The sequence below is a fragment of the Bacillus sp. NMCC4 genome, from assembly GCF_002998555.1.
Classification (GTDB): Bacteria; Bacillota; Bacilli; order Bacillales; family Bacillaceae; genus Bacillus.
The window spans coordinates 1-57671 of record NZ_PVRA01000009.1 but is presented as its reverse complement, the minus strand read 5'-3'; the positions used below and the strand labels follow the sequence as shown (position 1 = coordinate 57671).

The following is a 57671-nucleotide window of genomic DNA, read 5'->3' as shown; positions in this document are numbered from 1 at the left end:
TGTCACCGCCATACCTGTACGTCCAGCACGGCCTGTACGTCCAATACGGTGTACGTAGCTCTCTGGATCTTGTGGCACGTCAAAGTTATACACGTGTGTTACGCCTGAGATATCAAGTCCACGTGCTGCAACGTCTGTTGCTACAAGCACATCGATTGAACCTTCTTTGAATTTACGAAGCGCAACCATACGTTTCGCTTGTGTCAGGTCACCATGAATTCCTTCAGCTGTATAACCTCTAAGGTTAAGTGCTTCTGTCAATTCGTCAACTCGGCGCTTCGTACGGCCGAAGACAATTGAAAGCTCAGGTGATTGAATGTCAAGAAGACGAGTCAATGTATCAAACTTCTTACGCTCGTGGATATCCAAGTAGAACTGTTGGATGTTAGAGACTGTCATTTCTTTCGCTTTTACTTTTACATGTTCTGGGTTGGTCATGAAACGTTCTGCAATGTGCTTAATTGGTGCAGGCATTGTCGCAGAGAATAAAAGTGTTTGGTGTTCACTTGGTACATTTGAAAGGATCGATTCAATGTCTTCGATGAAACCCATGTTTAGCATTTCGTCTGCTTCATCTAGCACAACTGTTTCAACATTTTGAAGACGCATTGTACGACGGTTAATGTGATCGAGTAAACGTCCTGGAGTCCCTACGATGATATGAGGATTTTTCTTGAGCGAACGGATTTGGCGGCCGATATCTTGTCCACCGTAAATCGGAAGTACGCGCGCACGCTTGTCTTGGCCAATTTTGTATAGCTCTTCAGATACTTGAATCGCTAATTCTCTTGTTGGCGCAATGATAATCGCTTGGATATTTGGAGACGCTGGGTCGATTTTTTCTACAAGAGGAATACCAAATGCTGCAGTTTTTCCTGTTCCTGTTTGTGCTTGTCCAATGACATCTTTATTCTGAAGACCGAGAGGAATTGTTTCCGCTTGAATCGGTGTTGCTTCTTCAAATCCCATGCGGTTAATAGCTTTCATGAGACTTTCGCTTAATTGAAAATCTTGAAACGTTATAGTCAAATTATTCAAACTCCTTCTAATTGCTGTTTCAGTAATCTCGTGAATGATCATTAAAAACTGCCCTTTTCCGAAAGGACAGGTCCATTATATACAAAGCCCGAATTACCCTACCTTATATCTTACCATTACACTATTTGTTTTTCAACAAGACAGAAATGGATATATCTACTGTTCCACAATGACAGATTCACCATCACTTTGATCTCCATCCATCCATTTCCACTTTTCGAACAGTTGAATTTTTCCGTTATCCAACTGCTTAGGTGTAGAATTGCAAGACCCGCTTCTCATGCTGCCGTCTTTGCTGACATGGTGGTACCTAAAATGAAGTGTTCCATCCTCATTCACAGTTCCTACAAGTACGCCAGATACAATACTGCCGCCTTGATATGTGCCCGTTAATATATTCCCGTCCTGACGATATTGAAATATGGTTCCTGCCGATACTTCTCCGTTACTCGAATTAGACTGCGGGACAAAGGTTTTTCCGTCATAATGAAACAACCGAATCAACCACCTTTTCTTTCCTATTGTACCATAGGCTTGTCACTCATTCGACAAAAACGATGCAATTTTTAACAAGTGGGATTCAATTTATATTAGTTTAGCCACATTTTCGCTTTTCTATAGATTAAATTGTTTTTTTTAGAAATTGCTCTACTTTTTCAAACAATTGCTGTGCACATGGCTCGTGACAAACATGGTGTTTACAATCAGGTAAATAAAACATTTCTTTCTGACGAGACGGGATTTTATGATCAATAAATTCTGCACTTGAAGCGGGCACAATCCCATCACTTTCACCTTGGACAATTAACACAGGGAGGTGAAGCTTCTCAAGGGAGCTCTTCGTTTGCTTCACCAGCTTCATAAATTCTACAGCAGCTGACAGCGGCGTGCTCGTTAGCTTATGGCGGTATCTATCATACAAAGGATTCGTATCAATCAGCCCAGACAATGATTCCTTCAGCATCTGCCTTGTGTCTTGAATCATTTGTTTTGGATTCACATATTTAGCCGCAGCACTTAAAAGAACGAGACGAGCAACCGGATACTTCGCTGCAAGATAAGAAGCGATCATTCCTCCCATGGAAAAGCCGATCAAAAAAATAGTGTCGCATGTTCGGTAAAGAGATAGCAGTTCTAATTCAGCTGTTGCAATCCATTCTTGATAGAAAATGCCTTTGAGCTGAAGCTCATCCCCATGCCCCGGAAGCGTGACTGACTGAACGTTCCAATCTGTCTTCTGCTTTAAATATTGCGCCAGCGGTTCCACTTCATAGGGGGCGCCAGTGAATCCATGTATACATAGACAGCCAATCATTCTGTCACCTTCTTTGCGCTCACTCTTTATAGTGCAGTAATGACTTCTTCTAATCTCATGCCGCGTGAGGCTTTGACTAGAACAACATCGTCAGGACCTGCTACGTCAGCAAGTTTTTTCTTCAGTTCCTCTTTGTCCATAAATGAGAACACGCGCGCGTCACCGAATGATTGCTTTGCTCCTTCAGCGATGAATGCACCTAGGCGGCCATACGTCATCACATGATCAATAAATTCAGGCTTGATGTAGCGGCCTAGTTCATAATGATACGTTTCTTCTTCGCTGCCCATCTCGAGCATGTCTCCAAGGACAAGAATGCGATTAGCGAAGCCGTCCATATCTCCTACAAGATCAATTGCAGCTTTCATGGAAGTAGGACTTGCATTATACGCATCATTGATAACAGTGATTCCTTTCTCTGTTTTAAACAGCTCAAGACGCATCCCTGTCAACTTTGTTTGCATGAGTCCTTGGGCGATTTGTCTTTCATTCAGTCCAAAGTGCTGGCCTATGGCAATTGCCGCAAGGGCATTTTTCACATTATGTTTCCCTAATACAGGAATGAGAAACCCCTGAGCATACCCTTCGACTTGAAATTCAGTTCCTTCTGCAAGCTGGTTGATATGCGTTACCTTGATATCACAGTCCTCTGCTTCTCCAAAGGTTTTCACACGCTGCGAAAGTGCAGTCGCTCTCTCGCGCAGCAAGGGTTCATCTCCTAAGTAATAAAAGATGCCATCCTCTTTTAATCCTTTTGTGATTTCACATTTTGCATCAGCAATGGCTTCTCTTGATCCCAAATCTTGCATATGAGATTCTCCAATATTGGTGATGACTGCTGCATCAGGCTCAGCGAGTTTTGACAAAAACTCGATCTCACCTTTTGCACTCATCCCCATCTCCAACACAGCAATATCTGTTCCTTCCGGCATTGCAAGAATGGTGAGAGGTAGACCGATATGATTATTAAAGTTACCATCTGTTTTATGAACTTGGTAAGCCGTTTGTAAGACGGAATGAATCATGTCTTTCGTTGTGGTTTTCCCATTACTTCCTGTAATACCGACAACACGAGGTTTTTCTTCTTTCAAGTATGATTTTGCCAGCTGTTGAAGTGCTGCCAGTGTATCCTCTACAAGAATGACAGGTACACCGAACGGTGGATTGGCTTCTTTTTGATTCCAAAGAACAGCTGCGGCTCCAAGCTCCACTGCTTTAGAAGCAAATGTGTGACCGTTAAAATGTTCTCCAATTAGGGGGATAAACAATGCACCTTTTGATACTTTTCGTGTATCTGTTGTCACTCCGAGAATTTGCTCTTCGCCAAAAGCTTGATTAGATAGTGTCCCACCAGCCATTTGGGCGATTTGTTTCACTGTACGTTTGATCATGATTTTTTCGCCTCTCTTTCTCATTTCACGTTTGAAGGAAAAGAGACACTACCTAAGGATAGTGTCTGCTTGTTGCTCACATTAAAAAGTCGTTTTAATGGTTTGTTTTTCTTGATGGCGTTCAATTGCAAGTGACACTAGCTTTTCAATCAGCTCTGGATACTCTACACCAGTGTGTTTCCAAAGCAGCGGGAACATACTAAATGGTGTGAATCCAGGCATTGTATTCACTTCATTGATCAACACTTCGCCTTTTTCTGTGAGGAAGAAGTCTGCACGTACAAGACCAGAACCATCGAGGGCTTTAAATGCCTTAATCGCCATATCATGAATCGTCTTGTATTCATCCTCTGACACACTTGCAGGAATGATCAAATCTGTATCGCCATCTTCATATTTTGCTTTGTAGTCATAAAAATCTGTTTTAGGTGCAATTTCACCAACGACAGAGCATTTCGGCTCGTCATTTCCTAATACACCAATTTCGATTTCTCTTCCAACGACGCCTTCTTCGACGACCACACGACGATCATATTGGAAAGCCAAATCGAATGCGGTTTGCAGCTCTTCTTTGCTGCGGCATTTGCTAATTCCAACACTTGACCCCATGTTGGCAGGTTTCACAAAGCATGGATAGCCAAGTATTTGTTCCACCTGTTCTAAGCTGTCTGGTGTGGCCTTTTCATAGTCTTTTTTATTGAAGGAAAGGTGCTTTGCTTGTGCAAGTCCTGCTTGAGCAAAAACATCTTTCATCATGACTTTATCCATACCCGCTGCAGAAGCAAGAACACCGTTGCCGACATACGGGATATTTAGCAGTTCAAGTAATCCTTGCATCGTTCCATCTTCACCATTTGGCCCGTGCAGCAATGGGAAGACAACATCAATCTTCTCATCAGCAGATGCAGGCTGCGGGAACATGCTTTCATTTAAAGAAGTTGGTAAAAACGTCTTTGCGTTCTGTTCAAATTGAAGCATTTTGACGTTTGAAACTGGTTCAGTGAGTTTTTCTCCTCTTAGCCATTCGCCCTCTTCTGTAATATAAATTGGATGTATATCGAACTTCTCAGTGTTAAGTGCTTTTGTAACTGCAAGGGCTGTTTGCAGTGATACATTATGTTCGGCTGACTTTCCGCCGTAAATCAATCCTAAACTTATTTTCAATGGATACTCCCCCCACTAAAATTCATCTTTACTATCTTATCACTTTCAAGCAAAAATGCTCTAATTAATTTTTGTTGTTACGGAATTGAAATGATTTGTAAAGGTTGTAAGCGCCTCCCGAGCATTTGTATGTCATTCGCCATTATTTTATATTAAAATGACATTGAAAAGGAGTTGTGACAAATTGAAAAAAATCACAAGTACTGAACAATTCAATGAAATCATTCAATCTGACAAAGAAGTCATCGTTAAATTCTTTGCAACATGGTGTCCTGACTGTACAAGAATGGACATGTTCATTCCAGACATCTTAGAGGCTTATGCTCACCATGAATGGTTTGAAATAAACAAAGATGATTTCCCTGAATTAGCAGAAACGTATCAGGTCATGGGTATTCCAAGCCTGTTAATTTTCAAAAATGGCGAAAAAACAGGTCATTTACACAGCGCAAACGCAAAATCACCTGAAGAAGTGACAGAGTTTCTTCAAGGGCACGTTTCTTAATTGGTTAAACGAAGGACATCAGCAAACGCTTGCTGGTGTCTTTTTTTCTTCTCACATCTCTTACATCAAATCTCTCCATAAGACGAGTTGCACATCCAAAACGTTTCAATGAGCGAAAGAATGTTTTATATAGATGTTTCACTTACGACAAGAAATGACAGGAATTATTTCCTGGGAAAGAATGAGCGTCGACTAGGCTTCGAATTTGTCGGTTGTGTGAATTTTCTGAATAGATTCTTTACTTCTGACATTTCGCTTTGTATAATAGAGTTGCCAATTGATAATGATTATCAATTTCATCTATGTGAAATCCTATAGACGTCTATACTTATATAAAGGAGCGATGAGTCACATGTCTAAGAAGAAAATCAAAACATATCAGCAATTGATTGAAGAGAACAAGAAGGCCATCATGCGCGACCCTAAAATGATGGAAAGTATATACGAAACAATCGACAAAAAGCATCAGAAGCAGCTTGCAGCTGCTGGACGTGAATCATAAACATAAGACGAGCAGTCACAGCTGGCTGCTCGTCTCTTTTGTCTTTTTCAACAGAAAGAAAAAAGCCGATAAAATCTATGATGTGATTTTATCGGCTTTTGTTTTAATGTGATTTCGCTACACGGTCCTGCTTCATTCCTAAATAAATGAGCATATATGTGAGATAACCCATTGTCATTGTTAAACCACCGAAGAAGAACTGAGAAAAGACAGGCTCCTCAAATGTTGTGACGGCAGCAAGAATGATCCAGCTCGCATATAAATAAACCATGAACCATTTCATGTTTCTTTTAAGTGTATACAGAAAGAAAAGACCCGCTAACGAAAAGATCCCCAGCGCTAGTCTGAAATAAACAAGATGATCAAACTGGAAGGCAAAAGACACAAACGAAAACGACAGCAGCAACAAAATTGGTAAAGCCGTAATGAAATTTTTCACGATAGTGCCACCTCCAAGACTCCATCTTATTATAAGACAAAATCAGCCGGTTATCGTGAAATACAGACTCGTTTTCACAAATATGTCACGAATTTTTCTTGTTATTTGACACAATTTTTACACATTTACATCACGTTTCCAAAAAAGAACCCAAGCCGTGCCAACAAAGAAAACAAAATGCGCCCCCACTATAAATAGAGAAAACAAAGGGCTCATGCCATGGAAGGGCGGCGGTCCTTGAAAGCTGTACTGAGTAAAGTCCGTATTAGCAAAAAGCAGGATTTTCCCCCATTGATTTTCTAAAAGAGACATTATAGGCACAAGTGATTTCGCTGCATATAAAACAAAAAACGAGGTCACAAGCGCAACGAGGCTGTTCCTAAACAAGCTGGAACACATAAAAGCGAAGCTTGCCATCATGATTACTTCCACCCACTGAGATCCGATAACAGCATACGTATGCTGAAATAATCGTCCCGTACTTTCATCAAATTCAGTACCAAAGAAAATAAGGCCAAATAAAAAAGCTAATACATAATAAAAAACAAACAAATATATGATCGTCAGCACAAGTGTGATGTATTTTGACAGAAAAATTTGCAGCCTTGTTTTGGGCCGGATCAATAAAAACTTGATCGTCCTTTTTTGAAACTCTGTTGAGATCAAGGTTGCGCCAATGACAACAGCGAGCACCTGTAAAATAAACACGACGTTCGTGGAATAAGCAAAATAATTGGCGACAGTGTCTTGTCCACCAAAGCTGGAAATGACTCGTTTCAACGCTAGAGCCATCGCCAATTGAAAAACAACGATCAATCCAAGAGCAATGAATGTGATCTTTTTCCTCATAATTTTCTTATGCTCATTCTTGATGAGTTGAAGCATCTGCCGTCCCGCCTTCCGTCCATTTCATAAATGCCTCTTCAATTGATGGCTTTTGAGGCGTCATTTCAAGTACATCAAACCCAGCCAGAACAAGCTGTTTGTTCAGCTCAGGCACTTGTTCTTTGTTCAATTGAAGTAATACACGCGCTCCATTTCGTTCATATGTATAGGCCTGCGTGTCGAGCCACGAAACCACCTTTTCCACTGGCTGAATATTCATGAGTATCTGTTCTTTCCCCTCCATGTCCCGGAGCTTCGCACTGGCTTTGATTTGTCCTTTTTGAATGATGATCATGCGGTCACATAGCTCTTCTACCTCATGCAATAAATGTGTGGCAAATAAGACGGACGTTCCTTCTTCTCGTACTAGTGTTTGCAAGTGCTCCCTGAATTCCTTCATACCTGCAGGATCAAGTCCATTTGTCGGTTCGTCTAAAATCAGCAGGTTCGGCTGATGTAATATGGCTTGTGCAATCCCAAGCCTTTGTTTCATCCCCAGTGAATACGTCTTCACCTTCTGATGAATGGCGTGCTCCAGACGAACTCTTTTCACCACTTCCTGCATTCGTTCCTCAGTCACTCCATCGTGCATCGCCGCATACAGTTCAAGGTTTTCAAAGCCTGTTAAATAAGAATAAAATTCGGGATTTTCTATAATTGCACCAACAGATGACATCGCGTGTAGAAAATCCTCATCCTGTGAATATCCATTGATTATGATTCGGCCATTGTTTTTTTTCATCAAGCCAACGATCAAACGAATCAAGGTTGTTTTTCCAGACCCATTTGGCCCAAGTAAGCCGACGATTTCTCCCTTCCCTATTTCTATAGATATATCTTGTAAGATCATTTTCCGGCCAATTCGTTTATCGACTTTCTCTACTTTTAGAACAGCAGACTCCAACGTGGTTCCTCCTTCTGATGTAAAGCCTATGGCGGTAAATAAGACCGCTCATTCTGTTAAAAGTATACCACGCAAGACAAGGGGCCCATGAAAAAAAGGACTGATCGAGTCAGCCCTTCTTTTACATTACATGGATAGGTTCGGTGATGCTGCGTCTTTCTCGTGTTTTTTCTCCGTTTCTGTCACAATCACCGCACATGCTGCGTCACCTGTAATATTGACAACGGTTCTTGCCATATCTAATAAGCGGTCTATGCCAAGGATGAGCGCAATGCCTTCAACAGGCAGATTCACAGAGTTCAGTACCATAGCGAGCATGATGAGCCCAACTCCTGGCACACCCGCTGTGCCGATACTTGCTAAGACAGCCGTTAAGACAACCGTCAGCATTTGGACAAGCGTCAGTTCAACTCCATATACTTGCGCGATAAAAATGGTCGCGACCCCTTGCATAATCGCTGTGCCGTCCATATTAATGGTTGCACCAAGCGGCTGTACAAAGCTTGAAATCGGCTCTGGCACCTTCAAACGTTTCTGGGCTGTTTCCATTGAGACTGGCAGGACTGCGTTACTGCTTGATGTACTAAATGCGACAACCATTGCTGGAGAAAATCCTTTGAAAAACGCCATCGGATTTCGCTTCGCTAAAATGGCGACAGTTGACCCATAAGTCAGGAAGAAATGCAGCACGAGCGCAACTAATACGACCGAGAAATAGAGGCCCATCGCTTTCATCGCATCAAATCCCTGGCTGCCAATTGCGGTTGCGATCAAACCGAATGTTCCGTACGGTGCGAACTTCATCACTATGCCGACAAGAAACATCATTAATTCATTTCCTTGTTCAAACAGCTTTAGCAAACCTTCCGTCTTCTTCCCAAGCATGGCAATGCCAAGGCCTAAAAACACACAAAAGACGATGATTTGAAGCATGTTTCCTTCAACTAAAGATTGGACTGGATTGGTTGGAATGATGTTGAGTAGTGTTTCTGCCATTGATGGGGCTTCCTCTGCGGAATAATCAGCCGCTTTCGTATCAAAATTACCGAATGCTCCCGGCTTGATCAATAAGGCTAATGAAATGCCAATGATGATGGCAAAAGTAGTAGTAAGTAGAAAATAAGTAATGGTTTTTGCGCCGATTCTGCCAAGCTTTTTCGGATCACCTAGACCTGCTACACCTAGTGTGATGGAAAAGAATACGATCGGCACTACTAACATTTTAATCAAGTTTAAGAAGATTTGACCTAGAGGTGTGAATAGATAAGGATCTAACACTTTGAATACATTTGGAGCGAAAATGTTAAGCAAAAGTCCCGTGATTGCACCTGCAATAAGGGCAATAATAATTTTTGTAGCCAGCTTCAATAAAATCTCCCCTTCCTCGTCAAAAAGACCCACGAGAGAGTTTTCTCGTGGGTCTGCGTGTCCTTACATATACCACCGTTTACTCTCTTCACGCCGATGAGGTTAGCTGACGGGTTAGGACGAAGAGATGTCCTTTTTTCTCAACAGAGAAAAATTCACCCCAAAATAGTGGGTCCCCCATTCCTTTAGAAGGATTAAGCGTGTGGTTATTATGATATTTTCATACTATTTATACCTTATTTTTAGAAAATTGTAAACAGGTTCAAATGAACTTTTTAACTACTTTCCTCCTTGTTGGTGACCTCCAAAATATCTAGGATAAACACAAAGATTGGTATACCAATAATGAGTCCCCAAATCCCGATGTAGTGTTCAGAGAAGATCAGCACAATAAATGTGAAGAAAATAGGGAGTTCTGTTTTTGCTGACATGAGTTTCGGGTTTAAGAAGTAGGCTTCAATGGCATGGATGATGACGATCACCAGCACAATATAAAGGACATACATGCCGCCTCCAAGGGTATACGCAATGATGCTGAGTGGAATAAGTGAGATGACCACACCCGCTACTGGGATTAAGCCTAGCAAAAAGACCATGACCGCTAATCCAAATAATTGCGGGAATCCCATAATGCCTAGCGCAATGGTTGTTAAGACACAGTTAACGGTTGCAATAATAAACTGTGCTTCGAGTACCTTTCCAAACGTTCTGGAAAATTTACGTCCAAAGAAGGCTATTTCATGATAGAACACAGAGATTTTACTCGTTTTGAACTTGTTCATGAATTGAATGAGGCGTTCCTTTTCGAACAGGAAGAACATGCTTAATATTAAGGACATAATGACCTGGATACTGAACGTGCTGAAATCTGTTAAGTATGTATAGAGGAAATTAAACCCTTTCTCAAAGTAAGCTGATATTTTAAAATCTCCGAATACGTTGGTGATGACATCAAAGAAGGGTAAATCTTGTGGATGATCTGCAATTTTCTTTCCTAAATGAAATAGCTGCTCCACCTGTTTGGCGATAATTGGCACAAACACGAATCCGCCAAACGTCAATCCACCAGCCAAAAGAATATACAAAATGGTGATAACCGATTTCTGTCCTATTTTCAGGAAGTGACTTAAAAAACCTCTAATGACCTCTTCTAACCGATTCATCAAAAAGGTGAATATGAAGGTCAAAAGAATTAAATTCATCATTCCTCTTAATAGATATAAGGCTGTGGCTAATACTACAAATACAGAAAACCGCTTAACACCGGGTTTTTCGAACAATTTAAAAAATGCCGCCATTACGTTACACACCTGCCAGGACTAAAGTCTATTTTTCATCGGATCTGATATACATTATATCGGATCTTTCTGTAAATTATATAATAAAAGGTCAATAAGGTCTTACGATTCGTTTTAATTTTATCAAGCTTTAATGTTTTTTCTTTTTAACACAAGAAAAAACCGAACCCCATGTAGAACATAAGGTTTCGGTTTTTAGGTTGTTTTTATACTATACAGCCTGCTTCATATTGCGCATTTCTTGAAGTGCTGTTTTGCTCTTCGCTTCGTCAAATTCACCTTCACTTTTCGCAACAACGATTGTTGCAATTCCATTTCCAATAAGATTTGTAATGGCTCTTCCTTCGCTCATGAATCGATCTACCCCAAGCAGCAGTGCAAGCCCCTCTAGCGGAATGACCTGTAGTGCAGCGAGTGTAGAAGCCAGCACGATAAATCCGCTTCCTGTCACCCCAGCCGCTCCCTTTGAGGTGAGCATCAGGACAAGGATGATGGTGATCTGCTGACCGATTGACAAATCTACACCAAACACTTGCGCTAAGAAGACCACAGCCATCGATAAGTAGATCGAGGTTCCATCTAAGTTAAAGGAATACCCTGTTGGGATGACAAGACCAACCACAGACTTAGAGCAACCGTAGCGTTCCATTTTATCCATCATTCTTGGCAGCACGGATTCTGATGAGCTTGTGCCAAGAACAATTAAAATTTCATCCTTGATGAACCGCAGGTAACCGAACAGGCTGAAGCCATACATTTTACAAATGATGTTCAGCACAACGAAGATGAACAGGAACATGGTCATATAAACGGAGAGCATCAGACTTGCGAGCGGTTTAATCGATGCCAAACCAAAGTGTCCGATCGTATAAGCCATTGCCCCAAATGCACCGAGCGGCGCAGCACGCATGATATATCCAATGATTTTAAAGAAAACAAGTGACAGCTTATCAAGCCACTCAATGATTCCTTTCCCCTTCTCGCCAAGTGCAGCAAGCGCAACACCGAATAAAATAGAGAAGAATAAGACCTGTAAAATATCACCCTTCGCAAAGGCGTCTACCATGTTAGATGGAACGATGTGTGTGACAAATTCCATCCAGTCGATACCCTGTCCCCCATTTTGGGTATACTGCGAAACGTCCCCTTTTTCAAGCTTACTATAGTCCAGACCTGCACCTGGCTTCATGATATTTACGACAAAAAGTCCGATGACCAAGGCAAGCGTCGTGACGACTTCAAAATAAATAAATGCTTTTCCCCCAACTTTTCCAACCTTTTTCATATCCCCCATTTTGGCAATACCAAGAACAATGGTTAAGAAAATGATTGGTGCAATGACCATTTTAACGGCATTGATAAAGGTGTCACCAAGCGGCTTCATTTCTTTTCCGACGTTTGGCCAAACCATTCCGACAATGATCCCGATAATGACAGCTGCAATCACCTGAAATGTCAGGTTCTTCAAAAGCCTCTTCATAAAAAATCAACTCCCTCACCCTTTGATGTAAACGCTTAACTGTTATCTGTAGCTAAATGATAGCGATTTCATCAAAGGCTGTGAAGCTTATGGACATATCGTACATTTTGGTCTTTTTGGTCTTTTAGTCAGAATGTACGATATATTTATTGAGAGGCCGGCCAACCCCGCCATATTGCATATCTAATTTTAGCTCGCCTTCTTTCACTAAGAAATCTAAATACCTGCGTGCCGTGACACGGGCAATGCCGAGTGCATTGGCAACTTCCTCTGCAGACTGCGGGCCTTCCTGCAAGCCCATATAGGCTTTAATTTCATTCATCGTATGCACATTCAGCCCCTTAGGGAGCCAAGTATCCTCCTGCTTAACAGCAGGCTTTCGTATGATATCATCCAGCATCTCCTGAGAAAATTCTGCTGCTGTGCGAATTTTAGATTTAAACGCTTTATAGTTTTCAAGTGATTCTTTCATACGTTCGAACTTAAACGGCTTGATGATATAATCTCGTGCGCCATTTTGAAGCATGATGCCAATGGTCTCTTTGTCCTTTGCCGCAGAAATAACGATCACATCCACCTGTATCTTTTGCTTTCTAATGTCTTGAAGCGTCTTCACGCCATCTTTTTTTGGCATATATACATCGAGGACAACAAGGTCTGGACGAATTTCTTTGATCAGCTGGATGCCCTGCTCCCCATTACCTGCGACTGCCGCAACTTGAAAGCCAGGAACACTCTTAATGAACTCTTTATTCACTTCTTGCACCATCGGGTCATCTTCAATTAATAGCACCTTAATCTGAGTCATCTGTCTCTCTCCTCTATTGTCATTGGGAATTCGATTGAGAAGGTGGTACCAATGCCGATGCTTGATGTGACTTCTACATTTCCCATTCCTTTGTCGATAATCGTTTTTACAATATACAGGCCATAGCCTGTTCCGCCTTCTTTGCCGTGTGTGAAACCTTTATCGAAAATATAAGGAATCATTTCCTCTTCAATCCCGGAGCCATTGTCTTCAATTAACATCGCGAGGACATCCTCGGTTTGATCAATACTAATAGAAATGCGTTTTGTGTTTCTTTCTACAGTATCATACGAGGCAAAGGCGTTCTCGATCAGATTGCCAAGCAGCTTCGTCATATCATGCTGATCTAGACGCTCAGGGAAATCACGCAGACAGCTATGTTCGTCTACTTCGACCTTTATGCCTAGCTCCTTGCCCCTTCTGATTTTGCTCATCAATAATCCCGCAACGGCATCATGCTGAATGACGCGGTGAAGAAAGTCCATCACAAGTTCCTGTTCTTCCGTCGTTTGAAAGGCTAGATCGAGCGCCTGATCGGGTTTACCAAGCTGAATCAGCCCGGCAATCGTATGAAGCTTGTTCATATGCTCATGGTTTTGCACCCGCAGACCGTCAACAAAGTTCTTGACTCCGGTTAACTCCTCTGCCAATTTTGCCGCTTCTGTCCGGTCCTGAAAAATGGCGACCGCTCCGATAATTTTCTTTTTCATGACAATCGGAATCCGGCTGCTCATAATCCGCTTTCCGCTCATATGAATTTCTTCATTGTAAACGGGTTCAGCGCGATCAATGATCTCAGGGAGTCTTGTGTCAGACAGCACATCCCAAATATTCCGGCCTACGACATCCCCTGTCACACCAAAAATTTGCTTCGCCTTTTCATTAAAAATGGTGATCATGTGCTGATTATCAATGGCGATGACCCCTTCATTAATAGAGTGGAAGGTTGCGGTGCGCTCCTCTAGCATTCTGACAATCTCATGCGGCTCCAGCTTAAACATTTGCTGTTTAATATGACGGGCGAGCAAAAATGAGCCTACAAGCCCAAAGCTGAGCGTCAGCAGAAGGATCATGAGGATATCCCGCTTCATTTCTCCTAATATATCGATCATACTTGGCAGCGTTCTCCCTACAAGGACAACCCCTGTTTGATTAAATTGATCATCCTTCACTGGATAAAAGGCTCTGATGGCTGTCCCAAGCTCTCCCTCTGCTTCTGAGAAATAAATATGCTCTGCAAAAGCAGGCTCTTCATCTGTCCCCTCCGAGCGCTGACCAATCCTTGTTTTTACTGGATGCGTTAATCTCACATGCTCCATATCCATGACGACAATGTAGTCAGCGTCTTGAATAATCCGAATCTCTTCGATGGCATGCTGTAATCGGTTACGTTCCTTTGTTTGATCAGCTAACGCCTGCTTCACCTCATTCATCTCAGCCACTGTTCTCGCCGTGTTCATGAGCCTTTTTCGAAGCTCTCGTTCCTCTGTTTGCTGGATTCCCCCAACAAGGACAATTCCTCCGATTAAAAGGGCGAAAATGACAACGAAATATGTGAGAATGGTGAGCTTCCATCTAATAGATAATTGTTGTAATTTCAATCGATTTCTCATCATTTTTTCACCTGTATCTTTACGAATTCTTCCTCGGTCAAGTATGCTTGACATAAGGGGGATCGGACGCATGAAGAATTTACTCGCCTATACACTATTGCTCATAATCGGTTTTGTAACCGCTTTATACTTTGGTTTTTATCATATGATGCCAAAATCAGCGACGACCTTTGATGATGAACAGACAGGGCTGAAGGATCAGCTTGTGTTCAAATTTAGCCATGTCGTGGCAGATAATACACCAAAAGGACTTGCCGCAAAGAAATTTGCTGAGCTTGTGCACGAAAAATCCGATGGGAAGATCAGCATTCAGATTTTCTCCAACGGGAGTCTTTATTCTGATATAGAAGAAATTAATGCACTTAAAGAGAATCAAGTTCAATTTATCGCCCCGTCTACCTCGAAGCTCGGCATGCTGTCCCCTGAGTGGCTGGCTCTTGACCTTCCCTTTGCTTTTTCTAATTATGATGCGGTTCAAGAAGGCCTACACGGTGCAATTGGCCAAAGATTGTTTGGCACCCTGCAAAAAGACGGGCTAAAGGGAATGGCCTATTGGACAAATGGCTTTAAGCAAATCACCTCTAATAAAGGTCCAATCAAACAGCCTGGTGATTTAAAAAACCAATCTCTCCGCATTATGCAAAGCGACATGATTGAAAAACAATTCAAACTTCTTGGCGCAAAGCCCTATCAGGAATCGTTTAATTCAACGTTCCAGCTATTAGAGACAAAAAAAGTAGACGGTGAAGAAAATACCATTTCAAATATTTATTCAAAAAAATTCTATCATATACAAGACTATATGACGATCAGTAATCACGGGTATTTGGGCTATGTGGTCTTAACAGATCAATCCTTCTTTGAACGCCAGACACCTGAAACGAAACGAATTTTACTTGAAGCCATGGAAGAAACAACAGCTTGGAATGAAAAACATGCAGAACAGATGAACAAAGATCAGCTGGAGGACATTAAACGGGAATCGCCGATTGCCATTCATGAATTGACGCCAGCAGAAAGACAAAAATGGGTGAAAGCCCTCGATCCTTTGTATGAGGAAGCCGAAAAAACCATTGGTTCCACCCTAATCAAGCAGATTCGCGAGCTGCGTGCGCGTTATGAACATTCTCCTATCCATGCTTTTCAAGAAGAGGATGAGACCAAATAAAAAATCCCTTTGAGAAAGGGATTTTTTATGCACCAGATTCACTCTGTTCTTGCTGCGTGAGCTCTTCTAATCTTGTGACAATTCTTCGCTTTCGGTATTGCATCATGCCTGTTTCGGCAATACCTTTTAGTTGTGAGCGGTTGGAAACTGCGCCAAACAAAATGCCTGCTATGGGAACAAGCTGAAACAGCTTCTTCCAGCCAAACGAATCCCGGTAATTATACACCACTTCACGCCACCCTTGGATTTGGGAAATCATGTTTTCGTGCTTTCCTTCTGAAGCTTGATAGCTCCTCAGCTCTTTTAATATAGATTTCTTCCCCACCACATCAGCAGAGTTCAGCTGTAAGCATTTTATGATGAAGACCCGCTCTTCCTTGTTTTTAGGATCATAGCCATAGGTGACGGCAATATCCTGTAATGTTTTAAGGGAGAGCCCCAGTACCGCAGGAATATCTGCTGCCAGCGTAAACATACCGCCGACACCAGTTGTCGCACCTTGTACCGTGGCGAGGTTCGTCCTGTTTTTCCCCATATGTTCACTAATGGCATCCATGATTTCAATAGGAGCTTTTTCAATATCTTCTATGCGCTGAATGGAATCATCAGCACATTTCTTTTGAAATTGATGGATGATGCCTTTTTCTGATGTCAAATAGGCACCGCCTGATTGAATGTAATGCCCCATTTCATCAAGCAGCACACCGATTTTTTTCTGAATAAAGGCAGGCGTCAGCTTGTCCAGCATTTGAAATGGAAGGCGGCTGAGTTTCTCCCAAAACCATACCTTTTGCTGGTCTTTCTCCCACTGTTCAATCTCCTTTAATTGTGCTTTTAGCCACTCTTTTTCCTCCATGCCATTTGCCTCCTTAGATGCCGCTCAAGTATTTGTTTGTTATTATACACAATCCTTGTCCATCATACGTATAGAACATTGAAGCGGTTTCGAAAGGTTTGAAACTTTTTCAAAACGGTTATTGCTTAATACACAAACAAAAAGAGGAGTGATCAACATGTTAGGATTTCTGATTTCATTAGTTGTGGCGATTGTCATCGGCCTTATTGGCAGTGCACTCGCTGGAGGTAGTGTACCAGGAGGATGGATCGGTTCAATGATTGCCGGACTTGCAGGTGCTTGGATTGGTCATGGATTACTTGGAACGTGGGGTCCTAGTCTGGCAGGCTTTGCGATCTTTCCAGCAATCTTAGGTGCAGCGATCTTTGTCATTATCTTAAGCCTGATCTTCCGCAGTGTGGGATCAAGGGTATCTTAAAAAAATGAATAACAGAGGAAGCAGTAGGGACACCGTCTAAGAGGCGGTGTTTTTTATGTGATGGATTGACAAGGTATCTATTTTTTTCACTTACATATGATAAACAAACCTATTAGTTCAGATAGTTGACTTTTCATGAAGATGGGCATATGATGATTAAAAAATTGCATCAAGGAAACTTTTTGTGCCAAAGCAAAACTTTGTAGAATCTAGGTGATGACATATGACAAACAAATACATCGAGGCACAGGCACACATGTCAGCTGCAGCTGAGCGTGCACTTGAAGGAAAGGTCAAAGGATTTAGAAGGCTCCTTCCTTTTCTCGGCCCTGCTTTTATCGCAGCCATTGCATATATTGATCCAGGAAATTTCGCCACCAACATTGCGGCTGGCTCCAAATACGGATATCTCCTTTTATGGGTCATTCTCATATCAAATCTCATGGCTTTGCTCATCCAGTCCTTATCCGCAAAGCTTGGAATCGCGACAGGTAAAAACTTACCTGAAATCGCACGTGAAGAGTTTCCAAAACCCGTTTCAATCGGTTTATGGATTCAGGGAGAGCTCGTCATTATTGCCACGGATTTAGCTGAGTTTATCGGGGCGGCACTTGGTTTATACTTGCTTTTTCGAATCCCTCTGCTTGAAGCATCTATTATCGCCGCTATTGGTTCCTTTGCGATTTTAGAGCTGCAAAGACGAGGCTATCGAGCATTAGAAGCAGGTATTACAGGCATGCTGTTCGTTGTCGTGATCGCTTTCGCTGTGCAAACCTTTGTCGCCAAACCAGATATCGCAAGTGTCGCTGGCGGACTTTTCATTCCAAAATTTGATGGCGCAGACAGCGTGCTGCTTGCAGCTGGAATTTTAGGTGCTACTGTGATGCCTCACGCAATCTACTTACATTCAGCTTTAACCCAAAGAAGAGTCGTCGGCAGAACGGAAAAGGAGAAAAAGCAGATTTTCCGCTTTGAGTTTTTAGATATCCTCATTGCGATGATAGTCGCCGGGGCCATCAATGCCAGCATGTTGATTGTGGCAGCCGCTTTATTTTATAAAAATGGTCTCTTTGTTGAAGATCTGGATGTTGCGTTTCAGCATTTTGGTACACTCGCAGGGCCTGTATCAGCCATCTTATTTGGTGTAGGTCTGCTTGTAGCCGGACTATCCAGCTCTTCTGTTGGTACACTGTCAGGCGATATCATTATGCAGGGCTTTATTCAATACCGAATCCCGCTATATGTCCGCCGGCTGATTACCATCATTCCCCCTATTGCGATCATTGCATCTGGGGTGAACCCGACCTCCGCGCTTGTGATGAGTCAGGTCGTCTTATCCTTTGGTATTGCCTTTGCTTTAATTCCGCTCATTTTATTTACAAGTAAAAAGCGAATTATGGGCGAATTAACGAATGCCCGCTGGGTGACAGGAATATCTTGGGTGATAGCAGCTCTTGTTGTAGCACTTAATCTTTTCTTAATTGTAGATACGTTTATGTAAAAGACAGTGTTGAGCTGTCTTTTTCTTTCCATTTGGTTATGGTAGAATTCCCCTGAGAGGATGTGGGTTCATGTTTGTTTATCAGGATCAAGAGATATCCATGCGGCTGCTTGAGCCAAGAGACGCAAGAAGTCTGTATTTGCTCATTCAGCGGTCGAGAGAGCATTTACGTGAATGGATGCTTTGGGTGGATTCAACGCAGACAGAGGAAGACAGTATGGCGTTTATCCAAGGCGCCATGCAGCAAGCGATGCAGAACAACGGTTTTCAAGCGGGCATCTGGTCACATGGAGAACTCGTCGGCATCATTGGCACCCATCAAATTCATTGGATCAATAGGACCGTTTCAATCGGCTATTGGCTCGGAGAAGGCTATCAAGGAAAAGGCATCATGACAAAAGCCTGCCAAGCGGTCATTCGCTATTTATTTGAAGAGTGCGGACTGCACCGTATTGAGATTAGGGCTGCTGTCGACAATCAGAAAAGCAGACGCATTGCAGAGAGATTATCCTTTTCGCTTGAGGGAATATTAAGGCAATGTGAATGGCTGGGCAATCGCTTTACCGATCATTGTGTGTACGCCCTTTTACAGCCTGAATATATGAAACAAAAAACGTATTCGATGAATCAGCCTACTTAATTGTGTCGATTGCATGAATTATTTTACAAAGTGAAGCTTTGTAGTATCCGTTGTGATCGGCATCTGATAAAATAGAAGGAAAAATCGAGGTATGATGTATGTCTCTTATTATTTTATTTTACTTATGGATTGTCCCTTTGGTATTTGGTATTTTCTTCTCATTCCTAACAAAGAAAGCCACCTACAAACGCCGCTTTGTCCCATCCTATAGCATGGTAGGACTCAGCATCGTTTTTCTCATTCTGGCACTCGTCTTTTCAGCCAGCCATTTTCTATTTATTTGCGGTATGTTCCTATTTGCCACAACCCTTGTCGGCACAGGCATCCCTTTATTCTTAGCCTTTGGAAAAACACCATCCTAAACAAAAACCACCTTTTCGCGATGAAAAGGTGGTTTCTTTTTTATTGAAGCGGCATTCGGTATGTCATCGTGGCATTTGGATGTTCTTCAATCGTCTTCATCATGTCTTGAAGAATCTCGGCTGCGCGATCATTTGAGTCATACTTGCCGAGCATCTTTGCCCAAGAAGTACTTCCCAAGATCATCCCTTCAATTTTTTTGCCGCTTACTGAGACTTCTTGGACATGAATCAGAGTTTGCTGGTTTTGTGTGAGGATCCATAGCATGGTTTTTTCTCCTTTTCAATTTGTAATGATTTCTACTTGATTTCTTCTCATTTTAAGCTTTTTTAACTGATATTTCATGTGACCATTGATCAATCATTGAATTTTTCAGCATATATTAAATCTGATTCACTAGGTTCTGCCTTATGCTCTTTCACATTACCCTCTTTATCATATTTTATGTAAGTCATCTCTCGGCCAGCAATACATTCACATTCATACTTTTTATTTCCATTCTCAAAAAACTCAACTTGATATCCCTCTGTAGCGTTCTTCCTCATATACCCTATTTTTTTCACACTGCCATTTGAGTAAAACTCCACATACTTCCCCTGTTTAATACCTTTCTCTACATAGAAATAACTTTCAATATGTCCGTTTTCGTACATATCATAGGCTAGTCCAGTAAATAGTTTTTCTTTCCCTCCTTGAGTATATTCTACAATCGCTAGTTCGTAGGGTCCCCCATACTCTAGAGACTTTTCAAACTCAATACCACTTTCTATAACTAACTTCTTTGTCAATATATCATTCAATATTAAAAACCCTTTCAGTTTCTAATTTTGAACAAAACGAAAACCAGCTGTAAATAATTATAATATCCGTTTTCACTTGCTCATGAGGTGGCTTCTAGCACTTTCTTTTGAAATTATAAAATTCTTTTAGTTTTGTATGTGGCGTTTATTTCAAAGAGTCTTTTAATAAATCAAAGTTCAATTCTTAATCGATCAATATAATTGATAAATTCTTCGTAAGAACTTTCTTGATAATTAAAAATTCCTTCACCATATTCATCACTATCGAATAATTACCTAAACTCCGATAAACACAAAAAACCTTTAAAGACATTTAGCCATTAAGGTTTTTGTATTTCATAACACTCTAATTCAATGCATCTTCTAATGTTTTCTTTTCATGTTCTAACATACCACTTATGATAATACCACAAACTACTTCTTCTTTATCCAAAGCAAATCCTACTGTATCATTTTGTAAAATAGATACTGCATCATTTTCTGAGAATGAAATTAATACCTTATCCATCCCTATATATACGTCTAATTTACCTTTTTCGTCTATATAGGTATTATCATTAGATTCTTCTATCTGAAAACTCGGTACACCTTTAACCATATTTATATCTTCCATATCTAATTTCAAACTTTCCATTTTGTGTACATTTTCACTTAACGTTAGTGTAATTGAACGAATATTACCTGTATATTTCCCTAAACCTATTTCAATTAAAGATTTCTTGAAATCTCCAGTTCTCCAATATATCGTTGGCTCTTTTGATATATTCCAACTACCAAATTCTATATTAATCGGTGTATAAAGATCATATTCAATGTTTATAGGTTGGCTGTCTTTATAATCTTTTACTTTTAACATCATCATTTCTCCTTTTAAGGCATATACACAGCATGCTTTATTACTGGTAGTAATCCGTCTCCCCGGGGTTTACTAAATATTAATTCCCAATTACCTACCTTCATAATTTCTTCATATTTAATTCCTTGCTTAGCAGCATTGTTAACAGAGCTTTGGAAACTCGACAATAAAGTTTGACTATTTATCGGCATACCATGTGTAGTTGCATCTCTAGTTATATACTCAACCATATGTTTTGTTCCATTAGGGTGCACCCAGAACTGTCCATCAACTGTTGCTAATTCAAAAGATTTTGGGATTTTTGTACCTTCATAAAGTGGTTGAGTAACTTTTATATTCCTCCACACTGTACCATTATCTACATTTTTAGCAGTACTTTTAACCCCCATCTTCCCATGAAACCCTTTCGCCCCAAACGGCAAAAGCATTCCAAGCGCTGCGTTCATGCTCGCTTCCTGCTGTTCTTTCGAGATCTTATTCCCAAACATATCACGCCCCGTAATCGCTTCGCTGAAGCCGTTGGTGGCGGTGAGGCCATATAAGCCTTTTTGGGATGTTTTTAGGGCGTCAAAAGACTTTTGCGATGTTTTGTAAATATCGACTGCTCTGACTGCGGCCGAGGTGGCTTGAGTTGTTTTATAAACGGCTTTCCCGCCTTTGAAAATGCGGCCTGCCCAACCGACGATTGGGATATAACCTGCTGCTGCCATGCCGCCTGCGGCGACGCGCTGTCCTGCGGTAAGTTCTTCGCCTGTGACCGGGTCAACGCCCGTTGCGGCGCGTTTTGCATCGTTTACACCAGTCAGTTCATTCACGATATTTCCACCATAATCAAGTGCTTTTTCATACCAAGGGCGGTTGGCGAGTGCTTCTTGTTCCTTTGCGATTTCTCTAGCTTCTTCTTGTTCTTTTTTAATTTTGAGATATTCAGTAGTTTGCTTCTCAATATCGCTTTTTGCCTTGTAGATTTCGCTATTTTGATACGCTTTCTTGTCAAAATTCATAGGCGAAATCGCTTTTCCGTCATTTGTGGCATTCATCATTTCCGCGTACAATGCCATTGTAGCTTGCTGCTCCGTTTCTGACAAAGCATATTCATCTTTTAAATTTTGATCAAGCTCTCTTAGGTCTTTTACTGTCTTTTTTCGTTCATCTTCTGCATTTGCAATTTTTTCATCAAAGGTTTTGCTGTCAAATACCTCTAGAGGAATGAGGTCATCAATGTCTTGAAAAATCGTTTTAAGTGCCTTTTTTTGATCCTTTACAATGCTTTTGGCATTCTTGATGCCCATATGTACTGCGTTGTCTAAAAAGTGCTCTTCTACAAAGGTATCGCCGCCAAAGTTTGTATCATCGAGTGTCCCAGAAACACCTTCATGAAAGGCTTTCTGCTTATCAATGAAACTGATAAACATGTCTACATTTCCAGCCAGCTCTTTATAAAAGCTTTTAATGTTATCGGCGCCTTTTCCAGTGAAATCATCACCGAGATTCGCCACACCTTGTAGTGCCTTTTTTAAATCTACCATTTGTTCGCGGAGTTCCTGATAGTGTTTTGCCCTTGTGTCCATGGCACTTGTTAGTGCTTTTGCATCAAGTATCTTGCCCAGAAGAAGTCACTCCCTCCATTATTGATCATAAAGTCTATTTTACCTTTATCAACGAATTGGAAAAATAGGCTTTAAGTTACAAAAATAATATCCATTAATTTCAATAGAGATGAAAGCAAGTGACAATTGAAATGATTTCCCCTAATCATCACAAAAAAAAGTCAGCCTTCTTTTCAGAAGACCGACTACCTTGTGTTTAGAAAAAGCGTTTGAGGCTTTTCTTGAGTGGAGGGATATCCAACTCACCTTTTTCAAAGAATTTTTTCAATAAATATTTACTGAAGCCTGCTGCTTGGGTGTAAGTGATTTTCCCAGGTAACGGGGGTTCATTGGCGACAGTGACATCAATAATGACTGGTTTATCAGATTGAAGGGCTGTATCAAAGGCTGGCGCTAATTCTTCATGTGATGACACAGAGATCCCTTTGCCGCCACATGCTTCTGCAAACTTAGCAAAATCAATATCCTCCAGCTCTATACCATAATTCATGTTTCCTTTTACCTGTTGCTCATATTCAATCATTCCTAAATTGTTGTTGTTTAAGATCACGACAACAATCGGCAGCTTATATTTTACAGCTGTCACAAAGTCTTGCATGACCATTGTGAAGCCTCCATCACCACAGACAGCAATGGCTTGTCGGTTCGGTTCATTTAACTTAGCCGAAATCGCACCAGGTAAACCACAGCCCATTGTGGCAAGCCAGCTGGAGATAATGAAATCCTGCTGTTTCATTTCGAAATGACGTGCCATCCAGACCGTCACATTACCAACATCAACTGAAAGAATGGCGTCGTCCTCGACTGCTTCTTCTAGTCTAGCAATGACTTGCTGTGGTTTAATCGGTGAAGTAGCAACGGATTTTTCCTTATCCATTTCTTCTCGCCACTTCATCATATGCTCTGTACAAGCTTCAAGAAAACCACGCTGCTCTTTATATTCAATGTAGGAAGTCAGTTCATGCAAACCACTCTTGCTGTCGCTCACGATTCCCACATCTACCGGATATCTTTTACCGATTTGATCTGGTTTAATATCCAGTTGAATGGCTGGCGTGTCCTCTGGTAAGTAGTCTCTATATGGAAAGGAGGTTCCAAGCATAATTAAGAGATCACATTCTTCCATCGCTTCATATGCCGGCTTCGTTCCAATTTGACCTAGGTTACCTAAAAAGTATGGATGCCTGTCTGGCACAACCCCTTTTGCAGGGAGTGTGATGACGATAGGAGCAGCTGCCTTTTCTGCAAATGAAAGAAGCTCTTCTTTTGCATGTCTTAATCCTTTACCTGCTAAGATGACTGGCTTCTTCGCATTGTTAATCAGCTGAGCTGCCTTTAGCAGTTGATCTTTCTTTGGCCGTACTTCTCCCTCCACATAAAGAGGAGATGTATAAACGGGTTTACGCTTAATTTTTTGAGAAAATAAGTCATCCGATACGGTGAGAACTGCCACACCTTTATGGGTATAAGCTGCTTTGATGGCTTGATTCAATAAGTCAGGCAGCGCTTCTGCCGTCTGTACCTGCTGATTAAAGACAGCGACATCATCAAACATCCGCTCTAATTTGATTTCTTGAAATGCGCCTCTGCCTACTTCGGCCGAAGCAACCTGTCCTGCAATTGCTAAAACTGGTGAACCATCTGCTTTTGCATCATATAGTCCATTTAATAAGTGGACAGCACCCGGCCCAGCGATTGATAAGCAGACACCGAGTTTACCTGTTAGTTTGGCATCAGCCGCCGCTGAAAGTGCTGCCACTTCTTCATGTCTCGTTTGTATAAATTGTATTTGGCTTGATTCATGCCTAAGTTCTTCAATCAATTCGTTTATGCTGTCGCCGGGCATTCCATAAATATGTTTCACGCCCCACTCTTCCAGTAGCGCTGTTACTTCTTTTCCTGCGGTTCTTTGCGGCATGTGAGAAAACTCCTTTTTTCTTACTCCATACCACCGCATCCTTTTAATCAAACGTTTCAACTTGCTTTTGCTACTTTTTAAAATGATATGGGAGGGTCGCCACCACAATATCACGCTTCCATAATAGGCGGAATCTTAATAAAAAGGCAGATTGATTATGCAAAATGGTGTGCCATCTTTTTTTCGGGATAAATTGAGGCACGAGCACCATCACTTTATATTGATGCGCATTTGCTTTTGCCTCAATGGTTTCAAGAAATTTATCAAGCGGGTGAATGAGGCTTCGATAGGAAGAATGCAGCATCACAAGCCGTACACCGCTGTTTAGTTTTTCCCAATCCTCTTCAATTTTCTTATCCTTTTCTTTATCAAAGGATACATGAACCGCTATGACTTGATCTGACAAAGACCTTGCATATTGGACAGATTGTTCGACGACACGTGTTACACCTGCTATCGGTACGATGACCACATTCCCTTTAATCTCAACAGGCTCTGTTTCATTCAATAAACGCAGTTGTTCTCCAACAGACAGGTAATGCTTTTTAATGGAATGAAAGATAAATAGAACAATAGGCATGAAAACAAATACTGGCCATACGAGATGGAACTTGGTCAAAATGAGAATCATGAAAACTGTAAAAGAAATCAGTGCTCCGACGATATTGATTGGCATTTTCGTTTTCCAGCCCCGCGGTTTTTCACGAATCCACTTCACACACATGCCGGTCTGCGACAGGGTAAATGGAATGAACACACCGACAGCATATAGCGGGATGAGGTGTTCTGTTTTCCCATCAAACAACCAGATGAGCAGCATAGAGGCTACGCCTAGAAAGATAATGCCATTAGAGTAACCAAGCCGGTCTCCTCTTACAGTAAACATACGCGGCATATACTTATCCTTTGCTAAATTGACAGCCAATAACGGAAAGGCTGAAAAGCCGGTATTTGCCGCTAATATTAGGATTAGCGCTGTGACTGCCTGTATCACGTAATAGAAAAACGTACGCCCAAAAGTGTCTGATGCAATTTGTGATACAACCGTTTCTTCTGGCTTTGGCGAGATGCCGAAACCAAACGCAAGTAATGTGACTCCCACAAATAAAACAGCTAATAATCCACCCATCATCAATAATGTTCTTGCTGCATTTTGAGCAGCCGGTTTTTTAAAGGATGGAATGGTATTTGAAATGGCTTCTACTCCAGTCAGAGCAGAACAGCCAGATGAAAAAGCTTTTAATAACAGAAATAATGTAATGCCTTGTACGTGCGTGCCTACCGCTGTATGCTCAGGTGCTGGTGGTACGCCTCCTGTTAATAATTTGAAGCCACCTACTCCAATTAAGATAAGGAGTGAAAATACAAACAAGTATACAGGATAAGCCAGGATAGATGCCGATTCTGTCAATCCACGAAGGTTGAGCACCATAATCACGATGACCAATACAATTGAGATCAAAACATGATATGGATATAGTGCTGGAAAAGCCGATGTGATGGCATCAGTGCCCGCTGATATGCTCACTGCTACAGTCAAAATATAGTCTACAAGCAATGACCCACCAGCGATCAATCCTGGTTTTTCACCTAGGTTTCTGCTAGAGACGACATATGCCCCGCCGCCTTCTGGATAAGCATAAATGATCTGGCGGTAAGATAGAATTAACGCCATTAAAAGAATTAATACACAACCTGCAATCGGGAGTGAGTACCAAAATGCTGCTGCACTAACGACAGAAAGAACAATTAAGATTTGTTCTGTACCGTATGCCACTGATGACAATGCGTCCGATGACAATAATGCCAACGCTTTGATTTTTGATAGTTTTTGTTCTCCTGCTGCTTGTGATTTTAATGGTTTACCAATTAAAATACGCTTCATCAAACTGTACATGTGATGCCCGCTCCTTTAGTGTCAAACGATTTAAGTTGCAAAAGATGGATCGCCAAAAAGACACAGAGGCAATAGAATGCCCCTGTGCCTATTCTTTAGATCACAGGTTGGTCTTTGCTCTCTTTAACGCTTACGAGGTTAGCTGACGGATTCGGGCGCATGAGACTTTGCCCTACCTAAAAAGGATTCACCCCACGTGGTGCCTTGCACCACAATTGGTTCCCCCGCTCATCGAAATGATTCAGCGATTGGTCTTTTATAAAAGAGATCATACTCCCGTTTGACACCAAAGTAAAGAGATTTTTTCGAGGTCTTTTGACCGTTTATTCATCAGTCTTTTTGCGGTTTTTTCGTACGAAATAAACAATCATCAAAGCGACAAAAATGATCAGTACAGCGATACAGGCAAAGTAAATCCAAGACTCACCGCCGCCTTGCTGTTCACCTTTTTTAAGATCATTTTTTGCATTGCTGACTGTTTGATTGTTAGAAAACATATCTTTGTTCTTGCTTTCTATTGCAACTGTTGCGGTCTCCGTATTTGTTTGAAGGAAACGTATCACTTCATTTGATACATCAGCGTCAGCTACCGTCATTCCTGCAAAAACGGTCATGGTTTGTTCTTTATTCCATACAGATGGCTGCGTCCATACAATACGAGCTGTTGTTTCGTTGATCATGCCAAATGAGGATACATCATATTGACCCTTTTTCGCCGGAACGATGAGATCGTCTGCTTTTTCTTTTAAAAGAGAGAATGTCTGGATGCCCCCGATAAAAATGAGAGAGTTATTTTTCAATTGTTCATTTGTCACATTCGATGCTTCGATCAAATGATATTGAGCAGCTTCCGGCTGACTAAATGATTCTGTCAGCATCGCCATTTGATTGATCGTTGCTTGATTGATTTGATCTGGCATAATGATCAATGTGTTTCCTTGCTGCGTTTTTGAAGTGTAAGGAAGCGGCCATGCGGCTAAATCCGGCGTATCACTATTTGTTCCTTCTGGTATTTGAAGAGAGCTGTTCTTGTCAATGTAAATCCAGCCTTCTTCATCCGTATGTCTGCACGATTCCATGCTTTTAAAACCCGTTGTGACAAATTGCAAGTCCACATACTCGTTCTTTTGAAGTACTTGCGAGTCTACTGGAATGGACACATGATAGAATCCATTCTCATCTTTGTTTCCTAGTTTTGTTAACGGTATGTCGTGCGGTTCGTTATTGATCATCACTGTTAGACGTTCCGCTTTGTTCGCTGGATCCGATTTTTTAAATGATAGATTTAGTTTTGCACCTGATTTTTGTTGAGCGATTAATGCTTTCGGATAATAGTAGTGATCAGATGCCGTCTTTTTGGTTCCAACTGTGACATCATCTCCGCCAAAATCTATTAAACGAATATGATGCGATGGCTTAGAAGCATTAGCTGTCACCTTTTGCAGCAGCAAGTCGATACCAGTGAGCTGACCCGTCAGTTCTGGTTGAGTCAGGACATTGATTTTTTCAGCAATTGTCCTTGGCTGTTCAGCAGAGACAAATAAAATGGGCTGTTCTTTTTTCTTTGCTGTCAGGGTTCTCACCGCTAACGTAAGTTGATTGCTTTCTGTTTTAATGCCCGCAGCTTGCTCGATCGATTTCATACGTCCTTTCCAGCTTCCTTTTGCTCCCACAGCAATGGTTGGATGCGCAATTTGCTTGAGGTCCTTTTCTTGAACGAGTTTGAGGTCTGCTAGACGGTCTTTGTTTTTCAACGTACGATAGATTTTCATAGCCGCTTCTAATTCAGCCGCTTCCGGTGTATTTGGAATCACAATATCTGTTTGTTCTTTCTGCTCACCTGATGGAATAAAAGGTGAAGGGAAGCTGTCTAACGTCACGTCTTTCGTTTGAGCTCCTTTGAACGCCAGCTCACTTTCAGGATATACTTTCAGCCAATTGGCAGGTGTCTCTTGGTTGATACACACACCTTCTTTTAACACACCATAAAATGCGAGCTGAATTTGATGAGATCCTTTTTTCAATTGCGCTTTGTTCAATTTGATTTGAATCGATTTTTTTTGGTTTTTCCCTGATACGGGGATTGTCTTTTCAATCTCTCCATCGATCATCACTGTGAAAGACGATGGCGAAATGAGTAATGGTGAAGCCTCTATATTTAATGTAAGAGTGCTAGACTCTACTTTTTCTTTCTCCATTTGATAGGAAAATTCAGTGCGGTCTTCTTGTCCATACAAAGTCACCACATCTTCTGATAGATGCTGCGTTTCTGTTTGACTTCCTTTCGATGAGCGAACCCAATCGTCTTTCACTTGTACTCGATTGGATTGCGCCATTGCTTGACTTGCCATGAAAAAAGGCTGAATGGCAAGGGATAGCGCTAATATAAAAATCATCCATTTGACCGATTTCAATTTGTCACCCGCTTTTCTTTTGTTGTTGATCGTAACGCTCCGTTTTGTACCATTTCACTTCTTGTTTCAATAATCGGCTCTTCACCTCTACACATAAGGAGTACACGACAAGCGCAATCCATACTTGAGAATAGGTGAAGTACATGAGAACTACAATGAGAATGTTTTGTTTGGTGAGCTCTGTTTTCTCAATACTTAATGTAATCATCACTTCTGTTAGAAAGAGGAAGAAGGCTAATCCCCACAGGATCAGTGCGACAGCCCCTACAGATAAGTGAAGGTCAACAAATAGGTTCACGATAAAGATGCCATTTGAGAGCAGAACACCGAAGAAAAATAAGAAATACGTAAAGAAGAAATAAAACAAATCGAAAATCATTCGTTTTCGTTTCAGCTTCATAAACTGTCTTAAAAATTTGAGTACAACATATTGATTACCTCTAGCCCAGCGCGTTCTTTGCCGCCACCAGACCTTCCATGTCTCAGGCTCTTGTTCCCATGTGATCGCAGCTGGGAAAAATCGAATCACATACCCAAGGTTATACACACGGATCGTTAATTCGGTGTCCTCGGCCAAAGCTTGGACATCCCAGCCGCCGAGTTCTTCTAAAATGTGCCGGCGGATGGCGAAGTTGGTGCCTGGTATTGTCGCAATCCCAAACCACTTCCATCTCCCGCCCTGCGCCATCCATTGGAAGCAGATGGTCTCAATATTAATAAATTTGGTCAGCAAATTTTGGGCTGCATTGATCACCCTGAATTTCCCGACAACAGCGCCTGCTTTTGGGTCATTTAATAACCCTAGAACCAAATGATAGACAGCCTTTTGTTCCGGCATGTTATCTGCATCGTATACGCAAATCACTTCTCCTGTCGAAGCCTTCAATCCTTCATTCAGTGCAGTAGATTTTCCCTTCCCTGCAAATGGCGGCTTCGTTTCAATCATATGGACATGATCATATTGCTCACTGAATGATTGCACAATCTCTCCTGTGCGATCAGAGGAATTGTCATTAATCACAATGATTTCAAGAAGGTGTTTAGGATAAGATAGCTGGACCATCGCTTTTAACGTCTGCCGAATGACAACTTCTTCATTATGAGCAGGAATCAGGATACTGACGGTTGGCAGCTCTTTCCCTTGTTTTGTCCATTTAGGCAGCACTTTTTCATAGGTGAGGTAATGCTGAAAGCCGCCCTGCATGAGAAACATGTGGTATAGGAGCATAGTCCAAATCAGTAGTAATGAAAGATAAAATAAGACATCAGCCACCTAATTTTCTCTCCTTAAAAATTCGTTTTTTCATTGTCAGTCTTAAATACAATGTGTATAAAGCAAATGCCGCAATAAATAGCATCACCACGACTGTAAGAATTCGCAGCATATTTTCCATGCCGCTTCGTTTGACTGTTTTTGTTTCGACTATGTCGGATTGCTCTACTTGAATATGTCCATTCCCTGATGTTTGGATTTTTACATGTGCAGTTTGGACCGTCTGTTTTGTTTTCTTTAAATCCAGCCATTCACTAGAAGGGATTGCCTCCATCTGTGTCATCAGCTGCTGTAAGCCGGCTATTCCTGATTCTACATCATAGGACAGTCCGATTGCGGCTGATTGAAGATGCTGCATGGATTGAATCGTCTGTTCAGTTAAAACATTTGAATCTTCTTGGTCAGACGCTGTCTCTACTGGTCGCTGAGGAAATAGGGTCATTCCATGTAACATGGCAGGAGACGTCACCAGCGGCGGTGCACCGACTGTTTTCCAAGTGCGTTCTGACAGCTGCACCTGTCCAAATAGACTGGACACATGCCTTGAAATCACTTCATAACCTTGTTGAGATATGGCATCATGCGGCACCTCGAATGCAAGTGGATATAGACCTTGCTGGGCAAGAAACTCGATGCCCTTTGTCAGTTTTTCTTCTGTATAGGCGGTTTCTTGCTGCTGATTCGATCTGGTATAAGCATTAAAGTCTTTTTCATTTGGGAACTGACTTTTACTCCGTTTCTTCTCAGTTTTTTTGGGATCATTTGACGTGATGGACTGATCATACTTTGCATCCCAGAACTCAAAGCTCTGACCAGATTCCTCCGTTCGATACGTACGGCTAAAGCCATGAAGAATGATACTCGCTCCATTGCCTTGCAATTGTTTTAACACATTCACGAGCTTCGGGCGGTCACTCAGTGTGACTTCATCACCTGTTTCTCGATCCATCCAAACAGGAGTCACTGCGATCTGAAAAGGAATATGCCGTGCGGATACGTATTGTCCAAGTTCAAGCAGCTTCTTCTCGTCACTTGCTGGACTGATGTTCCCGAGCATTAAGTATTTTGTCGTCATTTGCACAGAAGTTGGCATGTATTTTTCTAGCACTTCTGCAAGAAGCTTGTTGTGCTGCACGACATCTAAGATTCCGATATAAGCCGCACCTTCTTTTGTTTGAATCACAAATGGCAGATCAGATTGACGTTTCTTCACTAGAAATTCATTTTGCAAGTCTGCCCCTTGAACCGTTAACGCACTGATACTTCTCTCTAGCTGACGGTATGTCTGATCATGTGTATGTTTCATTTGACTGGTATGATCTTGTTTGTGAAAAGTAAGCTTGGAGAATGGGCGAAGCTGTTCCGCATTGTATCCAATGGCGATGACCTGCTGTGATTCGTTCATCGCACGAATGGTTTGTTTTGGCAAGGTTCTCTTTATTTCACCGAGATAAATGACTTGCTGAAATTCATTGATCCTCTTTTCAGCCAAATGTTCATCGGATACAATCGTCGTCTGTTTAGAAAAATGACCGGCGAGTAGATCCAGCATATGAACGGCTGGAGTCACTTCATCCGATTGTGTGGAATAAACGATCAGGGTATTTGGCTGCGTGACAAGAGCATCGGCTGAAGCCATGTGTTTCAACGAAAGAATCGAAAAAAGCGCGATCATCAAACAACATTTCATCAAAGAATTAAAGTTCATTCATCATCATCTCGTTTTCTAGTTCTTCTAAAAATTGCTCTGGCGTTCGATAATCCGAGCTGCTTGTTAAATGACAGACATGAAATGTCAAGGTCACTTCACGACCGTTTAACAGGACATGCGGTTGCAGTTTATTCTTTAGCTTATCAAGGACAACTGACACGTTCTCTTCTGGTGTGTGAGTTAGCAGCAAGCCCATTCGCTCTTCGGATAATCGAAATTTCTTATCGGTTTCTCTTACGCTTTCGCGGATCTTGAGACTTAATTGCTGAAATAGGTGCTGCATTTCTTTTTCTCCATATAACGATTTGAATTCCGCTGCGTAATTCATATGAAGAAGGATAAAGACAAATGGCTGTTTGTACCGTTCTGCCCGTTTCATTTCCTCAGACAATTCGAGCTTCATCCGCTCAGCATTGTCAAATCCTGTTGTCGAGTCAATCGCCACAAATTGTTTGATGGCCTGCTTTTGTTGTTCAATGGTGTGACGCAGCGTATTAATCCGTTCATGCAAGCTTCCCGCTGAAATAGCGAAAAAAAGAAGTGCTACGCCCCAAATCACTACATCTTGCAATGTTTGATTTGAAAAAAGGGAATTTTCATGGCCAAGCTCTGTAAAGAACATGGCGCTTCCTATAAAGAACAAAATCAGTAAGTTGAAAATTAATGCTGGTAGGATACCAAATAAAATACCGCAGCCTAACACGACAAATGTCAGTGCGATGATCATAAAGCTCTCTGCATCTTGTACGTTAAGGTAGCCCATAAACAAAATAAGGCCTGCAAACGTGAGGAGCAGAGAATAGTACAAGCGATACGTGTTACTGAACAACCGATTCATTTAGGAGCTCCCTTTCTGCAATTAGAGGCAATAAGTTATCAAATGAGTGTGTCTCTTTTTCGTTCATGTATCCTCCGTAATAAGGCTTGAGAGGATCTTGGGTTTGTAATTCTTTCATGCGTTGATAGACAGTCTTTGCGAATTTCAGCTCATTTTGTTTAAGGGCATACAAAATGACGAGTGCATATACCGAAGGCGATTCATATGTGACAGATGGCTGCAATGTGCTCAGTTTGTATCTTCCGTACAGTTTTCCTTCTTGTTTAAACGACGTTTTAAGCCATTTCATGATCTCGGACGTATTTACCTTTGCATGGTGTGCATGTAAAGCTGTATAAAGTTGATCGATCATATTAATTTCTTGGTCGAATGAATATGTTTTTTTCTTTATGTCATAGGACTTAGGAAAGAATCCCTTTTTTCTCGGTGCTTGTTTTAGAATGGCTAATTGGTTACTGGTCATTTGTTTCGTGAATATTTGGAGGGATTCCAATTCTTTGATTGCTTTTGGATCTATATAAGAGAGTGTGATTGTGTGTGAAGTTCGATTTGTTGATGCATCATAGTAATCGGACAATATGCCTTTGAACATGTTTTTTTCTTTTAACGCTTGAGCGATTTCTTTTGCTGTCGTTTGATACGCTGACTTCTTCCACAAACGATTTGCCTTTTGAAGTGCCGCCACTACACGTAAATCATCAACTAAAGCATTGGCCTTACTTTTTTGTTCAGATTCAATTTGCCAGCTGAGAAGATGATGGTCAAGTAAAAATTGATCTTGTAAAACACTCAACTGTTGGTCAAATAAATTTTGATCTTTTTTTCGAACAAGATAATCCATCCAAAGTCCAAGTGATTCAGATAAGTAGATATGTTCCTCTGCAAAAGAGGTACGAATCAAGCCTTCATCTGTCATTAAGTGGTGAGTGATAAAATATTCTCCAGGCAAAACAGGCTGTGTTGATACTGGATCAGCTGATTCTTTCTGCTGTTTCCAGGTACATCCGCCTAGTAGAATGACAATGAGTAAAACAATTGCTGTACGATATATGCGTGTATGCATTCGTGTCCCCTTTCAACTCCCCGTTCTCTAAGCATCTAACGATTTATTATAGAGCGTTTTTGTATAAATTTAAATAAATATTTTATACCAAATTACGAGTCTTTTCGCACATTTATTCCCATTTTCAGAAAAACAATATATCGATATGCTCGGTAAAACTAAAAAACCCATGCGTTTCCGCACGGGCTTTTATAAAACTATTGATCTAATTTTAATTTCTTTAATTGTTCAGCTAGTGCATTATTAATTGGTTCTTCCACTTTCTTTTGTTTCTTCAAATATTTAGACACATCGTGCTTACTGGCTTTCTTTTGATTGGATTGAGATTTGCGTTTTTCGAAGACAGACAGTTTTTCTCTATGGCCGCACACACAAGCAAAGATTTTGCCATCGCCTTCTCCGCGCAGCTCGAGCTTTTTATGACAGTTCGGGCAGCGTGCGTTTGTTTTCTTCGCCACATTTTTACGATGGCCGCATTCCCGGTCCTGGCAAACAAGCATCGTTCCATGTTTTCCATTCACTTTCAGCATCAGTTTTCCGCAGTCTGGACAATGGGTGCCAGTGACATTGTCATGCTTAAAGGTCTGGTTCGTCTGTTTGATTTCAGATACGGCTTGTTTCGCATATAATTTCATTTCACTCATGAATTGAGAAGCTTTCAATTGCCCTTTTGCGATTTTAGAAAGCTTTTGTTCCCATTCCGCTGTTAACGCAGGAGACTTTAAGTCTTCAGGCACTAAAGAGAGCAGCTGCTTTCCTTTCGATGTGATGAAGATGTCTTTGCCCTTTTTCTCGATTAGGAAGCTATTGAACAGCTTTTCAATAATATCTGCTCTTGTTGCTACTGTCCCTAGACCACCTGTTTCACCAAGGGTTTTCACTAAGTCTTTTTCCTCTTTCTGCATAAATGCCGCTGGGTTTTCCATGGCAGATAATAGGGTCGCTTCATTAAAACGTGCAGGAGGTTTCGTTTCTCCTCTTGTTTCTTTCAGCTGTCGTACGTCTAGTGACTGTCCTTCTGAAAGCAGCGGCAAATGTTGATCCACCTCGGCTGATTCCTCTTCTTCATAGGAATCATCGTACACGGCTTTCCAGCCAGCTGATTGCACGATTTTCCCTTTTGCTGTGAACGTTTCACTGCCTATTTTGGCGATAACCGTTGTTTCTTCGTACTCAAAAGGATTCATGAGTACCGCAAGGAATCGTTTGGCAATAAGGTCATATAATTTACGCTCTTTATCACTTAATGCACCTGGATACAGCTCTTCCTCGGTTGGAATGATCGCATGGTGATCTGACACTTTTGCATCATTGACGAAGCCTTTGTGCGCTTTTACACCTGATTGTAAAATCCGGTTCACATGCTGCGCATATGGTCTGACGTTCATTCCTTTTAAACGATCTTTTAATGTAGGAACGATATCCGCTGAAATAAACCGTGAATCTGTACGTGGATATGTCACGAGCTTATGCTGCTCATACAATCGCTGAAGCGTAGATAATGTTTCTTTTGCTGAGAAGCCATAGCGTTTATGCGCATCACGCTGTAATTCAGTCAGATCGTACAGGCCCGGTGCAAAAGCTTTTTTCGCTGTTTTTTTCAACGCATCAACCACTGCTGGTTTTCCTTCGCATGCTGCCAAGCGCTCTTTGATCACATTCTCTTGGAATGTCCGGTTTTGCTTTGTTTTGGCATCCTGCCAGGTCAAAGTCAGTCCATCTACTTGTGCAATCAATCCATAGAACGGCTTCGGCTGAAATTGCTGAATGTCTTCTTCTCGTTTGGCGATCATGGCAATCGTTGGTGTTTGTACCCGTCCGCAGGAAAGCTGTGCATTGAACTTGGTTGTCAGCGCTCTTGTTGCGTTGATGCCGACAATCCAGTCTGCTTCTGCACGTGCAACTGCTGAGCGATACAGGTTATCGTATTCTCTGCCGTCTTTTAATCGTTTGAAGCCTTCTTGAATGGCTTTGTCCGTGACAGATGAGATCCATAGTCGTTTCAAGGGCTTTTTCACATGTGCTTTTTCAAGAATCCACCTTGCGACAAGCTCCCCTTCACGTCCAGCATCTGTTGCAATGACAATGTCTTTGACATCTTTTCTCGCAAGCTGCGCTTTCACTGCTTGGAATTGTTTTCCTGTCTTTTTCATCACAACAAGCTTAAGCGGCTCTGGAATGATTGGTAAATCCTCTAAACGCCAGGATTGAAATTCTTTTCCGTAGCCTTCTGGATCAGCCAGTGTGACCAAATGGCCAAGCGCCCATGTCACAATGTATTGATCTCCTTCTAAAAAACCATTTCCTTTTTTATGACACTTCAGCACACGCGCAAGGTCACGTCCTACTGAAGGTTTCTCTGCTAATACAACTGTTTTTGACACTAGATTTCACATCTCTTTCTTCTATCCATCCTTTTATTATAGCAGACGTGGAGATGCGGTTCTAATGACGGATTATTTCTTCAATCGTTTGATGATTTCGTTTGTGACTTCTTGTGTTTGATAGGATCCGCCGATGTCCGCTGTTAAAAAGCCGTCTGCTGTGACTGATTCGATGGTGCTGAGAAGGTGCGTACCCAGCTCTTCCTCTCCGAAATGATCAAGCATCAGCTTAGCAGTCCAAATTTGACCGATTGGGTTGGCGATTCCTTTTCCCGCAATGTCTGGAGCTGATCCGTGTACAGGCTCAAACATGGATGGGTATTTGCCATTTACATTGATGTTGGCGGCAGGCGCTACGCCAATACTTCCCATAATGGCTGCCCCAAGATCTGTCAAAATATCACCAAACAAATTACTGGCCACAATCACATCGAATTTTTCTGGTCTTGTTACAAAGAAGGCTGAGAGCGCATCAATGTGCTGAGAGTCTGCTGCCACCTCTGGATAATCCTTTGCTACGTCTTGAAACACTTCATCCCAAAAAGGCATGGTATGGACGATCCCATTCGATTTGGTTGCACTCGTCACATGCTTTCGTCTTTTTTCTGCTAATTGAAAGGCAAAACGCATCGCACGCTCTATCCCTTTTCTTGAGAACACTGCATTTTGAACAGCAAGCTGATCTTCTCCTTGATAAATACGGCCTCCAATTTCACTATATTCACCTTCACCGTTTTCTCTGACAACTAGAAGATCGAAATCCTTTGGCTGCGTAAGCGGTGAGCGAATGCCGCTCAGCTGTTTTGCAGGTCTGACGTTTATCACCTGTTCAAATTCCCGCCTAATCTTAATAAGCAGTCCCCAAAGCGATACGTGATCCGGCACTAAATTGGCATCTCCGACAGCCCCTAAGAAAATGCTGTCAAAGGCTTTCAGTTGATGTAATCCATCCTTTGGCATCATCTCGCCATGCTCTAAATAATATTCACAGCTCCACGGAAAATCCTGAAAGGTAAAAGACAAACCGCCATGTAATTCTGACACCGCTTTCAATACTCGTATGGCTTCAGGTACAACTTCCTTCCCAACCCCGTCACCTGGTATCGCCGCAATTGAAACATGCTTCATTCATTTCTCCCCCTTTATCGTCGGTCGACCGTCGACCGTTTAAATTTGAGTTTACTAGAGAGTTCATGTTCTTTCAATGGACAAAAGACGCTTTTTTGATCAAAGCGCCTGTTTATCCTGGAAAAGCATCGAGGGTTTCTGTTTCTTCCTCCCCGCATCTTTTTTATCTGAAAGCAGCAGTCCTCCTAAGGTCAGTGCCGTTCCGAGTACAGACATGAGGGTCAATCTCTCATGAAGAACGATCATTGAAATGACCATCGTAATAATAGGAACGCCATAAATATACACACTCGATTTCACCACACCGAGCGTTTTCACCGAAAAGCTCCATGTTAGAAAACAAATGGCAGATGCGAACAGGCCTAAAAACAGCAAGTGAAAGGCAAACGACGGGTTCGTCAATCGCTCCCAGTCTAAACGAATCTTAAAATGCCAGATCAGGGGAAGCATCCAAAGCAAGCCGTAAAAAAAGACACGCCTCGTCACTTGAATGATATGGTATCCATATTGGTTGATCATTTTCGATAAAATAGAATAGAAGGCCCAGACAATGGTCGCCGTTAATGCTAGCACATCACCGAGTGGATTCAATTGGAACGTCGTCATTCCATTAAAGCTAATCAGCACAATGCCTGTCATCGCGATAAAAAAGCCTATGAAAAATCGGCGATGCAGCGGCTCATCTTTCAATAAAAAATAAGCCAATAAAAATGAGAAGAATGGCACAACTGAACTGATGACACCTGCATTCGAAGCGAACGTATAGGTGAGTGCGACATTTTCTAAAAAATAGTATAAGACCACACCGCATAATCCTGCGAGCGCAAACATCGCTTCATGCTTTTTACGCTGCACCTTCATGGTGACCGGATAGATCATCATCAGAGCCAAATACCCAATAAAAAAGCGAAAAAATAATATCTCTGTGGGAGAAAAAGCAGTTAATAATATTTTGGTTGAGATAAAGGTCGAGCCCCATAGAAAAATAGTGAACATGGCCGCTAGATGACCAAGCAGCTGTTTATTTTTCATCTGCTGTTACCTGCTTTGCAAAAATTTGCTGATATTGCCCTGGGGTGAGCCCAATAAATTCTGAAAAGAAATGACTCAAGTGACTTTGATCAGAAAAACCAGCGGAGACTGCCACATCTACAGGCTTCACTCCTTGGGCGAGAAGCTCCTTCGCATAGTTCACTCTCACTGTCTGTAAATAACGATACGGCGTGATCCCTCTGTATTTTGTAAAAGCACGAAGAAGGGAGTATTTGTTCATAGACACAAGCTCTCCTAAGTCGTCTAACGAAATATTTTCCGTGCGGTATGTTTCAATATATTGCTGTACATCTTGGACTTTCTGTTCGGCGGCATGCGCTGCTGACGCTTTTTCCTCTGATGTATCAGCATAGGCTTCAATCAGCTGCTTCATAAAGAAATAAAACGTTTCCTGTTTATTCAAAGCTGGAGCTTCTTCTGTGATCATTTGATGAAGATCATATAATGGCTTTGTCAGTTCACTTTGTGAAAACACAGGGGCTTTAAAATGTGGCTTGTGCTGAAACATTTTCTCTATGACATCTGCTTCTATATTTAAACAACGATAATCTAGTGTCCTGTGATCAATCTGCTCGCAAGCGTGATTGTCATATGGATTGAAAAGAAGGATGTCTCCCTTTTCAATGATGTATTCTTCATTTTGGCAGATCAAACGTCTTTGACCGTCCTCAATAAATCCAATCACATAGTATGTATGAAAATGATTCGGGAACTTTTGCATGATGCCATGAAAGCGATACGCCTCTATTTGCAAGTCCTGATCAAAATGTACCGTTCGTTCTTCTTGTGTTTTCATGTCGATCCCCTCTTTCACTGAACTGATCATTAGTGTAGCACACCCTTTTTCTCTTGAATTGTACGATATTGACTTTTCCGATGCAGGCTTGCCTAGAGGGAAAAACTTGGATAACATGAGACAAAAGATGATGTGTAAATGAGGGAATGACGGGATGAATTCATTCGAGATGAAAAGACCAGCACCATACCATATGCAATTTTATGAACAGCTGAAGCAAATGATATTTGATGGGCAGTTTCAGCCAGGGGAACGCATCAATGAGACACAGCTTGCCAAACAATTTGGTGTAAGCCGATCACCGGTTAGAGAGGCGATGAGGCTTTTAGAAAAAGATGAGCTCTTGATCGCTGATCATCGGTCAGGCTACTCTGTCTATACGTTAACGGAAAAAGATGTCGAGGAGCTTTATCAAGTTCGAATCGCCCTAGAAACGCTAGCTGTTGAGCTTGCATGCAAGGAAGCCGCGCAAAGAGAGCTGGATGATATTGAGCAGGTCCTCAAGCAGGCAGACGGAGCAATCAAGCAGCAGCTGCCATCTAAAGAAATCGTCCAGTTACATGAAGCCTTTCATCAAAAAATTATTCTAGCGAGTCACAATCACCGCTTATGTAAACAATTGAATCATGTGAATGCACTCATTCATTTTTGCCGTATCTTTCATTTTAGCGGCGGAGCGCGTGCTGAGACGATTCAAAAAGAGCATGCTGCCATTTATTCTGAAATGAAAGAGCGCCGCTCCACAGAAGCCGTTCAAGCGATGACGGATCATTTATTACATGATGTGATGCACTTAAAGCAAGTACTCTCTGAAACAAACAAGGATTAAGTGATTTTTCCTTTTTCCCATTTTTTAAGCATTACATGAACATATTTTGAATTTTTCGTAGATTTTAGCATGTCCAGACGATCTTTCGTTTATATTAGAAGATGAGAAACTAGCTTTTATACAGGAGGATTTGTATATGCATACAAGTATTAGCCGTCTTCGACAGGCGGGTTTTATTGAGGGTATGTCTCTTTTAACCCTTCTTTTAATTGCCATGCCTCTGAAATATTTTGCGGATATTCCGATGGCAGTCACCATTGTAGGCTCTCTTCATGGCGCATTGTTTGTCATCTATATGCTTGTTTTGGCATATGTGACTTTTAAAGTTCGCTGGCATTTGAAATGGTCCATCGCTGGTTTTTTTGCGGCGTTCATTCCTTTCGGCAACTTCGCCTATGATAAGGTGCTCCGCCAGTATGATACTAAAGCTTAATCAAAAAGGGCTAAAACGAAATTCGTTTTAGCCCTTTTTCTACACGCTGAATCCTTCCATTTCTCCTGTAAACACGAGCTGTCCATTCCATTGATATGTATTCGTTTTTAAAAATGATGGGATCTCTATTTTTTGTTGAACGAGCTCTTTCTTTTCTCCGCTTGGAGTTAGTTTCTCGATCACCATTTGCCCGTCTTTATTCTTTAAAGCAAGTAAGAGATTGTTTCCTTGAATGGATGACCACATTTCATTAAACGGATCGCTTGCTGTGGTCCATTCACTGATTCTTTTTCCTGAATGAGGATCATACATTGCAAAATGGAGCTGCTGGTCTTTTGATACAGCACTCACCACTCGCTTTTCTTTCATCAAATGTAAAAATTCGTTTGACGTCATACTCTGTTACTTTCCCGGTTGACAAATATCGGTAATGGTTCCACACCAAGACACTAATAATGATAGCTGGAATAAAGAAGACAATATACCTGAGGAAAATATCACTGGTATTCTTTTCACTTGATCGCTTCTTTCATGAGGTTCCTTTATCTTATACGTCAGTGCAGCGAATGTTTCATGCTAGAAGAATACCATTCCATCCTTTCAGTTCCATATTTTACAAACTTTGTTGTTTGCGATAAAATCCAATCAAATTCAAAAAAGGAGTTTTTCTCATTGGATAAGCTATCTTCTATCTTTCTAGCGGCTTGGCTGCGTGTTCCTCGTTGGTTCAAGCAATGGGTGCTCGTATCCATTTCCATTTTCTTTTTTTATATGTGTTTTGTAAAGGGGCTGACTAGCTGGCATACCTTGCCGCCCATCACTTTGCTTACGTGTGTCATTGCTTCCTTCTTCATTTGGATGTTGTGGCTAAAAGGTCAAAAAAATAAGTGAAATGGGGAAAATCATGAAAGAATCCATTAGTTATTTTGCTATCTCTTTTGTTCTGCAATGGGTTTGGTTTGGCATCGTGCACCCAAATAAAGGCGTGACACTCCTAGACATGTTCATCTTTTCTATTTTGTTTGCGGTGATGTTCTTTTTTATCGGGCGGATTTGGCGTTATCAGAAGAAAGGAAGAAGTGAGTGATCATGAAATTGACCCAATGAAAAAGGCTGCCAAATAGATGGCAGCCTTTTCCTTGCTCTTTTCATGCAAATAAATAATCAATGTGTGATCTCCGTTACGGAGTGTATGAATTAAGATTCGATCATATCAGTGTGTCATATGTGTTCCGAGTGAACCTACGTTTGAAAGTAAACGCCATGGAAGTTCTGGATAACAAGACAACGAAAGCCCTACCTCTCATTCGTCCTTACGGCTCCGAAGCCGTGCCAGTGTGAATTGTAAATCAAAACGTCTTTTTTCCACTCTTCCGCTTTTATAGGGGGCGGGTGCAGAAGGAAAAGAATAAGTTTGTTCGCTTTGACAGCGTCTCGTTCTTATCAAGTAGAAGCTCTATTGCTTCTCATTATGTCATAGAAAAAAGAAAGTTTACTTTCTTTATTTATTTGCTTATTTCAACACTTAATATAAAACTATAACACATTCCCCCAGCTTACGCAAGTGTTAAAGTGATAATTCTGCCGGCGTACGGCTTCCTTCATTCATGTAACGAATGGAGGTTGGATCAATCTTCAGAATCACTAGGTTCGGATCATCTTTTCCTTTAAACCATTTCTCCATCTCCTCAGACCAAAGGCGGTCGATCAGTTCTGGATCATCAGTTAATGTTGCGGTACCTGCGATTTCTGCATACGTGTCACCGAATCCTTCACCTGAATAACCAATGAGAATATGGACATTCGGGTTTTTTTCAATTTCGTCTGCTTTATGTGTTTCTTTGCTCGTTGGTGTATATAATGTCAGCCCTTCATGGAAAAAAGTCATGTAGCGGGTATGCGGCTTATCCTGTTCAACGGTCGCCAGTGTTCCGACCTTTTGTTCATCTAATAGGCTGAGTACCTTTTGTTTTAATTCTTCTTGTGACATATCGTTTCACTCCTTCAAATTTCATCCGTACTCTTAGGTTTCCACGACAATCCATTCATTAAACAAAGAAATGTGTTTTTCATAAAAAGAGATCTTCTGGCTGATGCTATAGAAAACAGGCTCAATGAAGGGAGAAGTTGAACATGCATCATGAAACGATGTTCCATTTGAGTTCACTTGTCATTGCGGCAGTTGTGGTGGGCATTATCGTATGGTCTGTCTCATCTGTGCAGAAGAATCGCAAGAAATACTAAACACACCGCCCAATCAAAGCTGGGCGGTGGCGCTATTGATCATGTATTCATAAAGGAACCGCCGTTGACGTGAAGTGTTTGTCCTGTCATATAAGACGATTCGTCAGAAGCAAGCAGCACATAGCAGCCGACATGCTCTACAGGCTGTCCTGGTCTTCCCATTGGGGTTTCTGCCCCGAAGCTTTCCACACTATCCTCATCAAATGTAGATGGAATGAGCGGCGTCCAAATTGGACCTGGCGCTACACCGTTCACCCGAATCCCATCTTTCACAAGCGACTGTGCCATAGAACGCGTAAAGCCGTTGATGGCCCCTTTTGTCGCCGTATAATCAATCAGCACTTTGTTGCCTCGATATGGGTTAATGGATGTTGTATTAATAATTGTACTTCCCGGTTTTAAGTAATCCAGTGCTTTCTTCGTAAAATAAAAATAAGAATAGAAGTTGGTTCTAAAGGTTTGGTGAAGCTGTTCACTAGAAATATCCTGAATCCGTTCTTTCGGATGCTGTTCAGCCGCATTATTCACTAAAATATCTAATTGCCCAAAGGCTTCAACTGTTTTTTCTACCGCTTTCTCGCAAAAGGCTTCGTCACCGACATCTCCTGCAATCGTTAAACATTTAACGCCTTCCTGTTCTATGCGCTTTTGCGTATCCTTTGCATCCTCATGTTCATTTAAGTACACAATGGCGACGTGTGCACCTTCTTTTGCATAGGCAACAGATACAGCACGTCCAATTCCACTATCTCCGCCTGTAATCAGTGCGACTTTCCCTTTGAGCTTGCCAGACCCTTGATATGATTCATCCTCAAAGATCGGCGCAGGATTCATTTCTCTCTCACTGCCTGGCTGCTGATCCTGTGTTTGGCGCGGAATGCCATTTGTTAAGTATTCACGTAAATCCATGTGTAAGCTCCTCCTTGATTTTTTGATGTATCCTTTCATTACCACCTCTTTTTTTTACTCAAACATCCCTAAACTGCACAGATGCGTTTTGTAAATCGGCATGTTTCAAGATGGGAAAAATCGGTTACATGATCATTAAAAAGGAGCGTTCTCAAATGCTGTCAACCATTTCGAAAACCTTTAGCAGACCAAAAGGCTGGCTCGGAAGCATCGCAGGCTTCATTATGGCAAATGAAAATAAAGCATTGAATCAGTGGGCCATCCAGCACTTAGATCTGACAGATAGTGAAAACATTTTGGAAATCGGCTATGGGCCCGGCTACAGCATCAAGCATATGCTTAAGCATTATGAAGATCTTCACATTGATGGTCTAGATGCCTCCGCCACCATGCAGGAGCAAGCACAGTCGCGCGTCAGCAAACGGTCAAAAGACAAACAGGTCCGGCTGTATGTAGGGAAAATCGAGAAAACACGCTTGCCCGGAGAGCAGTATGACAAAGTACTGTCTGTCAACAACTTTACGATTTGGGATGATCCAAAGACTGGCCTACTCAACCTTTATCACACGTTGAAACCAGGCGGAAAACTTGTCATTGTGATGCAGCCAAGAGAAAAAGGTGCTGACGCCAGCCGGACAAAAGAGATGGGTGAAAACATATTGAATGACTTACAGTTTGCGGGGTTTGACCATTTTTCTGTTGAGTATGAGGAAATTCGTCCAACACTTGCTGTCTGTGTCACAGCCAAAAAGCCGAGAAGCGAATAAGCTCTCGGCTTTTTTCTTACCATTTTGCTTCTTTTACAAATTGATAGAACAGCTGATGCAATTTCTGTTCAATCTCTTCCTTTACTCCCTGTCCATAAAGCACCATGCTTTCCTCACTTTCAATGATGGATGAACTGATCAGACTAAACATTTCAGACCCTTCCTTGCCAAGCTTTTGCGGCGCCAGCATCATAAGCATTCGTGACATCATTTGCTGCCCGCCGTCCATGCTTTTCACCTCGTATGCCTGATCAAGATCGTAAATATGAAAGATTGGTTCCTTGATGAATACATGCTTTAAATGAAAAAGAGCAAATTCTGTACCAGGAATCCCTAAACCGCCTTGCTGTTCACGTTCCAGTAAGCCGCTCGCTACATCATCCGCATGTGTGATAGCTCCTTCTTCTTCAAGCTGACGAAGCAGCTGCCTGATTGTTGCCTCATGCTGCGGCAGCGTCTCTCTATTTTCGATGGTAAAATGGGACAAGATGCTGCGAATCACAGACATATAATTCGTCACCTGCTCTGCAACCGCCATCATATCAACCGTTTCTTGCACAGATTCTTTAACAGCTTCTTTTGTTCTTTTTTTCTCGATCATATAAGGGATCTTCCGTTTAATATGAGCTTTCACACGCATGGCGTCATCCTCGTTTAGGAGCGGACTGACCATGATGTAATCGATATGGTCATATGGGATCGGAACAGTCGATACAATCATGTCATAGCTTGATGCATCAATTTCCTTTAGCTCCATTAAGGAGGATAAATCGAATTTGGCGATCTCCGGTAATTCTTTTTTTAGCCGCGAGGCGAGCATTTTGGAGGAACCAATCCCGCTTGAACAAACGACCAATGCATGAATGTTTGTTTCTTCTTTTTTGATTTCAAGCACTGAGCCAAAGTGAAGCACTATAAAGGCAATTTCATCCTCTGGAAATTCAATCTCTGGAAAGAAACGCTCGACTCCTTCTTCAATCGCCATGAACAGCAAAAAGTAGTCTTTTTTTATTTGTTGTGTGAGCGGATTATAGATTCTCATCTTTTCCTTTAAACGGTTCATGGCAGGTTCAAGATGAGACACGAGTCCCTCATACAATGAATCATTCTCATTTAAATGATAGCCGGTTTTATTTGAAATAAAATCAATGAGCTTCTTCGTTCTAATTGCGATATCCAGCTCGATTTCATCAATACGGTATTCTGCCCCAAAGCTGCGATTTGCACTGCGCAGGTGGATGGTCATATAACCGACCTCTGCTTCAGGAATCTCCACATTAAACATGCGTTCAAGTGCTCTTGCGATTCGCTGAGATGATTCAAATTCTTTCGTCCGCTTTAGTTCAAGCAGCTCTTCCTCTTCCATTCGAATGGTTTCACCAAGCTGAATCCGTTCAATGGCATAGGTTAAGTGAACGACAAGCGCAATATAGGCACTATCAGATAAAGAGAGTGACAGTCTATTTTTCAAATGAAAGAGCAGTCTTTCTACCTTAAGCAGCTGCCCTCTGCTGACAACGCCAAACACCTTTTCCGTCGCTTTCGTTCGATGTTTGATATTCATTTCAATTGTTTCTAAAAATAATTGAATATCTAGCCGGTCAACAATAAGGTTCCCGACAATCTTTCGTTTTGCTTCTTCCGGTCCTTTTAATTCAATGCCATACCCGCGTTTTCGGATCAGCTGCAAACCGTAAGGAGCGATCCACTCTGTCAGTTCATCTAAGTCATAGCTGATGGTCGCATTTGTTACCTGCAAATCGGCTGCGAGTGTATATAATTTCACCGGTTCCTTTGCTTCAAGCAGGGCACATAATATTAAGAGCTTCCGTTCGTCAGAGCTATATTCAATTTGATCCTCATTTGACATATGAGCAAGAAGCCGCTGTTTATCCTCCTGTTCACCGACTGCCTTCAAGCCTTTCCCCGGCTGTTTATCTAGTGAAAGATCATAATTCTTTAATATGGGCTTAATCGATTTTAGTTCTCTATGAATCGTTCTTGTACTCACCTGAACAGAATCGGCTATCTCACGAATGGTGACATAACGATTTTGCTGAATGATGTATTTGATGATCTTCTGTTCTCGTGCCGTTATGTACATGAAATGCCTCCTTCTGCAAAAATAGGTCTATTGTCACACCTTAATATAAAACGCTTTCAACAAACGATGCAATCTTAAGTTGATCTGACTTTGGCAAATGGGCTGTGACAAAATTAAATACAACGTCCGATCATACGTTTCTCCAAAATGACGGTCCATGATCCTTTTGATGAAATTGAACCTTTTGTTCATGAAAAGGCAGTGAACCCCCAGCTTTTAAAGAATACGTCGGGTTGTATACTGGAGAGCCAAAGCAATAATCCATCGTTCCTTCCTCCGGGCGGAAGATGACGGTTCGCATTGTTCCGAACAGCTCCTCATAATTGTGCACAGCCAGACCATCAGGATATTCTGTCTTGAACAGCTTAGCAAGAGAATCACTTGGTCGTCGTTGTTCTAAAGCCTTCATTAACATGTCGTATCTGACAATAGAATGATGTTTTGTCATCCCTTTTGCTGTTTGATCAGCAATCGGATGATTTGTGGCTGCAATATAACCTGCCTCCGGTCTTCTGACCATTTTGCGACCATCAATGATTTCAATCACAGCCGCTTCTCCTTTTCGATCGGCAAGCATGAGGTGAACATTTGAGGCAACGGGCATTTCCTGAATAGAGTGAATGGCTTCCTCAACCGTTCTACAGTTTTCCAGAACAGATCGAATCACATGATACACTTGCAAACCGGCAACTGCTGGAACCTTTAAACCGGCTTCATTTCCAACCGGCGGACCACAAGCAGAGAATGTGACAGAAAGACCATGCTCATTCATCCCATCAGATCTGCCAAACAAGAGCAGCGACGAGCCTGTATGACATGCCAAGCCCTTCACATGTGTCGTCACAAGACGCATATCATCAAATATCGGGGAGAAATCATAGTTACGCAGCATGACCGTTTGTTGACCGGCCGCCATATTCCCCTGCCTCACGCAGTGGGAACAGCCTGGCTGAAGATGAGATGAATAGAAAAAGGTCAAATAACGCTCATCTAATTGCAGTTCATCACAAAATCCAGCTATCTCTTCTTCTAACTGAGGAAGATAAGGGCGCATCAGCTGCTTCGTTTCCTTCACAGCCTCTTTTTCTAGCGGTTCTGTTCGAATATATTGTGTCTGTAGCAACGGGTTCTCCTTAAGCCAGACAGCCTGCTGCTTTCCTACTTCATAAGCGGTTCCTGTCATTTCATGAAAATATGCACTGATCTCCTCCATGCCTGCACACCTCTTTCGCCTTCGTTTCTTTTATCATATCGAAACCGTCATTTATTGAAAAGGATGAAAAAAACTGCAACCCCAACGGATTACAGTTGTTTACAGGATTGTTGAAACAATGCTTTTGCCATTGCTTCATATCCTTTATGGTTCGGATGAAATTGATCAATCGATAAGTAATCTCTTTCATGTCCCTCAAACGCCCGGTACACATCCACAACCTCTACATGCGGATTTGCAGCAAGCAAGCGAAGCTGATGATTGTATTGCTGAAGCCACCGCCCGGCTATTGGTATTTGCGGAAAAGGATTATATAAATTCATGAGATACACGCAATAGGGCTGCTTCTGCCCTCTTTTGATCTGAGCGATTTCTTGAATCATTTTGCTGAAATTTGCTTGGCAATGCAGCGTCGCTTGCAGCAATTTCTTTTCATCTTCACCCTCTTCATACTGCTGAACAGCTTGAACAAGGTCATTCCCGCAGCCTGTGATGGTGATGATGTCAGCTGGTGCAATAGCACGCCTCACATCAGATCGTTTGAACAGCTGTAAAATCTGATCCGTCGTTAACCCTGACTTTGCAAATACGGACAGCTCGACTGACGCCTGTGTCTTTTTTTCAAGCATCCATTGATACCGCTCAGCGAAGCCTCCGCCAAATAAACGTGCCCCCACTCCCACTGTTAAGGAATCTCCAGTCGCAACATAGGATCGTCCCACTCTTATCCCTCACTCTCTCCTGCCTTCTCTTATATATACGAAATCGGAGAACAGATGCTTGTAGCAGATGGCTTAGGGGCATTCATCTTTTTTTCGTGAGACGTCTTTACAAACTCTTTACTTGCGAGATCGACTGTTTTTTTGTTCAATAGGAGTAGGTTTTTATGATGAAATCCGTATCTCCAAGCGTTTCAAAAAAATTTACAAACTTTTTATCTTGATTTCGAGACTTTATACCTTGACTTCAAACTACATTGTGATTACAATGAAAATATCAGTTTTTATGTAACTGTGCTTGTTACATCTTTTTCATAGCATTCCAATATGATTAAAGATGCCACATATTCAGTGTATCTTTGGGATACACTAAAAAAAACACTGAAACAGAAAGGATTGAATGAACATGGCAAAAGTTTTATACATCACTGCACATCCGCATGATGAAACAGTTTCTTACAGTATGGCTACTGCTAAAGCATTTATCGAATCTTATAAGGAAGCAAACCCAAGTGACGAGGTTGTACATATCGATTTGTACAAAGAAAACATCCCTCACATTGATGCAGATGTATTTGCTGGCTGGGGCAAGCTGCAATCAGGTGCTGGCTTCGATACACTTTCAGCTGAAGAGCAAGCGAAAGTTGCTCGCCTAAACGAATTAAGCGATCAATTCGTTTCTGCTGACAAATATGTATTTGTTTCACCACTTTGGAACTTCTCATTCCCACCAGTTCTTAAAGCATACATCGACTCTGTTGCTGTAGCTGGTAAAACATTCAAATACACTGAGCAAGGTCCTGTTGGATTATTAACAGACAAAAAAGCTCTACACATCCAAGCACGTGGCGGATACTATTCTGAAGGTCCTGCTGCTGAACTTGAAGCAGGCCACCGTTACCTTGGTACAATTGCGAGCTTCTTCGGAATTCCTTCCTTCGAAGGTCTTATCGTTGAAGGTCACAATGCTGAACCTGCGAAAGCAGAGCAAATTAAAGCAGATGCGATCGAACGTGCAAAAGCTTTAGGAAAAACTTTCTAATAAACTGAACGCGAAAAGCCAATGATCTTAACGGTCATTGGCTTTTTATTTGTTTAGATGAAAGCCTAACTCTCTAGAGATACCACTCGCGGCTTTTTTGACCTGCTCAATTAAATATGGAAGGCGTTCCTTTTGATAGCCTGCTTCAAACCCTGCAATGCTAATACCTGCTGCGACTTCTCCAAGGTGATTGAAAATAGGGGCTCCAACCGCAGCGGTATAGTTTTCAAGCTCCGAATAGCTTAACGTATAGCCCCTTTCATTTGATTCATCCAGTATGTTTCGAAGAACCTCTTTATCTGTAATGGTCCCGATTCCGATTTTCCCTAGCTCAATCGAATCAATATAAGCGAGTCTCTCGTGCTCTGGCAAAAAGGAGAGAATACTTCTTGCACAAGCACCCGCATATAGGGGAGAGCGCCTGCCGACGGCGGTGTAGAGACGAACAGGCTGCGTCCCTTCGATTTTATCCACGTAAATGGCTTCGTCTCCTTCACGAACGATGAGCTGTACAGCTTCTCCCACTTCATCCCGCAAGCCTTCCATAAATGGTCTTGCAATTCTCCGAATATCAAGGCGGTCCGCCACAAGCTGACCGTATTCAAGAAACATCAGGCCTAAACGATAAACACCTGAATCATGTTTTTCTAATAATCCCATATCGGCTAACGAGCTCGCCATGCGGTGCACAGACGTTTTCGGCATGCCGGAGAGCTCGATCATTTCATTTAACGTTAATTGGTCACGAGCGATAAACAGCCGCAAAATCTCCATTGATTTCACCACGGTTTTATTTGTATTTTGCATGTCCATCCCCTTTTCTAAACGAATGCTTCCAGCTTGATTCTGGCAGCCAGCTCCTTCAATTCTGCTTCTTGCTTAAATAGCGCCTGCTCTGCGTCCTGATGATCGATTCGCTTAAAATACAGATTCGCCCCAGGCATCGCTTGTGCAATGAGCGGCAGATCGACCGTCGCTACTTCTCCAATACGCGGGTATCCTCCTGTTGTTTGCCGATCTGCCAGCAGAATAATCGGCTGGCCGTCAGGAGGAATTTGAATAGAACCAAAGGCAACCGCCTCTGAAATCAATTCAAGCTTTTCTTTTAAATGAACCGGCTCCCCCTTCAAGCGGCAGCCCATGCGATCTGATTGAGGCGTGACTTGGTAAGGCTGTTCGAAAAAGGTGTGTTGAGATATTTCTTGAAAAAAAGAAAGATGTCTCCCTGGCAGCACCCGAATCACGGGCGATTTCCGCAGCGGCAAAAAATGCGTATGACTTACAGTCCAATCGGGTGCGCTGTACGCCGCCTGTTTCACTTCGCTTTTGAGCCTATCAGACAATCGATCCGCTACGATTGAAGGCTTTCCAATGGACAGGACGTCTCCTTTTTCAAGCGGACGTCCGTTCAGTCCACCTATTCCTGCTCTCACATAGGTGCTTTTGCTCTGCATGACCGGCTCCACATCGAATCCACCTGCCACAGCAAGGTAAGCGCGGCAGCCTCTCTTACAAGGACCAAAGGTGATCGTGCTTCCTGATCGAACAAAGAGCGGCTTCCATAAAGGGGCTGGCTCTCCATCGATGTCGATTTCCACATCAGCGCCAGTCACTGCAATAAGCTCATCCTTTTGACACGTCAACACAGGACCCGGCCCCATTAAAGTTATTTCCATTACGGCTTCGTTTTCCTCGTTGCCTGTGAGAATGTTGGCAATTCTAAGTGAGAGCGGGTCCATGCCGCCGCTCGTTAAGACGCCATACTTTTGATAGCCTTTCCGACCTTTATCTTGAATGGTTGTGAACATTCCTGACTTGATGACATGAATACTCAACGTTCTGCCTCCTTCATGCTGAAAAATTCCTTTTCAGACATTTGGACAAATCTGACCTCGTCCCCTGCTCTCAATAGACTTGGGACTTTCTCGTCTGGGTAAAAGAGTGGCAGCGGGGTTTGTCCAATGAGCTGCCAGCCGCCGGGTGTGGAAATGGGGTAAACGCCGGTCTGCTTTCCCGCAATGCCGACAGATCCTTTTGGAATGGACATTCTCGGTGTTTCCCTGCGCGGGGCTGCGATCTTTTCAGACAGCCCGCCTAAAAATGGAAACCCCGGGGCAAATCCAATCATATAAACAAGATACGTCCCTGCGGTGTGAATACGCACGACTTCCTCAGGTGTTAAACGATTGATCCGGGCGACTTCTTCTAAATCAGGTCCCAGCTCTCCCCCGTAGCAGACTGGAATATCGACGATGCGGCGCTTCGACTGAACCCCCTCCTGCCATTTCTCTTCAAGAAGTGTTTCAATATAGTTTTTCACCCATTCATACGGAGACAAGTCCTTTTTTTGAAGGTGGGCAGATTGATGAACAGTATAAGGCTCGTAAAAAACAGTCACGTTTGTAAAGGCTTGAACAGCTTCCACATATCCGGCAAAAGGATGCTGCTCAATACACGAAAACAGCTGCACAACACGCTCATGAATCTCTTCACATATGTCTGCTCCTGCTTGGATAACGATCGCTGCATCTCCTAGCGGGTGGAAGGTGATAAAATCTTTTATCGTTGAAAATGCCACTTGAGGATCCCTCTCTTTCTAAAGCACACCGAGCTGTTGATCTCTTTGATCTGTGATGAACATATGCCCAGGTGCATGGGTAATCGCAATGTCTGGTTTTGTATGCATGACAATGGCCTGCGGCGTCACACCACATGCCCAAAACACCGGGACTTCTCCTTCTTTGATCACAGATGGTTCTCCAAAGTCCGGCTGATCCACATTGGCAATTCCAATCATCGCTGGGTCGCCTATATGGATGGGGCCGCCATGAACTGACGGGAATCTAGACGTCACTTGTACACTTCTTGTAATCTGATGCGCCGGAATGGGCCTCATGCTGACAACCATCGGACCATGAAATACCCCTGCTCTTTCACAAGAGATATTCGTTTGATACATCGGAACGTTATGACCGTTTTCAATATGGCGAACAGGGATATCATTCAGCATGAGCGCATGCTCAAACGTAAAACTGCAACCGATGAGAAAGGCAACCATATCATCCTCCCAATAAGCAGAGATATCTGAAACCTCTTCTTGAAGAATCCCTTTTCGGTAAATACGGTATTTAGGAAAGTCCGTACGAATATCTGCTTGGGGTGCCGACCGTCTCGGCACTGGATCACCCGGCTCCAGTACATCAAGCAAGGGGCATGCAGCCGGATTGCGCTGACAAAACAAAAGAAAGTCAAAGGCAAGTTCCTTTTTAACGATCATTAAATTGGCTTGAGCATATCCCTCTGCTAAACCCGCCGTTGGTCCTTTGATTTCTTTTTTACGAATCAACTCTCTGATCTGTGAAGGCTCATATGTTTGATCAATACTCATTCAAATCAACTCCATAGTTTCGGGATTTCAGTCATAATGGTATATCCGCCCATCAAAGCCATGATGATGACAACCAATGCACCTGACGCTGTCAAAAAGAATGGATGACGGTAATCGCCGACAATTTCTTTCTTATAGGCCGCAACCAGCAAGGTGCCAAGTGCGAGAGGTAAAATCAATGCATTGATCGCCCCAACTAAAACTAATATGTTCACAGGTCGTCCGATCGTAATAAAACAAATAGTAGAGAGGGCAATAAAGCCGATGATAATGCCACGTTGATTTTGCTCAATTTTTGGCGAGAAGGTTTTAAAGAAAGAAACAGATGTGTAAGCCGCTCCAATAACCGATGTAATCGCCGCAGCCCACATAATGATCCCGAACATTTTATATCCAACATTTCCAGACGCTAACTGGAATACAGAAGCAGGCGGATTCGCTGGATCAATCTGTAAACCCTTTGAGACCACTCCTAGCACGGCTAAAAATAAAGCGACACGCATCACAGATGTAATCAGGATGCCGAAAACAGAGCTTTTTGTCACTTGAGGAAGTGCATCCTTCCCTTTAATTCCAGCATCCAATAGACGATGTCCGCCAGCAAAAACGATATAGCCGCCAACTGTCCCCCCGACAAGTGTCACAATCGATAGAATATCAATTTCTTCTGGGACAAATGTTCTGAGTGCTGCTTCCCCAACGGGCGGTGCTGTTGAAATCGCCACATACAGCATCAGGCCGATCATGACAAAGCCTGCTACCTGTGTGAAACGGTCCATCGCTTTTCCAGCCTCTTTGATCACAAAGATCAGAATGGCAATGACAGCACTGACCCCTGCTCCGATTCGCGGATCGACTCCGAAGATGACCTGAAAACCGAGACCAGCACCAGCGATATTTCCGATGTTAAAGGCAAGTCCCCCAATGACAATCAAAAAGGCCAGCACATAACCGAGCCCCGGCAGAACCATATTCGCAATATCCTGACCTCGCTTTTCTGACACGGCGATGATGCGCCATACATTCGTTTGTGCAAAAATATCCAACAAAATAGAGATGAGAATGACAAACCCAAAGCTAGCCGCAAGCTGCTGTGTAAAGACAGTCGTTTGTGTTAAAAATCCCGGTCCTATTGCGGACGTCGCCATTAAAAAGGCTGCGCCCATCAGCATAGAACGATTCCCCTTTGGTGCCTTCGTGTGCTTGACTTCCTCTTTTTTCATGCTGTTTCCCCCTTTGATGACGATTTTTATTGAAAGGCTTTGAGATGAATACTCGCTTCTTTTAGTTTCGATGTAATGGTTTTGGCAAATTGAAGCGCATGGCTGCCGTCTCCGTGAATACAGACCGTATCTGCTTTAAGCAAAATATCTTCCCCTTGAACGGTACGAACCTTCCCTTCTCGCACCATACGAACGACCTGCTGAACGGCCCGTTCATCATCTTCAATGAGTGCATGTGGTTCGCGGCGGGATGTCAGCGTCCCGTCTGCTTGATAGGTCCGATCAGAAAATACTTCATGAGCCACTTGAAGGCCAATTCTCTCACCTGCTAACGCAAGTTCACTGCCTGAGAGACCGAATAACACAAGACTTGGATCGACATGATACACAGCCTTTGCAATCGATTCAGATAATTCAGTATTTTTAGCCGCCATGTTGTAAAGGGCGCCGTGCGGCTTGACATGCTGCATCGTGCCGCCTTCTGCCTTGAGAAAGGCTGATAGAGCGCCAATTTGATAGACGACGAGATCATAGACTTCCTCTGCCGAGATCGCCATTGGACGTCTGCCAAAGCCGACCAAATCTTGCAAACCTGGATGCGCACCAATTTGGACCCCTTTATCCAGCGCCATTCTGACCGTTTTTCTCATGACCGTTGGATCTCCTGCATGAAAACCGCAAGCAATGTTGGCTGACGTGACATATTCAAGAATTTGTTCGTCCGCACCGATTGTGTATTGACCAAAGCTTTCTCCCAAATCACAGTTGATATCCACTTGATACATAGGATCCCTCCTTGTTGTTCCGAATAACGGAATATAAAGTCCGAATATTCGAATTTATATTGATTATATCAATTTTGGATAGATTGCACATGACATTGTCAGAAAACATAACAATAGAACTAGGAGAAATTAAAAAAGCGAGAGGATATCGCCTCTCGCTTTTTCATCATGTTCTTTATTTAGATAGCACCCAATGTTGGATGGCTTTTGCTACACCGTGTTCTGTGTTAGGAGCTGTAATCCAATCAGCGGCTTCTTTCACCACTTCTTGCGCATTTCCCATCGCAATTCCTAATCCGGCTTCTTGAATCATGGCCATATCATTTAGGCTGTCGCCAAGTGACATGACATTGTCCATCGTACAGCCAATGCGTTCTGCTACCTTCGCAAGAGCCGCAGCTTTGTTAATTCCTGCTGCATTGACTTCGATATTGGTCGGACTTGAATTTGTGATCTCTAGATGCTCATTTGCTTTCAATGTATTAAGTACTTCCTCACGAACGTCATCATCATGAATATCAAAGCCAAATTTCAACCATTCATAGTCATGAATTCGTTCTGGGAATTCACCTCTCCACACTTTCTCCACAGTGGAAGCCCAGTAATCGGTTTCGAACCTATTTTTTAGATCCCACATCATTTGGACGTGATCAGGATGCAGCAGATCTCGTTCGATCAGCTGGAAGTTTGAATCCCAGATTTCACTTCCATTTGCTGTCACAAGGTAAGAAGACAGCTTAAGCGGCTCAACCAGCTCTCGGCATGTCATCAGCGTCCGCCCTGTGCTAATGACCACATGGACCCCTTTTGCTTCAGCATCTTTAATGGCTTGTTTATTTTCCTCTGGAATGACGTGTTCACTGTTTAACAGCGTGCCATCCATATCAATGGCAATCAATCGGATGTCTTTCTTATCAGCTTGTATGGACAAATTGAGTACCCCACTTTGTATCATTTTTTGTAACTATCTTTATTTTAATATAAAGAGGAAGCTGGCACAAAGGGACGAGTTTGATCCCATAGAAAAAAGACCTTGTTACAGGTCTCTTTGCATTGGCTTAGCGTTCACACGCAATGCCGTCTTTATCACGGTCAAGTCGCATATTTTTTTGGTAAAGTGCTTTTGACACATACGGCTTGTACTTTGTTTTGCCGCCTTTGTTTTTCGTGTTTTTGCTTTTTGCCACGCCGCCTTTATAGACTTTGTTCAGTGCTTTGCAGTTTTTGTAGGACTTGACCGTTTTTGCATCTGCAGTGTGGGTGTCGACTTGTGTAAAGCTTAGTAAAAGACCTAATGACAAGACAGCCACCATGATTTTTTTCAACATGTATGATCCCCCTATTTTTTCTATTTTTACATTTTTATCATATGTCACCACTTTTTGTTTTTCAAGACTATTGCGCTAAAAAAAATGATTTTTTTGGAATAAAATGTGCTTTATCTCCTATGTGGTACAATGAGTGGGAAACCTTTCCGTTTTTGACACGTATATGAAAAGAGGAGTTTTTCACATGAAAATGAAATATACCATTCTATATGTAAACGATGTTGAGGCAAGTATTCATTTCTATCAACATGTACTTGGCTTTCCTATGAAACTCAGGGTTGAATCCTATGTTGAGTTTGACACGGGGGACGTGACATTATCAATTAATTCACGCCAGGATGTCAAAGATGCACTTGGATTACCTGTCCCTGAAGCAAATCAATCCTCTCAAACGTTTGAGATAGGGTTTGTTGTGGATGACGTGGATCAAACCATTGCATCAATGAAGGAAAAAGGGGTTCCGATCATCAAAGAACCTGCAAAGAAACCATGGGGTCAAACCGTCGCTTATGTCGCTGATCCTGATGGGCATTTCATTGAAATATGTGATGCCATCTCCTAATCTTCTTTGAAGGAAGTGAATCAGCATGAGAAAAAAACATGCCTTTATCGCCGGTGTTTGCTCAATGATTGTGATTTGCAGTGCCGCTATTATTTTGCAGCACCATGAGTGGATAGGGTGGATCAGTGGTGGAATCTCTATTATTGGCGTCATGATGTCTGGACTTCTAATGGGGGCTTGGACAAGCGGGGAAGAAACGCGGGCAGCCTATCATTCTGAAACAAAAGAGCACCGCATATGGCGTCTTGATACGGCTTTTCTTTTGATGATCTTTGCAGTTCCGCACATGGCTGCATCGGTCTTATATGTTTTGATGTAATCACTTGTTAAAGGAGTTAGCAATATGGCTGTTTTTGTCTTATTCATTGTGTTCGGCTTTCCCATTATTTCCGTGCTGATTGGCATTTTTGGCACAATGCTTTTGAAGAATGTTTGGATGCCGACTTTGATTGTCCTGTTAGCCAGCGTCATTCTTATGTACACATACATTGGCGGGGATGAATCCTTTCTCATTTGGGTCGTCATCTACACCGTCTTTACGTTGATCGCTGCATGGATGACAAAGCGGTTTCGATTCAAGTAAAAAAGAACAGTTTGCACTGTTCTCAGGCTGTCGAGAAAATCTCGACAGCTTTATTTTTTCCTTAAACTTTCCATCTCCTCATTTTATAATAGAGAAAAACCCACTTAAGGAAGGTGTTTTTCTCATGTTCCACACTAGAAATTCTTCT

The 57671-nt window shown here is 42.2% G+C and carries 59 protein-coding genes and 2 riboswitches (1 of these 61 running past the window's edge); of the genes, 16 read left to right on the top strand and 43 right to left on the bottom strand.

What is annotated here, in order from left to right:
* The 5 genes from cshA to C6Y02_RS15860 form a co-directional block, all read right to left on the bottom strand.
* Positions 1–1029, bottom strand: the 5' portion of a protein-coding gene (cshA, locus tag C6Y02_RS15880; RefSeq protein ID WP_142393578.1) for a degradosome RNA helicase CshA. The gene continues 462 nt to the left of window position 1, outside the view; the window shows 1029 of its 1491 coding nt (coding positions 1–1029); its start codon is at positions 1027–1029; the stop codon falls past the left edge of the window.
* A gap of 165 nt (positions 1030–1194) precedes the next feature.
* Positions 1195–1533: an avidin-fold protein gene (locus C6Y02_RS15875; protein WP_034663966.1), complete on the bottom strand. Its 339-nt coding sequence runs from the start codon at positions 1531–1533 to the stop codon at positions 1195–1197.
* A 127-nt stretch (positions 1534–1660) separates the two neighbouring features.
* Complete coding sequence (locus C6Y02_RS15870; protein ID WP_034663968.1) at positions 1661–2353, bottom strand: alpha/beta hydrolase; 693 nt, start codon at positions 2351–2353, stop codon at positions 1661–1663.
* Between the two features lie 26 nt (positions 2354–2379).
* Positions 2380–3744 (bottom strand): UDP-N-acetylmuramoyl-tripeptide--D-alanyl-D-alanine ligase, encoded by a 1365-nt coding sequence (locus C6Y02_RS15865; RefSeq protein WP_106031671.1) that lies wholly within the window; start codon positions 3742–3744, stop codon positions 2380–2382.
* Between the two features lie 81 nt (positions 3745–3825).
* A complete protein-coding gene (locus C6Y02_RS15860) occupies positions 3826–4908 on the bottom strand; it encodes a D-alanine--D-alanine ligase (RefSeq protein ID WP_060595585.1) in 1083 nt (360 codons plus the stop codon).
* 184 nt (positions 4909–5092) lie between these two features.
* Here C6Y02_RS15860 and C6Y02_RS15855 point away from each other — a divergent pair, with 184 nt between their 5' ends.
* Together C6Y02_RS15855 and fbpB are read left to right on the top strand one after the other, a co-directional pair.
* The gene (locus C6Y02_RS15855) at positions 5093–5413 is read left to right on the top strand and encodes a thioredoxin family protein (protein ID WP_034663973.1); all 321 of its coding nucleotides are present in this window, start codon (positions 5093–5095) and stop codon (positions 5411–5413) included.
* Positions 5414–5765: 352 nt separating this feature from the next.
* Positions 5766–5915 (top strand): Fur-regulated basic protein FbpB, encoded by a 150-nt coding sequence (gene fbpB / locus C6Y02_RS15850; protein WP_003214266.1) that lies wholly within the window; start codon positions 5766–5768, stop codon positions 5913–5915.
* 103 nt (positions 5916–6018) lie between these two features.
* Here the strand turns inward: fbpB and C6Y02_RS15845 are convergent, their stop codons facing one another.
* The 8 genes from C6Y02_RS15845 to C6Y02_RS15810 form a co-directional block, all read right to left on the bottom strand.
* Positions 6019–6354 carry a hypothetical protein gene (locus tag C6Y02_RS15845; protein ID WP_008359528.1) on the bottom strand — a complete coding sequence of 112 codons (336 nt, stop codon included), beginning with the start codon at positions 6352–6354 and terminating at the stop codon, positions 6019–6021.
* Between the two features lie 117 nt (positions 6355–6471).
* Entirely contained in the window at positions 6472–7239 is a 768-nt protein-coding gene (locus C6Y02_RS15840) for an ABC transporter permease (protein ID WP_106031670.1), read from the bottom strand.
* Positions 7217–8143, bottom strand: a complete 927-nt coding sequence (locus tag C6Y02_RS15835; RefSeq protein ID WP_106031669.1) for an ABC transporter ATP-binding protein — start codon at positions 8141–8143, stop codon at positions 7217–7219. The genes C6Y02_RS15840 and C6Y02_RS15835 overlap by 23 nt, the downstream gene beginning before the upstream one ends.
* 126 nt (positions 8144–8269) lie before the next feature.
* Positions 8270–9511 carry a dicarboxylate/amino acid:cation symporter gene (locus C6Y02_RS15830; protein ID WP_223256597.1) on the bottom strand — a complete coding sequence of 414 codons (1242 nt, stop codon included), beginning with the start codon at positions 9509–9511 and terminating at the stop codon, positions 8270–8272.
* A 77-nt stretch (positions 9512–9588) separates the two neighbouring features.
* A riboswitch (cyclic di-AMP (ydaO/yuaA leader) is annotated at positions 9589–9722 on the bottom strand.
* A gap of 64 nt (positions 9723–9786) precedes the next feature.
* Positions 9787–10809 carry an AI-2E family transporter gene (locus C6Y02_RS15825; protein WP_034663979.1) on the bottom strand — a complete coding sequence of 341 codons (1023 nt, stop codon included), beginning with the start codon at positions 10807–10809 and terminating at the stop codon, positions 9787–9789.
* 211 nt (positions 10810–11020) lie between these two features.
* On the bottom strand, positions 11021–12289 hold the full coding sequence (gene dctP, locus C6Y02_RS15820; RefSeq protein WP_034666695.1) for a C4-dicarboxylate transporter DctP: 1269 nt from the start codon (positions 12287–12289) through the stop codon (positions 11021–11023).
* Positions 12290–12413: 124 nt separating this feature from the next.
* On the bottom strand, positions 12414–13097 hold the full coding sequence (locus tag C6Y02_RS15815; protein WP_106031667.1) for a response regulator: 684 nt from the start codon (positions 13095–13097) through the stop codon (positions 12414–12416).
* Positions 13094–14713 (bottom strand): ATP-binding protein, encoded by a 1620-nt coding sequence (locus C6Y02_RS15810; protein ID WP_411266006.1) that lies wholly within the window; start codon positions 14711–14713, stop codon positions 13094–13096. The genes C6Y02_RS15815 and C6Y02_RS15810 overlap by 4 nt, the downstream gene beginning before the upstream one ends.
* Positions 14714–14780: 67 nt before the next feature.
* Between C6Y02_RS15810 and C6Y02_RS15805 the strand changes: the two genes are divergently transcribed.
* Complete coding sequence (locus C6Y02_RS15805) at positions 14781–15878, top strand: DctP family TRAP transporter solute-binding subunit (RefSeq protein WP_066031296.1); 1098 nt, start codon at positions 14781–14783, stop codon at positions 15876–15878.
* A gap of 25 nt (positions 15879–15903) precedes the next feature.
* Here C6Y02_RS15805 and C6Y02_RS15800 read toward each other — a convergent pair whose 3' ends face one another.
* Positions 15904–16734 carry an EcsC family protein gene (locus C6Y02_RS15800; RefSeq protein ID WP_106031665.1) on the bottom strand — a complete coding sequence of 277 codons (831 nt, stop codon included), beginning with the start codon at positions 16732–16734 and terminating at the stop codon, positions 15904–15906.
* 157 nt (positions 16735–16891) lie between these two features.
* On the opposite strand from C6Y02_RS15800, the gene C6Y02_RS15795 reads away from it, so the two are divergent.
* The 4 genes from C6Y02_RS15795 to C6Y02_RS15780 all read left to right on the top strand — a co-directional run bounded on the left by C6Y02_RS15795 (position 16892) and on the right by C6Y02_RS15780 (position 19655).
* Positions 16892–17152 carry a GlsB/YeaQ/YmgE family stress response membrane protein gene (locus tag C6Y02_RS15795; protein WP_034663984.1) on the top strand — a complete coding sequence of 87 codons (261 nt, stop codon included), beginning with the start codon at positions 16892–16894 and terminating at the stop codon, positions 17150–17152.
* Between the two features lie 223 nt (positions 17153–17375).
* The gene (locus tag C6Y02_RS15790; protein WP_034663985.1) at positions 17376–18653 is read left to right on the top strand and encodes an Nramp family divalent metal transporter; all 1278 of its coding nucleotides are present in this window, start codon (positions 17376–17378) and stop codon (positions 18651–18653) included.
* 70 nt (positions 18654–18723) lie between these two features.
* On the top strand, positions 18724–19293 hold the full coding sequence (locus C6Y02_RS15785) for a GNAT family N-acetyltransferase (protein ID WP_034663987.1): 570 nt from the start codon (positions 18724–18726) through the stop codon (positions 19291–19293).
* 98 nt (positions 19294–19391) lie between these two features.
* Complete coding sequence (locus C6Y02_RS15780; protein WP_034663988.1) at positions 19392–19655, top strand: hypothetical protein; 264 nt, start codon at positions 19392–19394, stop codon at positions 19653–19655.
* 40 nt (positions 19656–19695) lie between these two features.
* On the opposite strand, the gene C6Y02_RS15775 is transcribed toward C6Y02_RS15780, so the two are convergent.
* The 15 genes from C6Y02_RS15775 to C6Y02_RS15705 all read right to left on the bottom strand — a co-directional run bounded on the left by C6Y02_RS15775 (position 19696) and on the right by C6Y02_RS15705 (position 39394).
* Entirely contained in the window at positions 19696–19920 is a 225-nt protein-coding gene (locus C6Y02_RS15775; protein WP_003214145.1) for a hypothetical protein, read from the bottom strand.
* An 89-nt stretch (positions 19921–20009) separates the two neighbouring features.
* Positions 20010–20456: a toxin-antitoxin system YwqK family antitoxin gene (locus C6Y02_RS15770; protein WP_034663991.1), complete on the bottom strand. Its 447-nt coding sequence runs from the start codon at positions 20454–20456 to the stop codon at positions 20010–20012.
* Between the two features lie 343 nt (positions 20457–20799).
* A complete protein-coding gene (locus C6Y02_RS15765) occupies positions 20800–21309 on the bottom strand; it encodes a hypothetical protein (RefSeq protein WP_106031664.1) in 510 nt (169 codons plus the stop codon).
* Positions 21310–21323: 14 nt separating this feature from the next.
* On the bottom strand, positions 21324–22919 hold the full coding sequence (locus C6Y02_RS15760) for a ribonuclease YeeF family protein (protein WP_223256598.1): 1596 nt from the start codon (positions 22917–22919) through the stop codon (positions 21324–21326).
* A 196-nt stretch (positions 22920–23115) separates the two neighbouring features.
* Positions 23116–24837: a pyruvate oxidase gene (locus C6Y02_RS15755; RefSeq protein ID WP_106031662.1), complete on the bottom strand. Its 1722-nt coding sequence runs from the start codon at positions 24835–24837 to the stop codon at positions 23116–23118.
* Between the two features lie 70 nt (positions 24838–24907).
* On the bottom strand, positions 24908–26734 hold the full coding sequence (locus tag C6Y02_RS15750; protein ID WP_066031299.1) for an APC family permease: 1827 nt from the start codon (positions 26732–26734) through the stop codon (positions 24908–24910).
* A 112-nt stretch (positions 26735–26846) separates the two neighbouring features.
* Positions 26847–26991, bottom strand: a riboswitch (cyclic di-AMP (ydaO/yuaA leader).
* A 66-nt stretch (positions 26992–27057) separates the two neighbouring features.
* Complete coding sequence (locus C6Y02_RS15745; protein ID WP_106031661.1) at positions 27058–29148, bottom strand: cellulose biosynthesis cyclic di-GMP-binding regulatory protein BcsB; 2091 nt, start codon at positions 29146–29148, stop codon at positions 27058–27060.
* A gap of 4 nt (positions 29149–29152) precedes the next feature.
* Positions 29153–30376 (bottom strand): glycosyltransferase family 2 protein, encoded by a 1224-nt coding sequence (locus tag C6Y02_RS15740; protein WP_411266007.1) that lies wholly within the window; start codon positions 30374–30376, stop codon positions 29153–29155.
* A 37-nt stretch (positions 30377–30413) separates the two neighbouring features.
* Entirely contained in the window at positions 30414–32129 is a 1716-nt protein-coding gene (locus C6Y02_RS15735; protein WP_106031659.1) for a DUF2334 domain-containing protein, read from the bottom strand.
* Positions 32119–32970: a GGDEF domain-containing protein gene (locus C6Y02_RS15730; protein WP_106031658.1), complete on the bottom strand. Its 852-nt coding sequence runs from the start codon at positions 32968–32970 to the stop codon at positions 32119–32121. Before C6Y02_RS15730 ends, C6Y02_RS15735 begins: the two co-directional genes overlap by 11 nt.
* A complete protein-coding gene (locus tag C6Y02_RS15725; RefSeq protein WP_066031303.1) occupies positions 32951–34033 on the bottom strand; it encodes a glycosyl hydrolase family 8 in 1083 nt (360 codons plus the stop codon). The genes C6Y02_RS15730 and C6Y02_RS15725 overlap by 20 nt, the downstream gene beginning before the upstream one ends.
* Before the next feature lie 197 nt (positions 34034–34230).
* Entirely contained in the window at positions 34231–36417 is a 2187-nt protein-coding gene (locus tag C6Y02_RS15720; protein ID WP_066031304.1) for a DNA topoisomerase III, read from the bottom strand.
* Positions 36418–36489: 72 nt separating this feature from the next.
* Positions 36490–37545, bottom strand: a complete 1056-nt coding sequence (locus C6Y02_RS15715; RefSeq protein ID WP_106031657.1) for a tartrate dehydrogenase — start codon at positions 37543–37545, stop codon at positions 36490–36492.
* A gap of 99 nt (positions 37546–37644) precedes the next feature.
* Entirely contained in the window at positions 37645–38577 is a 933-nt protein-coding gene (locus C6Y02_RS15710; protein ID WP_060595572.1) for a DMT family transporter, read from the bottom strand.
* The gene (locus tag C6Y02_RS15705) at positions 38567–39394 is read right to left on the bottom strand and encodes a helix-turn-helix domain-containing protein (protein ID WP_106031656.1); all 828 of its coding nucleotides are present in this window, start codon (positions 39392–39394) and stop codon (positions 38567–38569) included. The genes C6Y02_RS15710 and C6Y02_RS15705 overlap by 11 nt, the downstream gene beginning before the upstream one ends.
* A 154-nt stretch (positions 39395–39548) precedes the next feature.
* Here C6Y02_RS15705 and C6Y02_RS15700 point away from each other — a divergent pair, with 154 nt between their 5' ends.
* Positions 39549–40223: a GntR family transcriptional regulator gene (locus tag C6Y02_RS15700; RefSeq protein WP_060595571.1), complete on the top strand. Its 675-nt coding sequence runs from the start codon at positions 39549–39551 to the stop codon at positions 40221–40223.
* A 136-nt stretch (positions 40224–40359) separates the two neighbouring features.
* Complete coding sequence (locus C6Y02_RS15695; protein ID WP_034664017.1) at positions 40360–40656, top strand: DUF3817 domain-containing protein; 297 nt, start codon at positions 40360–40362, stop codon at positions 40654–40656.
* A gap of 39 nt (positions 40657–40695) precedes the next feature.
* Here the strand turns inward: C6Y02_RS15695 and C6Y02_RS15690 are convergent, their stop codons facing one another.
* Positions 40696–41052 carry a hypothetical protein gene (locus C6Y02_RS15690; protein WP_223256596.1) on the bottom strand — a complete coding sequence of 119 codons (357 nt, stop codon included), beginning with the start codon at positions 41050–41052 and terminating at the stop codon, positions 40696–40698.
* A gap of 276 nt (positions 41053–41328) precedes the next feature.
* Here C6Y02_RS15690 and C6Y02_RS15685 point away from each other — a divergent pair, with 276 nt between their 5' ends.
* Positions 41329–41547, top strand: a complete 219-nt coding sequence (locus C6Y02_RS15685) for a hypothetical protein (RefSeq protein WP_060595569.1) — start codon at positions 41329–41331, stop codon at positions 41545–41547.
* 13 nt (positions 41548–41560) lie between these two features.
* Positions 41561–41743: a hypothetical protein gene (locus C6Y02_RS15680; RefSeq protein ID WP_034664023.1), complete on the top strand. Its 183-nt coding sequence runs from the start codon at positions 41561–41563 to the stop codon at positions 41741–41743.
* Between the two features lie 480 nt (positions 41744–42223).
* Here C6Y02_RS15680 and C6Y02_RS15675 read toward each other — a convergent pair whose 3' ends face one another.
* Positions 42224–42646 carry a pyridoxamine 5'-phosphate oxidase family protein gene (locus C6Y02_RS15675; RefSeq protein ID WP_012008953.1) on the bottom strand — a complete coding sequence of 141 codons (423 nt, stop codon included), beginning with the start codon at positions 42644–42646 and terminating at the stop codon, positions 42224–42226.
* 293 nt (positions 42647–42939) lie between these two features.
* Positions 42940–43809, bottom strand: coding sequence for an SDR family oxidoreductase (locus C6Y02_RS15670; RefSeq protein ID WP_106031655.1), 870 nt, complete (start codon positions 43807–43809; stop codon positions 42940–42942).
* 155 nt (positions 43810–43964) lie between these two features.
* On the opposite strand from C6Y02_RS15670, the gene C6Y02_RS15665 reads away from it, so the two are divergent.
* Complete coding sequence (locus C6Y02_RS15665) at positions 43965–44576, top strand: class I SAM-dependent methyltransferase (RefSeq protein WP_060595568.1); 612 nt, start codon at positions 43965–43967, stop codon at positions 44574–44576.
* Between the two features lie 16 nt (positions 44577–44592).
* Here C6Y02_RS15665 and C6Y02_RS15660 read toward each other — a convergent pair whose 3' ends face one another.
* The 3 genes from C6Y02_RS15660 to C6Y02_RS15650 form a co-directional block, all read right to left on the bottom strand.
* Positions 44593–46680, bottom strand: a complete 2088-nt coding sequence (locus C6Y02_RS15660) for a BglG family transcription antiterminator (protein WP_106031654.1) — start codon at positions 46678–46680, stop codon at positions 44593–44595.
* Positions 46681–46810: 130 nt separating this feature from the next.
* Entirely contained in the window at positions 46811–47893 is a 1083-nt protein-coding gene (locus tag C6Y02_RS15655; protein WP_060595567.1) for a C45 family autoproteolytic acyltransferase/hydrolase, read from the bottom strand.
* Positions 47894–47982: 89 nt separating this feature from the next.
* Positions 47983–48615 carry a GDSL-type esterase/lipase family protein gene (locus tag C6Y02_RS15650; RefSeq protein ID WP_066031309.1) on the bottom strand — a complete coding sequence of 211 codons (633 nt, stop codon included), beginning with the start codon at positions 48613–48615 and terminating at the stop codon, positions 47983–47985.
* A gap of 403 nt (positions 48616–49018) precedes the next feature.
* Here C6Y02_RS15650 and C6Y02_RS15645 point away from each other — a divergent pair, with 403 nt between their 5' ends.
* On the top strand, positions 49019–49654 hold the full coding sequence (locus C6Y02_RS15645) for an FMN-dependent NADH-azoreductase (protein WP_034283819.1): 636 nt from the start codon (positions 49019–49021) through the stop codon (positions 49652–49654).
* Between the two features lie 45 nt (positions 49655–49699).
* Here C6Y02_RS15645 and C6Y02_RS15640 read toward each other — a convergent pair whose 3' ends face one another.
* The 8 genes from C6Y02_RS15640 to C6Y02_RS15605 all read right to left on the bottom strand — a co-directional run bounded on the left by C6Y02_RS15640 (position 49700) and on the right by C6Y02_RS15605 (position 56378).
* The gene (locus C6Y02_RS15640; RefSeq protein ID WP_106031653.1) at positions 49700–50461 is read right to left on the bottom strand and encodes an IclR family transcriptional regulator; all 762 of its coding nucleotides are present in this window, start codon (positions 50459–50461) and stop codon (positions 49700–49702) included.
* Positions 50462–50475: 14 nt separating this feature from the next.
* Entirely contained in the window at positions 50476–51489 is a 1014-nt protein-coding gene (locus tag C6Y02_RS15635) for a 5-oxoprolinase subunit C family protein (RefSeq protein WP_106031652.1), read from the bottom strand.
* A complete protein-coding gene (gene pxpB, locus C6Y02_RS15630; RefSeq protein ID WP_060595562.1) occupies positions 51486–52232 on the bottom strand; it encodes a 5-oxoprolinase subunit PxpB in 747 nt (248 codons plus the stop codon). Before pxpB ends, C6Y02_RS15635 begins: the two co-directional genes overlap by 4 nt.
* Positions 52233–52250: 18 nt before the next feature.
* A complete protein-coding gene (locus tag C6Y02_RS15625) occupies positions 52251–53042 on the bottom strand; it encodes a putative hydro-lyase (RefSeq protein ID WP_106031651.1) in 792 nt (263 codons plus the stop codon).
* Positions 53043–53047: 5 nt separating this feature from the next.
* Complete coding sequence (locus C6Y02_RS15620) at positions 53048–54265, bottom strand: NRAMP family divalent metal transporter (RefSeq protein ID WP_066031313.1); 1218 nt, start codon at positions 54263–54265, stop codon at positions 53048–53050.
* 26 nt (positions 54266–54291) lie between these two features.
* Positions 54292–55050, bottom strand: a complete 759-nt coding sequence (locus C6Y02_RS15615; protein ID WP_106031650.1) for a LamB/YcsF family protein — start codon at positions 55048–55050, stop codon at positions 54292–54294.
* Between the two features lie 175 nt (positions 55051–55225).
* Positions 55226–56005 carry a Cof-type HAD-IIB family hydrolase gene (locus C6Y02_RS15610; protein ID WP_411266005.1) on the bottom strand — a complete coding sequence of 260 codons (780 nt, stop codon included), beginning with the start codon at positions 56003–56005 and terminating at the stop codon, positions 55226–55228.
* Positions 56006–56108: 103 nt separating this feature from the next.
* Positions 56109–56378, bottom strand: a complete 270-nt coding sequence (locus tag C6Y02_RS15605; RefSeq protein ID WP_080769491.1) for an excalibur calcium-binding domain-containing protein — start codon at positions 56376–56378, stop codon at positions 56109–56111.
* Between the two features lie 184 nt (positions 56379–56562).
* Here C6Y02_RS15605 and C6Y02_RS15600 point away from each other — a divergent pair, with 184 nt between their 5' ends.
* The 3 genes from C6Y02_RS15600 to C6Y02_RS15590 are packed head-to-tail and all read left to right on the top strand — an operon-like array spanning position 56563 to position 57523.
* Positions 56563–56940: a VOC family protein gene (locus tag C6Y02_RS15600; protein WP_066031314.1), complete on the top strand. Its 378-nt coding sequence runs from the start codon at positions 56563–56565 to the stop codon at positions 56938–56940.
* Between the two features lie 25 nt (positions 56941–56965).
* A complete protein-coding gene (locus C6Y02_RS15595; RefSeq protein WP_106031648.1) occupies positions 56966–57259 on the top strand; it encodes a DUF5316 domain-containing protein in 294 nt (97 codons plus the stop codon).
* A 24-nt stretch (positions 57260–57283) separates the two neighbouring features.
* Positions 57284–57523: a DUF2651 family protein gene (locus C6Y02_RS15590; protein ID WP_060595556.1), complete on the top strand. Its 240-nt coding sequence runs from the start codon at positions 57284–57286 to the stop codon at positions 57521–57523.
* The last annotated feature ends 148 nt before the right edge of the window (positions 57524–57671 follow it).

What these genes read in the sequence shown, in the direction of transcription:
- C6Y02_RS15725 (WP_066031303.1), bottom strand. Translation starts at nt 34,033, where the DNA reads ATGCATACACGCATATATCGTACAGCAATTGTTTTACTCATTGTCATT.
- C6Y02_RS15715 (WP_106031657.1), bottom strand. Translation starts at nt 37,545, where the DNA reads ATGAAGCATGTTTCAATTGCGGCGATACCAGGTGACGGGGTTGGGAAG.
- C6Y02_RS15735 (WP_106031659.1), bottom strand. Translation starts at nt 32,129, where the DNA reads ATGAACTTTAATTCTTTGATGAAATGTTGTTTGATGATCGCGCTTTTT.
- C6Y02_RS15680 (WP_034664023.1), top strand. Translation starts at nt 41,561, where the DNA reads ATGAAAGAATCCATTAGTTATTTTGCTATCTCTTTTGTTCTGCAATGG.
- C6Y02_RS15785 (WP_034663987.1), top strand. Translation starts at nt 18,724, where the DNA reads ATGTTTGTTTATCAGGATCAAGAGATATCCATGCGGCTGCTTGAGCCA.
- C6Y02_RS15590 (WP_060595556.1), top strand. Translation starts at nt 57,284, where the DNA reads ATGGCTGTTTTTGTCTTATTCATTGTGTTCGGCTTTCCCATTATTTCC.
- C6Y02_RS15640 (WP_106031653.1), bottom strand. Translation starts at nt 50,461, where the DNA reads ATGCAAAATACAAATAAAACCGTGGTGAAATCAATGGAGATTTTGCGG.
- C6Y02_RS15655 (WP_060595567.1), bottom strand. Translation starts at nt 47,893, where the DNA reads ATGGAGGAGATCAGTGCATATTTTCATGAAATGACAGGAACCGCTTAT.
- C6Y02_RS15730 (WP_106031658.1), bottom strand. Translation starts at nt 32,970, where the DNA reads ATGAATCGGTTGTTCAGTAACACGTATCGCTTGTACTATTCTCTGCTC.
- C6Y02_RS15675 (WP_012008953.1), bottom strand. Translation starts at nt 42,646, where the DNA reads ATGTCACAAGAAGAATTAAAACAAAAGGTACTCAGCCTATTAGATGAA.
- C6Y02_RS15710 (WP_060595572.1), bottom strand. Translation starts at nt 38,577, where the DNA reads ATGAAAAATAAACAGCTGCTTGGTCATCTAGCGGCCATGTTCACTATT.
- C6Y02_RS15840 (WP_106031670.1), bottom strand. Translation starts at nt 7,239, where the DNA reads ATGCTTCAACTCATCAAGAATGAGCATAAGAAAATTATGAGGAAAAAG.
- C6Y02_RS15645 (WP_034283819.1), top strand. Translation starts at nt 49,019, where the DNA reads ATGGCAAAAGTTTTATACATCACTGCACATCCGCATGATGAAACAGTT.
- C6Y02_RS15800 (WP_106031665.1), bottom strand. Translation starts at nt 16,734, where the DNA reads ATGGAGGAAAAAGAGTGGCTAAAAGCACAATTAAAGGAGATTGAACAG.
- C6Y02_RS15600 (WP_066031314.1), top strand. Translation starts at nt 56,563, where the DNA reads ATGAAAATGAAATATACCATTCTATATGTAAACGATGTTGAGGCAAGT.
- C6Y02_RS15670 (WP_106031655.1), bottom strand. Translation starts at nt 43,809, where the DNA reads ATGGATTTACGTGAATACTTAACAAATGGCATTCCGCGCCAAACACAG.
- C6Y02_RS15740 (WP_411266007.1), bottom strand. Translation starts at nt 30,376, where the DNA reads ATGCTCCTATACCACATGTTTCTCATGCAGGGCGGCTTTCAGCATTAC.
- C6Y02_RS15665 (WP_060595568.1), top strand. Translation starts at nt 43,965, where the DNA reads ATGCTGTCAACCATTTCGAAAACCTTTAGCAGACCAAAAGGCTGGCTC.
- C6Y02_RS15700 (WP_060595571.1), top strand. Translation starts at nt 39,549, where the DNA reads ATGAATTCATTCGAGATGAAAAGACCAGCACCATACCATATGCAATTT.
- C6Y02_RS15865 (WP_106031671.1), bottom strand. Translation starts at nt 3,744, where the DNA reads ATGATCAAACGTACAGTGAAACAAATCGCCCAAATGGCTGGTGGGACA.
- C6Y02_RS15765 (WP_106031664.1), bottom strand. Translation starts at nt 21,309, where the DNA reads ATGTTAAAAGTAAAAGATTATAAAGACAGCCAACCTATAAACATTGAA.
- C6Y02_RS15795 (WP_034663984.1), top strand. Translation starts at nt 16,892, where the DNA reads ATGTTAGGATTTCTGATTTCATTAGTTGTGGCGATTGTCATCGGCCTT.
- C6Y02_RS15825 (WP_034663979.1), bottom strand. Translation starts at nt 10,809, where the DNA reads ATGGCGGCATTTTTTAAATTGTTCGAAAAACCCGGTGTTAAGCGGTTT.
- C6Y02_RS15610 (WP_411266005.1), bottom strand. Translation starts at nt 56,005, where the DNA reads ATGATACAAAGTGGGGTACTCAATTTGTCCATACAAGCTGATAAGAAA.
- C6Y02_RS15805 (WP_066031296.1), top strand. Translation starts at nt 14,781, where the DNA reads ATGAAGAATTTACTCGCCTATACACTATTGCTCATAATCGGTTTTGTA.
- C6Y02_RS15605 (WP_080769491.1), bottom strand. Translation starts at nt 56,378, where the DNA reads ATGTTGAAAAAAATCATGGTGGCTGTCTTGTCATTAGGTCTTTTACTA.
- C6Y02_RS15690 (WP_223256596.1), bottom strand. Translation starts at nt 41,052, where the DNA reads ATGACGTCAAACGAATTTTTACATTTGATGAAAGAAAAGCGAGTGGTG.
- C6Y02_RS15870 (WP_034663968.1), bottom strand. Translation starts at nt 2,353, where the DNA reads ATGATTGGCTGTCTATGTATACATGGATTCACTGGCGCCCCCTATGAA.
- C6Y02_RS15810 (WP_411266006.1), bottom strand. Translation starts at nt 14,713, where the DNA reads ATGATGAGAAATCGATTGAAATTACAACAATTATCTATTAGATGGAAG.
- C6Y02_RS15620 (WP_066031313.1), bottom strand. Translation starts at nt 54,265, where the DNA reads ATGAAAAAAGAGGAAGTCAAGCACACGAAGGCACCAAAGGGGAATCGT.
- C6Y02_RS15625 (WP_106031651.1), bottom strand. Translation starts at nt 53,042, where the DNA reads ATGAGTATTGATCAAACATATGAGCCTTCACAGATCAGAGAGTTGATT.
- C6Y02_RS15615 (WP_106031650.1), bottom strand. Translation starts at nt 55,050, where the DNA reads ATGTATCAAGTGGATATCAACTGTGATTTGGGAGAAAGCTTTGGTCAA.
- dctP (WP_034666695.1), bottom strand. Translation starts at nt 12,289, where the DNA reads ATGAAGAGGCTTTTGAAGAACCTGACATTTCAGGTGATTGCAGCTGTC.
- fbpB (WP_003214266.1), top strand. Translation starts at nt 5,766, where the DNA reads ATGTCTAAGAAGAAAATCAAAACATATCAGCAATTGATTGAAGAGAAC.
- C6Y02_RS15595 (WP_106031648.1), top strand. Translation starts at nt 56,966, where the DNA reads ATGAGAAAAAAACATGCCTTTATCGCCGGTGTTTGCTCAATGATTGTG.
- C6Y02_RS15790 (WP_034663985.1), top strand. Translation starts at nt 17,376, where the DNA reads ATGACAAACAAATACATCGAGGCACAGGCACACATGTCAGCTGCAGCT.
- C6Y02_RS15705 (WP_106031656.1), bottom strand. Translation starts at nt 39,394, where the DNA reads ATGAAAACACAAGAAGAACGAACGGTACATTTTGATCAGGACTTGCAA.
- C6Y02_RS15775 (WP_003214145.1), bottom strand. Translation starts at nt 19,920, where the DNA reads ATGCTATGGATCCTCACACAAAACCAGCAAACTCTGATTCATGTCCAA.
- C6Y02_RS15815 (WP_106031667.1), bottom strand. Translation starts at nt 13,097, where the DNA reads ATGACTCAGATTAAGGTGCTATTAATTGAAGATGACCCGATGGTGCAA.
- C6Y02_RS15750 (WP_066031299.1), bottom strand. Translation starts at nt 26,734, where the DNA reads ATGTACAGTTTGATGAAGCGTATTTTAATTGGTAAACCATTAAAATCA.
- C6Y02_RS15695 (WP_034664017.1), top strand. Translation starts at nt 40,360, where the DNA reads ATGCATACAAGTATTAGCCGTCTTCGACAGGCGGGTTTTATTGAGGGT.
- C6Y02_RS15660 (WP_106031654.1), bottom strand. Translation starts at nt 46,680, where the DNA reads ATGTACATAACGGCACGAGAACAGAAGATCATCAAATACATCATTCAG.
- C6Y02_RS15780 (WP_034663988.1), top strand. Translation starts at nt 19,392, where the DNA reads ATGTCTCTTATTATTTTATTTTACTTATGGATTGTCCCTTTGGTATTT.
- C6Y02_RS15755 (WP_106031662.1), bottom strand. Translation starts at nt 24,837, where the DNA reads ATGCCGCAAAGAACCGCAGGAAAAGAAGTAACAGCGCTACTGGAAGAG.